The organism is Paenibacillus sp. URB8-2, assembly GCF_013393385.1.
Taxonomy (GTDB): Bacteria; Bacillota; Bacilli; order Paenibacillales; family Paenibacillaceae; genus Paenibacillus_AQ.
Map to the genome: position 1 here is coordinate 2,189,324 of NZ_AP023239.1, position 57,671 is coordinate 2,246,994.

52 protein-coding genes and 1 riboswitch (1 of these 53 cut by a window edge) are annotated in these 57,671 nt (G+C 50.0%); of the genes, 45 read left to right on the top strand and 7 right to left on the bottom strand.

The window, feature by feature from the left end:
* The 5 genes from PUR_RS09980 to PUR_RS10000 all read left to right on the top strand — a co-directional run.
* Positions 1 to 271, top strand: the 3' end of a protein-coding gene (locus PUR_RS09980) for an S-layer homology domain-containing protein (protein ID WP_179035109.1). 785 nt of this gene lie to the left of the window's left edge; only the last 271 of its 1,056 coding nucleotides appear in the window; the start codon falls outside the window, past its left edge; it ends in the stop codon at positions 269 to 271.
* 145 nt (positions 272 to 416) lie between these two features.
* The gene (locus PUR_RS09985; protein WP_179035110.1) at positions 417 to 1,688 is read left to right on the top strand and encodes an MFS transporter; all 1,272 of its coding nucleotides are present in this window, start codon (positions 417 to 419) and stop codon (positions 1,686 to 1,688) included.
* 65 nt (positions 1,689 to 1,753) lie between these two features.
* Positions 1,754 to 2,314, top strand: a complete 561-nt coding sequence (locus PUR_RS09990) for a GNAT family N-acetyltransferase (protein WP_197970134.1) — start codon at positions 1,754 to 1,756, stop codon at positions 2,312 to 2,314.
* Between the two features lie 5 nt (positions 2,315 to 2,319).
* Positions 2,320 to 3,012 carry a TetR/AcrR family transcriptional regulator gene (locus tag PUR_RS09995; protein WP_232101795.1) on the top strand — a complete coding sequence of 231 codons (693 nt, stop codon included), beginning with the start codon at positions 2,320 to 2,322 and terminating at the stop codon, positions 3,010 to 3,012.
* A 21-nt stretch (positions 3,013 to 3,033) separates the two neighbouring features.
* The gene (locus PUR_RS10000) at positions 3,034 to 3,489 is read left to right on the top strand and encodes a DoxX family protein (RefSeq protein ID WP_179035112.1); all 456 of its coding nucleotides are present in this window, start codon (positions 3,034 to 3,036) and stop codon (positions 3,487 to 3,489) included.
* Positions 3,490 to 3,598: 109 nt separating this feature from the next.
* On the opposite strand, the gene PUR_RS10005 is transcribed toward PUR_RS10000, so the two are convergent.
* Positions 3,599 to 4,522 (bottom strand): zinc-binding dehydrogenase, encoded by a 924-nt coding sequence (locus PUR_RS10005; protein ID WP_179035113.1) that lies wholly within the window; start codon positions 4,520 to 4,522, stop codon positions 3,599 to 3,601.
* A 138-nt stretch (positions 4,523 to 4,660) separates the two neighbouring features.
* Between PUR_RS10005 and PUR_RS10010 the strand changes: the two genes are divergently transcribed.
* Positions 4,661 to 5,242, top strand: a complete 582-nt coding sequence (locus tag PUR_RS10010) for a TetR/AcrR family transcriptional regulator (protein WP_179035114.1) — start codon at positions 4,661 to 4,663, stop codon at positions 5,240 to 5,242.
* A gap of 111 nt (positions 5,243 to 5,353) precedes the next feature.
* Here PUR_RS10010 and PUR_RS10015 read toward each other — a convergent pair whose 3' ends face one another.
* The gene (locus PUR_RS10015; protein WP_179035115.1) at positions 5,354 to 6,154 is read right to left on the bottom strand and encodes an SDR family NAD(P)-dependent oxidoreductase; all 801 of its coding nucleotides are present in this window, start codon (positions 6,152 to 6,154) and stop codon (positions 5,354 to 5,356) included.
* A 575-nt stretch (positions 6,155 to 6,729) separates the two neighbouring features.
* Here PUR_RS10015 and PUR_RS10020 point away from each other — a divergent pair.
* The 5 genes from PUR_RS10020 to PUR_RS10040 all read left to right on the top strand — a co-directional run bounded on the left by PUR_RS10020 (position 6,730) and on the right by PUR_RS10040 (position 12,372).
* On the top strand, positions 6,730 to 8,169 hold the full coding sequence (locus tag PUR_RS10020; RefSeq protein ID WP_179035116.1) for a DEAD/DEAH box helicase: 1,440 nt from the start codon (positions 6,730 to 6,732) through the stop codon (positions 8,167 to 8,169).
* 57 nt (positions 8,170 to 8,226) lie between these two features.
* Complete coding sequence (locus PUR_RS10025) at positions 8,227 to 9,096, top strand: LysR family transcriptional regulator (RefSeq protein ID WP_179035117.1); 870 nt, start codon at positions 8,227 to 8,229, stop codon at positions 9,094 to 9,096.
* Positions 9,097 to 9,251: 155 nt separating this feature from the next.
* Positions 9,252 to 9,911 carry a type 1 glutamine amidotransferase domain-containing protein gene (locus PUR_RS10030; protein ID WP_179035118.1) on the top strand — a complete coding sequence of 220 codons (660 nt, stop codon included), beginning with the start codon at positions 9,252 to 9,254 and terminating at the stop codon, positions 9,909 to 9,911.
* A 29-nt stretch (positions 9,912 to 9,940) separates the two neighbouring features.
* On the top strand, positions 9,941 to 10,837 hold the full coding sequence (locus PUR_RS10035; RefSeq protein ID WP_179035119.1) for an NAD-dependent epimerase/dehydratase family protein: 897 nt from the start codon (positions 9,941 to 9,943) through the stop codon (positions 10,835 to 10,837).
* Between the two features lie 305 nt (positions 10,838 to 11,142).
* Positions 11,143 to 12,372, top strand: coding sequence for an MFS transporter (locus PUR_RS10040; RefSeq protein WP_442953801.1), 1,230 nt, complete (start codon positions 11,143 to 11,145; stop codon positions 12,370 to 12,372).
* On the opposite strand, the gene PUR_RS10045 is transcribed toward PUR_RS10040, so the two are convergent.
* Positions 12,324 to 12,776 (bottom strand): Lrp/AsnC family transcriptional regulator, encoded by a 453-nt coding sequence (locus PUR_RS10045; RefSeq protein WP_179035120.1) that lies wholly within the window; start codon positions 12,774 to 12,776, stop codon positions 12,324 to 12,326. The genes PUR_RS10040 and PUR_RS10045 overlap by 49 nt on opposite strands.
* A 141-nt stretch (positions 12,777 to 12,917) precedes the next feature.
* On the opposite strand from PUR_RS10045, the gene PUR_RS10050 reads away from it, so the two are divergent.
* The 21 genes from PUR_RS10050 (at position 12,918) to PUR_RS10150 (ending at position 34,131) form a co-directional block, all read left to right on the top strand.
* Entirely contained in the window at positions 12,918 to 14,099 is a 1,182-nt protein-coding gene (locus tag PUR_RS10050; RefSeq protein WP_179035121.1) for a serine hydrolase domain-containing protein, read from the top strand.
* Positions 14,100 to 14,312: 213 nt separating this feature from the next.
* A riboswitch (cobalamin riboswitch) is annotated at positions 14,313 to 14,519 on the top strand.
* A 138-nt stretch (positions 14,520 to 14,657) separates the two neighbouring features.
* Positions 14,658 to 15,752: a nicotinate-nucleotide--dimethylbenzimidazole phosphoribosyltransferase gene (gene cobT, locus PUR_RS10055; protein WP_197970135.1), complete on the top strand. Its 1,095-nt coding sequence runs from the start codon at positions 14,658 to 14,660 to the stop codon at positions 15,750 to 15,752.
* A 28-nt stretch (positions 15,753 to 15,780) separates the two neighbouring features.
* Positions 15,781 to 17,460, top strand: a complete 1,680-nt coding sequence (gene cobJ / locus PUR_RS10060; protein ID WP_179035123.1) for a precorrin-3B C(17)-methyltransferase — start codon at positions 15,781 to 15,783, stop codon at positions 17,458 to 17,460.
* Positions 17,461 to 17,480: 20 nt separating this feature from the next.
* Positions 17,481 to 18,557: a sirohydrochlorin chelatase gene (locus PUR_RS10065; protein WP_179037843.1), complete on the top strand. Its 1,077-nt coding sequence runs from the start codon at positions 17,481 to 17,483 to the stop codon at positions 18,555 to 18,557.
* A gap of 42 nt (positions 18,558 to 18,599) precedes the next feature.
* On the top strand, positions 18,600 to 19,367 hold the full coding sequence (gene cobK, locus PUR_RS10070; protein WP_179035124.1) for a precorrin-6A reductase: 768 nt from the start codon (positions 18,600 to 18,602) through the stop codon (positions 19,365 to 19,367).
* Positions 19,368 to 19,389: 22 nt separating this feature from the next.
* Positions 19,390 to 20,040: a precorrin-8X methylmutase gene (locus PUR_RS10075; protein ID WP_179035125.1), complete on the top strand. Its 651-nt coding sequence runs from the start codon at positions 19,390 to 19,392 to the stop codon at positions 20,038 to 20,040.
* 17 nt (positions 20,041 to 20,057) lie between these two features.
* Positions 20,058 to 21,167 carry a cobalt-precorrin-5B (C(1))-methyltransferase gene (locus PUR_RS10080; protein WP_179035126.1) on the top strand — a complete coding sequence of 370 codons (1,110 nt, stop codon included), beginning with the start codon at positions 20,058 to 20,060 and terminating at the stop codon, positions 21,165 to 21,167.
* Positions 21,160 to 22,413 (top strand): precorrin-6y C5,15-methyltransferase (decarboxylating) subunit CbiE, encoded by a 1,254-nt coding sequence (cbiE, locus tag PUR_RS10085; RefSeq protein ID WP_179035127.1) that lies wholly within the window; start codon positions 21,160 to 21,162, stop codon positions 22,411 to 22,413. The genes PUR_RS10080 and cbiE overlap by 8 nt, the downstream gene beginning before the upstream one ends.
* Positions 22,410 to 23,132 (top strand): precorrin-2 C(20)-methyltransferase, encoded by a 723-nt coding sequence (gene cobI / locus PUR_RS10090; RefSeq protein WP_179035128.1) that lies wholly within the window; start codon positions 22,410 to 22,412, stop codon positions 23,130 to 23,132. The genes cbiE and cobI overlap by 4 nt, the downstream gene beginning before the upstream one ends.
* Entirely contained in the window at positions 23,132 to 23,926 is a 795-nt protein-coding gene (gene cobM, locus PUR_RS10095) for a precorrin-4 C(11)-methyltransferase (RefSeq protein WP_179035129.1), read from the top strand. The genes cobI and cobM overlap by 1 nt, the downstream gene beginning before the upstream one ends.
* Positions 23,919 to 25,028: a cobalt-precorrin 5A hydrolase gene (locus PUR_RS10100; RefSeq protein ID WP_179035130.1), complete on the top strand. Its 1,110-nt coding sequence runs from the start codon at positions 23,919 to 23,921 to the stop codon at positions 25,026 to 25,028. Before cobM ends, PUR_RS10100 begins: the two co-directional genes overlap by 8 nt.
* Positions 25,025 to 26,437: a cobyrinic acid a,c-diamide synthase CobB gene (locus tag PUR_RS10105; RefSeq protein ID WP_179035131.1), complete on the top strand. Its 1,413-nt coding sequence runs from the start codon at positions 25,025 to 25,027 to the stop codon at positions 26,435 to 26,437. The genes PUR_RS10100 and PUR_RS10105 overlap by 4 nt, the downstream gene beginning before the upstream one ends.
* Positions 26,424 to 26,981 (top strand): cob(I)yrinic acid a,c-diamide adenosyltransferase, encoded by a 558-nt coding sequence (gene cobO, locus PUR_RS10110; RefSeq protein WP_179035132.1) that lies wholly within the window; start codon positions 26,424 to 26,426, stop codon positions 26,979 to 26,981. Before PUR_RS10105 ends, cobO begins: the two co-directional genes overlap by 14 nt.
* A 22-nt stretch (positions 26,982 to 27,003) precedes the next feature.
* Positions 27,004 to 27,627 (top strand): bifunctional adenosylcobinamide kinase/adenosylcobinamide-phosphate guanylyltransferase, encoded by a 624-nt coding sequence (gene cobU, locus PUR_RS10115; RefSeq protein ID WP_179037844.1) that lies wholly within the window; start codon positions 27,004 to 27,006, stop codon positions 27,625 to 27,627.
* Between the two features lie 15 nt (positions 27,628 to 27,642).
* The gene (gene cbiB, locus PUR_RS10120) at positions 27,643 to 28,602 is read left to right on the top strand and encodes an adenosylcobinamide-phosphate synthase CbiB (RefSeq protein WP_179035133.1); all 960 of its coding nucleotides are present in this window, start codon (positions 27,643 to 27,645) and stop codon (positions 28,600 to 28,602) included.
* Positions 28,599 to 29,372 carry an adenosylcobinamide-GDP ribazoletransferase gene (gene cobS, locus PUR_RS10125; protein WP_179035134.1) on the top strand — a complete coding sequence of 258 codons (774 nt, stop codon included), beginning with the start codon at positions 28,599 to 28,601 and terminating at the stop codon, positions 29,370 to 29,372. Before cbiB ends, cobS begins: the two co-directional genes overlap by 4 nt.
* Positions 29,373 to 29,388: 16 nt before the next feature.
* Positions 29,389 to 30,510 (top strand): threonine-phosphate decarboxylase CobD, encoded by a 1,122-nt coding sequence (gene cobD / locus PUR_RS10130; RefSeq protein WP_179035135.1) that lies wholly within the window; start codon positions 29,389 to 29,391, stop codon positions 30,508 to 30,510.
* Entirely contained in the window at positions 30,495 to 31,091 is a 597-nt protein-coding gene (locus PUR_RS10135) for a histidine phosphatase family protein (RefSeq protein ID WP_179035136.1), read from the top strand. Before cobD ends, PUR_RS10135 begins: the two co-directional genes overlap by 16 nt.
* Positions 31,092 to 31,104: 13 nt before the next feature.
* On the top strand, positions 31,105 to 32,595 hold the full coding sequence (locus PUR_RS10140; RefSeq protein ID WP_179035137.1) for a cobyric acid synthase: 1,491 nt from the start codon (positions 31,105 to 31,107) through the stop codon (positions 32,593 to 32,595).
* A 175-nt stretch (positions 32,596 to 32,770) separates the two neighbouring features.
* Positions 32,771 to 33,631: an arylamine N-acetyltransferase family protein gene (locus tag PUR_RS10145; RefSeq protein WP_179035138.1), complete on the top strand. Its 861-nt coding sequence runs from the start codon at positions 32,771 to 32,773 to the stop codon at positions 33,629 to 33,631.
* 83 nt (positions 33,632 to 33,714) lie between these two features.
* The gene (locus PUR_RS10150; protein WP_179035139.1) at positions 33,715 to 34,131 is read left to right on the top strand and encodes a VOC family protein; all 417 of its coding nucleotides are present in this window, start codon (positions 33,715 to 33,717) and stop codon (positions 34,129 to 34,131) included.
* Positions 34,132 to 34,214: 83 nt separating this feature from the next.
* Here the strand turns inward: PUR_RS10150 and PUR_RS10155 are convergent, their stop codons facing one another.
* Positions 34,215 to 35,423, bottom strand: a complete 1,209-nt coding sequence (locus tag PUR_RS10155; protein WP_179035140.1) for a glycosyltransferase family 8 protein — start codon at positions 35,421 to 35,423, stop codon at positions 34,215 to 34,217.
* Positions 35,424 to 35,986: 563 nt separating this feature from the next.
* Here PUR_RS10155 and PUR_RS10160 point away from each other — a divergent pair.
* The 3 genes from PUR_RS10160 (at position 35,987) to PUR_RS10170 (ending at position 43,758) form a co-directional block, all read left to right on the top strand.
* Positions 35,987 to 38,989 (top strand): ATP-binding protein, encoded by a 3,003-nt coding sequence (locus tag PUR_RS10160; protein WP_232101796.1) that lies wholly within the window; start codon positions 35,987 to 35,989, stop codon positions 38,987 to 38,989.
* 11 nt (positions 38,990 to 39,000) lie between these two features.
* Positions 39,001 to 40,095, top strand: coding sequence for a response regulator (locus PUR_RS10165; RefSeq protein ID WP_269474725.1), 1,095 nt, complete (start codon positions 39,001 to 39,003; stop codon positions 40,093 to 40,095).
* A gap of 204 nt (positions 40,096 to 40,299) precedes the next feature.
* A complete protein-coding gene (locus tag PUR_RS10170) occupies positions 40,300 to 43,758 on the top strand; it encodes a X2-like carbohydrate binding domain-containing protein (protein WP_232101797.1) in 3,459 nt (1,152 codons plus the stop codon).
* Positions 43,759 to 43,950: 192 nt separating this feature from the next.
* On the opposite strand, the gene PUR_RS10175 is transcribed toward PUR_RS10170, so the two are convergent.
* Genes PUR_RS10175 through PUR_RS10185 form a run of 3 tightly spaced genes read right to left on the bottom strand, consistent with a single transcriptional unit; the run spans position 43,951 to position 46,554 of the window.
* Positions 43,951 to 44,928 carry an ABC transporter ATP-binding protein gene (locus PUR_RS10175; protein ID WP_179035144.1) on the bottom strand — a complete coding sequence of 326 codons (978 nt, stop codon included), beginning with the start codon at positions 44,926 to 44,928 and terminating at the stop codon, positions 43,951 to 43,953.
* A 1-nt stretch (position 44,929) separates the two neighbouring features.
* Positions 44,930 to 45,733: an ABC transporter permease gene (locus PUR_RS10180; RefSeq protein WP_179035145.1), complete on the bottom strand. Its 804-nt coding sequence runs from the start codon at positions 45,731 to 45,733 to the stop codon at positions 44,930 to 44,932.
* A 23-nt stretch (positions 45,734 to 45,756) separates the two neighbouring features.
* Positions 45,757 to 46,554, bottom strand: coding sequence for an ABC transporter permease (locus PUR_RS10185; RefSeq protein WP_179035146.1), 798 nt, complete (start codon positions 46,552 to 46,554; stop codon positions 45,757 to 45,759).
* A 267-nt stretch (positions 46,555 to 46,821) separates the two neighbouring features.
* Between PUR_RS10185 and PUR_RS10190 the strand changes: the two genes are divergently transcribed.
* The 10 genes from PUR_RS10190 to mtnN all read left to right on the top strand — a co-directional run bounded on the left by PUR_RS10190 (position 46,822) and on the right by mtnN (position 57,593).
* The gene (locus PUR_RS10190; protein WP_232101798.1) at positions 46,822 to 47,904 is read left to right on the top strand and encodes a glycosyltransferase; all 1,083 of its coding nucleotides are present in this window, start codon (positions 46,822 to 46,824) and stop codon (positions 47,902 to 47,904) included.
* A gap of 126 nt (positions 47,905 to 48,030) precedes the next feature.
* Positions 48,031 to 48,999, top strand: a complete 969-nt coding sequence (locus PUR_RS10195) for an aldo/keto reductase (RefSeq protein WP_179035147.1) — start codon at positions 48,031 to 48,033, stop codon at positions 48,997 to 48,999.
* A gap of 134 nt (positions 49,000 to 49,133) precedes the next feature.
* The gene (locus PUR_RS10200; RefSeq protein ID WP_179037846.1) at positions 49,134 to 50,126 is read left to right on the top strand and encodes a LacI family DNA-binding transcriptional regulator; all 993 of its coding nucleotides are present in this window, start codon (positions 49,134 to 49,136) and stop codon (positions 50,124 to 50,126) included.
* 298 nt (positions 50,127 to 50,424) lie between these two features.
* Positions 50,425 to 51,729 (top strand): ABC transporter substrate-binding protein, encoded by a 1,305-nt coding sequence (locus tag PUR_RS10205; protein ID WP_179035148.1) that lies wholly within the window; start codon positions 50,425 to 50,427, stop codon positions 51,727 to 51,729.
* A 98-nt stretch (positions 51,730 to 51,827) separates the two neighbouring features.
* Complete coding sequence (locus PUR_RS10210; protein WP_179035149.1) at positions 51,828 to 52,712, top strand: carbohydrate ABC transporter permease; 885 nt, start codon at positions 51,828 to 51,830, stop codon at positions 52,710 to 52,712.
* On the top strand, positions 52,712 to 53,548 hold the full coding sequence (locus PUR_RS10215; protein WP_179035150.1) for a carbohydrate ABC transporter permease: 837 nt from the start codon (positions 52,712 to 52,714) through the stop codon (positions 53,546 to 53,548). Before PUR_RS10210 ends, PUR_RS10215 begins: the two co-directional genes overlap by 1 nt.
* Positions 53,549 to 53,591: 43 nt before the next feature.
* Positions 53,592 to 55,250, top strand: coding sequence for an alpha-glucosidase (locus tag PUR_RS10220; protein ID WP_179035151.1), 1,659 nt, complete (start codon positions 53,592 to 53,594; stop codon positions 55,248 to 55,250).
* Positions 55,251 to 55,338: 88 nt separating this feature from the next.
* A complete protein-coding gene (locus PUR_RS10225) occupies positions 55,339 to 56,016 on the top strand; it encodes a YdeI/OmpD-associated family protein (protein ID WP_179035152.1) in 678 nt (225 codons plus the stop codon).
* A 193-nt stretch (positions 56,017 to 56,209) separates the two neighbouring features.
* The gene (locus PUR_RS10230) at positions 56,210 to 56,668 is read left to right on the top strand and encodes a pyridoxamine 5'-phosphate oxidase family protein (protein WP_179035153.1); all 459 of its coding nucleotides are present in this window, start codon (positions 56,210 to 56,212) and stop codon (positions 56,666 to 56,668) included.
* 28 nt (positions 56,669 to 56,696) lie between these two features.
* On the top strand, positions 56,697 to 57,593 hold the full coding sequence (mtnN, locus tag PUR_RS10235) for a 5'-methylthioadenosine/S-adenosylhomocysteine nucleosidase (RefSeq protein WP_179035154.1): 897 nt from the start codon (positions 56,697 to 56,699) through the stop codon (positions 57,591 to 57,593).
* The last annotated feature ends 78 nt before the right edge of the window (positions 57,594 to 57,671 follow it).

A 57,671-nucleotide genomic window follows, 5' to 3' on the forward strand; every position in this document is an offset into this window, starting at 1 on the left:
TGCTTACAACATGTCTTCTTTGGCCGAGATCAATCAAATGGCGGCCGTGGGCGGAACGATAGATATTGAAGTCGTGAAAGCCCCGACTTTCCTCGTTACCGAACGTTCTGATCGTCTGGCGGTGTTGGATTCGGTATACGGAGAAATCAAAATGAAAATTTCGAATGGCGCTAATACCTATGAAGACACGATCAAGACGGACGGCCAATACCTGCTGAAGAAAATGTCGGATAACAGCTGGAAAATATACGCCATCCTTACCAACGAATAATTGTGCAAAACCGGAGGTTCCACGGGAATCCCGGTTTTTTTTGTTTCTTCAATATTTGAAATAGCGTCATGTGAAAAAAGTAAATTCAATAAAGATAAATTAAGAGTAAAATACAAGTATACTGAGTCAACGGGAGCAGAGACACTTGGACAAACAAAATAGCAAGTATCGGTGGATTGTTTTTACCGCGGTATTGTTTACCTATTTCCTGGTCGTAAGTCAAAGGACGGCGCCGGGGTTGATTACCGATCAATTGATGAAAGATTTCAATGTCTCGGCATCGACCATCGGATTGCTGACTAGCATCCAATTTTTGGCGTACGCCAGCTTGCAAATTCCGATTGGGATTTTATCCGATCGTTATGGCCCCAATTTGTTCCTTATCGCAGGCGCACTGCTGAATGGTCTGGGCACTTTAATTTACAGTTTTGCGCCAAATGAATTCGTGCTGCTTGTTTCCAGATCCTTGGTAGGCATGGGGGACGCTACAATCTGGGTCAATCTGGTCTTAATCTTAAGTCAATGGTTTAGAGTAAAAGAGTTTGTCGGGCTACTTGGTCTCGCGGGAATGGCCGGCAGTCTGGGCTTCTTACTGGCAACGTTTCCTTTTTCGGCTTGGATTGCCCATTCAGGCTGGAGAACTCCATTTTTTACAGTCGGCGTTTTACTCGTTCTTTGCGGAATTCTTCTTTATGTCGTACTCGTTAAGCAGCCAAACAAACGATTCAAGGAAGACAATCTTGTAACGGTTCAGACGGAACAAAAGCGTGAAAAAACTCTTGCGATGTTAAAACGGATATTTTCAGATCGGCAAGCATGGGCCACCTTCTTCTGTCATTTTGGGCTGGTCGGTACGTATGTCGGGTTTATAGGCTCGTGGGCGGTTCCTTATGGAATGCAGATGTACGGAATGACGCGCTCGGAAGTAAGTCAGCTCATGATGATCGGACTTGTCGGGGCGATCGTTGGCGCTTCACTGACTACCTGGATTGCCAATCGTCTGGAATCGATAAAACGGCCCTATTTGGTCGTTCATCTCGTCGTTTTTGTCAGCTGGGCAGTGTTTCTACTATTTAGCGGAAAACCTCCCTACTTTATGCTTATTATTCTGTTCTTCATCATCGGCTATGGAAATGGAGCGAGTGCTTTAACGTTTGCGGCCGTTCGTCAATCATTTACGATGCGGGAGGTTGGCGTCGTCTCGGGCTTTGCGAATACCGGGGGCTTTATCAGCGCTATTCTTTTGCCGAGCATCTACGGGAAGGTGTTGGATCATTTTCAGCCAGTTTCAAGCGGTATCGGGTATTTCTACGGTTTTATCATTCCGGTTCTGTTCTCCATACTGGGCTTAATGGGAGGCTTTCTGTTAAGAGAACAGCGCAGGGAATCCTCGAAGGCAAGCGGGCTTTCGGTTTGATCAAAAGACAGAACAAGGCATGAGTTAGATTTAATGGCGGTAGGCTGGTTGTAGGGGGGGACGTTTTGCATACCGGGACTCAAGTTATTCAGACCGAAAGACTCATGCTAAGGCCATTTGTTATACAAGATGCTGAGAGCATGTTAAGAAACTGGATTGGCGATGAAGAAGTACAGGCAAACTACGGTGAGCCCGTGTACGAAACTATCGAATCCGTTCATGAATTACTGCAAAAATGGATGAGTTCTTATGCACAGAGTGAATTTTACAGGTGGGCCCTAGTACTTAAAGACAGGAAAGAGTGTATTGGGCAAATTGCCTTTTGTCATGTGGATAGCGTTCATCATGTTGCGGATATCGAATATTGTATTGGAAGATCGTACCAAGGTCAGGGATATGCCACTGAAGCGCTGACTTCGGTCATCCAATTTGTATTTGGGCATACCAAGCTAAATAGACTTCAGGCCTTTCATCGGGGAAGAAATGTGTCTTCCGGAAGGGTGTTACAAAAAGCCCAAATGAAATATGAAGGAATTTTAAGAAAAAGCTACTTTTACAGCGATATGGGCGAGTACGATGATAAAATTTATTACGGCGTTATCCGAAGCGACATTATGAGCCACTAATGATAATGATTCTCGAAAATAAAGCTATTTACAAACCGTCGGTCGGTTTATATAATGAGATTAATAACGGAAAAAATTTGTTGAACGATTATGGAGGAGTCACTTTGAAACAAGAGCAACGCCGAGAACAAACAATAGGGCAACTGCTGAATGCAACTAAGGAGCTATTGCGGGATAGAGGCTGCCACGGGATCACAATGAAGGATATCATGGAAAAATCAGAATTATCTAAGGGGGCGATCTTCCATTATGTGAAAAGTAAAGACGAAATTTTTGCCTGGGTGCTGCAAGAACGGCTTGAAGAAACCAACAAACATTTCATGAACGAAGTGATACAGGCCCCAATAACCTTTGATGGACCGATGCAAGTGATCTCGCGTAATCTCGCGGCATTGGAAGATGCATATGATGTGACAAACAAAGTTCTGATGTACTTGTTAGGCAAGGAAGATGAGCCTGTTGTCGCGGAAGTGCTAAAGAATTATTATGAGCGGTCTGTATATTTAGCTAAGCAATGGATCGTAAGCGGCCAGCAGCACGGGGTTATTCTAGAATCGGTTGATCCGGACAAGACGGCAGAAATGTTCGTTCTGTTATCGATGGGTCTGCGCGTCCGTTCTTCCTTTCCTATCAAGAACACTTCTGCTACTGCTCAAGATCTATCAGCATACATGGTCAGTATTTTGAAAGACCAATAGATTTAAAATGGAGGGATCAATATGGCACCACTTATTGCGCTTGTTGCATCTTTTTTATTGTTCCGGGTGATCGGGTACTTAGGACTGTCTTTTTTCGATGATTGGCACACATCACTGCAAGGGGCGGTGGCTGTCATGTTTCTGCTCACTGCTTCTGCTCACTGGGGAAAAAGGCGTCTCGACCTGATCCGGATGGTTCCTCCTTCCTTTCCGAGGAGCGAATGGATCGTAACGGCTACGGGATTCCTGGAAATAGCCGGGGCTATCGGTATTATGCTCCCCCGAACTTCCCTTGCTGCATCGGTTGGCTTGACACTTTTACTGATAGCGATGTTCCCTGCAAATATATATGCGGCTCGAAACAAATTGACGATTGACGGTAAGCCTGTACCCAAGCTGCTTGTCCGGACTTTGCTGCAAATCCTATTTATCGCGGCAGTCATATTGGCCTCCCCGATCTCATCAAGCCTCCAATAGGGATTTTATTCTCGATCTATCCTGTCATGTTTGTAAAAATAAAGCCGTCCGGAACATGATTTCCATATTCTGGACGGCTGCTTTGTGTTTATGTAACGCATGATTTTTGCTAAGGGTTCATCGTCAAGAGGACTTTTCCTGTCACACCGTTCTCCAACATTTCATGTGCAGCTTTAGCTTCCGATAGGGGGAAGGTTTGATTGATAACAGGTTGGAAAGCTCGATTGCGAAGCATTTCAAATAACGTAATCAGATCTTCTTTAAACCAATGCGGTTTTGTTTTTTTAGATAAGATTAGAAAATAGAGCGAAGCTCGCCTTCCATCGGGCATAAATTTCCGAGACATGATTGTCATTAGTGTAGGTAAAAGATGCCCGGAGCCATAACCGATTACCCGGTCTTTCTTTCGCAAGATTTGATATGATTTTTTGAAGTTTATACCGCCCATACAGTCAAACACAACATCCATTCCGTCAGGATGGTATTTGTTAATCTCGCGAACAAAATCTGTATTTTTGTAGTCGATTGGGGTGGCGCCTAAACTCGATACATAAGCATGCTTAGTTTGTGAGGCTGTACCGAACATTTCAACCTTGAGAACTTTCTCTCCTTGCTGCACATGGGCATACCGATGGAGCAACTGATACGCCATCAAATAATTGAGCACAAGAGATGCCGCTTCTTTCGGATCAATCCCATCGGGGATCGGGATAAGCTCCTTCTGATGCAGACAAATATGTTCGGTATATCCTCCAAAGAAGGGGAGTGCAGCAACAAGCTGTCCGACTTTTACCGTGGTTACATTCGGCCCTGCTTCCTTTACGATGCCAACAATTTCGGTGCCGGGTGTAAGTGGTGGCTTTTGAAACGGAGCCTCTCCTTTCCGAAGGATAATATCTCCGAAAGCGACTCCAGTCACTAAGTTCTTGATCAATACTTCATTTTTTTTCGGTTTGGGCACCGGTTCTTCGATCAGTTCCAGTACTTCAGGTCCCCCAAATCGGTTGACCACAATCCGTTTGTTTGTCGCCATCCCTTCCAGCCCCTTTCAATTTATGCAGTAAATTAACTAATTTACTCCATGAATTGATTTTATCTTCCAAGCGATTGAAAATCAATAGTTATAGAGTATAATTATATATATACTCCATAACTAAAGAAGAGGGTTACGATGAACGGTTTTGAAAAAAGACGTCAACAAAAAAGGGATTCCATATTAAACGCCGCGCTGGAATTGTTTAAACAACATGGATATCACAAGGTCAGCATCGCTGAGATTGCAAAATCAGCCTCCGTTGCGGAGTCCTCGATTTATAACTTTTTCAACAATAAAGACAATCTGAAGCTGGAATTGATGAGGAAGTTGTTGTATGAAGATTGTGCGAGGACGATGAACATTTCGGCGAGCCGCGATCCTGTCCAGCTTAAGCTTGAAAAATTGCTGATGTCCAAAATTACTTTATTCAAAAACTTTTCCGTGCATTTTCCGCTGGAATCATCGGGAATGGGGATTATTACCGAAGAGCTTTCGGTCGATCAAGATTATCATCATGCAATTCTTAACCTAATTGAGGATGGAAAAAGAGAGGGCGTGTTCATCGAGTCCATTACAACAAATGCAATGGCCGCTTACTTCGATATTATCCGGTATTATTTTATTCACAATCCTGACTCCACCGCAATATTTGACAACAATCCGGAGTTTGCAGGAGAAATGTATTCATTATTTTTGAATGCTCTGTTGAAGAAATGAAGAAGAGAAAAAACTCGGCGACCCGTCGCCGGCGCAGTACCGGCAGCAGAATCGCCGCTTGGAATTCTTTGTTTTTTTACTGTCTTCTTGACGGGTTCATTCTAAATTGCCTTAGATTGTTTTAAGCAAATTACCGTCAATGACATAATCCGATCCGGTAATCATGGAAGCCTGCTCGGATGCAAGGAAAACAGTCAGGTTCGCAATATCTTCCGGTTGGGCAAAGCGTCCTAAAGTGATGCCAGCCATAGCGGGAAGCTTTTCCATGATGTCTTCTGAAGTCATGCCTGCTGCTGCACCAACCGATTTCGCAAGTCCGCTTTCCGAATGATTCCACAGCGGTGTTACCACTGGGCCTGGCGAGATGGAATTCACTCTAATTTGGCGCGGACCAAATTCCCCGGCCAGCACTTTGGTTAGATTGTTCAGAGCTGCTTTGGTTGTGCCGTATATAGGCAGAAGCAATTCGGGCATTTGGGCGTTAATCGAAGAGATGTTGACAATGGAACCGGAATTTTGCTCAAGAATATGAGGCAGGGCAGCTTGTGTAAGCCGAACGACACTGAATAAGTTCAAGTTATAGAGCTGCTCCCATTCTTCGCTGGGTGTTGCCAGAAAACCTTTGCCTCTCGTCTCATCAATCGCTCCAACATTGTTAATCAAAATGTCAATCTTGCCGAATGCCTCAACCAGCTTCTGTGAGAGTTCATCCGTATCGCGCGCGGTATTAACATCAATGGCTAAATGCTTAACCGGATGATTCTGGACGAGCTGCTCCAGCTCTTCCGTGAGAGAACGGCTGATGGCGACTACTTTTGCGCCTTCCTGGGTGAATTTTTTGACAATGGCCAGTCCTATTCCTTTGCTTGCTCCAGATACTACAGCTACTTTGTCGGTCAATTTCAAATCCATTATTGGTCCTCCTATTTTGTGGGAATTCTATTATGTACCCTTTGAAACTTGTCCGGTTAATATATATGATAACATTCATTTGTCATATTTTATGATATAAATCCGAAAATTCAACATCAACCTAGCCGAAATCCGGCCTAGAGGAACACGAACTTAATTCCAGTTCGGTCCCTACGTCTCCTTATAAGAAGAAACGGCTTCGCCGTCCTCTGGAAGAGGAAGGTATCCGTTTCTCGTAAAAATATCAGGTTAAGGATAAGCGCGAAGCTTATACTTTCTGATATTTCGATAAAGCCGCTGAACAAATTCTTTGTTCAGCGGCTTTTTATTTGAAGGCGCTCGTGGTATAGTGAGGGTAATAATGGCGTACAATGCAAAAGGAACCGTACTAAAAGCGGCTCTTGATGCAATAGCCGCTTTTAGTACGGCGGCTTAAAGGTATTACGGGCAGGAATAGACCGCATCCTTTGGACGAGGGCGGTTTATTCCTTTTTGAGTTCAGTGACAGTGATTTGATAAACCTCAGGGTAAGTACAAGTAATTAAAATATATGTATTTAATATTAAGGAGACGACATGAATTTTAAAGATTTGAATCTGATTCCTCCCATTTTGAAAGCTTTGGACAAAGAAAATTATTCAACACCGACACCCATACAGGAGCAGTCCATTCCGTCCGTTTTAGCAGGCAGAGATTTGTTTGGCTGTGCGCAGACCGGAACGGGGAAAACCGCGGCTTTTTCTTTGCCGATTATCCAGCTGCTCCAAGAGCAGCCAAGCCGAACGGGTTCAGCAAGACATATCCGCTCATTAATTCTCACCCCGACGAGGGAGCTGGCGCTGCAAATCGCGGACAATATTGGGGCCTACAGTAAGTTTACCTCTTTACGCTGCACAGCGATCGTTGGCGGTGTATCTCAAAGAGTCCAAGAAAGGGCACTGGGTCTCGGAACGGATATCCTGATTGCCACACCGGGAAGACTGATCGATCTGATCAATCAGAAGCGGGTGGATCTGCAATATGTGCAAATTCTGGTGCTGGATGAAGCCGATAGAATGCTGGATATGGGCTTTATCAACGATGTGAAGCGGATTATTTCCAAGATGCCCGTCAAAAAACAGACGCTCTTCTTCTCGGCAACGATGCCTCCGGAAATCGCCAACATGGTCAAATCGCTTCTGGTGAATCCGGTGAAGGTCGAAATTACTCCGGTATCGTCTACGGTTGACCGTATCAAGCAGTCGCTCTATCTGCTCGAAAAGGGCACCAAGCAGAAACTGTTGAACCGGCTGCTGCAGGATCAGACGATTGTTTCCGCCTTGGTGTTTACACGGACGAAACGCGGCGCGGACCGTGTCACCCGGGAATTGACCAAAGTGGGCATTACCGCACAGGCCATTCATGGCAACAAGTCGCAAACGGACCGTCAGAATTCCCTCCGAAACTTTAAAAACGGGACGACCCGCGTGCTGGTAGCGACGGACATCGCCGCCCGGGGAATTGATATTGACGAGCTGTCGCATGTGATCAACTACAATCTGCCCCAGATACCGGAGACTTATGTTCACCGGATCGGCCGTACCGGCAGGGCGGGACTGAGCGGAACGGCGATTTCTTTTTGCGAAACCGAAGAACTTCCCTTCCTTAAGGATATTGAGAAATTAATCGGCAAAAGGATTCCCGAAGTAAAGGATCATCCTTATCGGATGGAGCGTACTCCGGAGTCCCTTAAGAGGGACCGGTTATCGAAACCGGCAGTCGCCAAACCTGCAAAATCGTCCAAGCCGTCCAAATCGTCAAATCCGGCCAAATCGTTCCCGCCTGCCAAGTCCACGGCGAACCGCGACCGCAAGCCCAAATCCGAAGGATTTAAGCAAGGTAATCCGATTCATGGGAAGGCAAACGGCAAGACAAACGGGAAGGCCAACACTAAGGCAAACGCCAAGGCGAGGGAAACGGCTAGAGGAAACGGCAGAACGACGAGAACTGCAGCGAGTAACAAAGCGGGCAGATAATAATCGATTATTATCAGGATTTTAGGTGTCTGCGTCAAAGCAAAGGAGGCTTTGGATATGGTCGATTTTGAGTGGTACAGAAGTTTTTGTACTATCTATAAGCACAACTCTGTGTCCGAAGCCGCCAAGGCGCGGATGATGACACAACCGGCAATGAGCCAACACTTAGCTGCCTTGGAAGCCGAGGTTGGTGAAGATTTATTCATCAGAACTTCGAGGAAAATGTTTCCGACTGAACGGGGGAAGGAGTTGTATTCACAGTTGGCTCCGCTTATCGAGTCTTTGGAGGAGACCACGATGAATTTCAAATCGGCTTCTTTACCTACGTTTACAGTCATAAAGATAGGAACTGCACACGAGTTCTATACTGAAAAAATACTCCCTCGGCTGCATAAATACAATATCCGCACCATTTCAAATTTTGGAACTGCCGATCAATTGTTGGAACTGCTGAAGGAGGATAAAGTAGATCTCATCATTACATCGAAAAGGTATCAAACTCCAGGCATTGAATATTTGAAATTAATGGATGAAGAATTTGTTATAGTTGCCCCCAAGGATTTTGAAGTACTGGACACAGACGATCTTGAGTTAAAGGAACAATGGCTGTCTTCGCAAAATTGGATGAGCTATGGGCTGGAGTTGCCGATTATAAGGAGAATTTGGAGAGAACACTTTAAAAAACGCCCTCTAATCAGACCTATCCATATTATTCCTAATTTACATATCATTCTAAAGGCAATCGAAAATGGTGTGGGTCTAAGCGTTATCACTACATATCTATTAAGAAATTCGGTAAATGAACGAACAAAAGTTATTTTTGAGGATTTAAAAGTGAAAAATGAGTTGTATTTCGCCTATAAGCTGAAACATAAACATCTGCCTCAAATCCATGAGATGATGACGCTAATACGTGACGATGTATAGAGATCGGCCAGTTTAATCTGGTTGATCTTTTTTGTTTCTTCCAAGAGATATATAAATATATTTATGGATAATCTGAAATTTCATAATTTGTCTTATATCAAGATCGCAACTAGAATAAGGGGGTAGCAAAATATTAATATTGGAGGCAATACAAAATGGCAAAAAAAGTGTTGATCGTTGTAACAAATCATACGGAAGTTCATGAAGGCAAATCGACCGGGATTTGGCTGTCTGAATTTGGCGAAGCCTATATTGAATTTACAAAACAAGGCTATGAGCTTACGGTTGCAAGCCCGCTTGGAGGAAAAGCTCCTGTCGATCCGGGCAGCGTAGATGCCAGCACCCCGCAAGAAATTTTGGATACGCAAAAATATCTGGAAAACACGATAAAGCTCGATGAAGTATCCGATGAAGGCTTCGATGCTATTTTCCTGCCGGGCGGTCACGGAACGATGTACGATCTTCCCGACAATCAAAAACTTCAGAAACTGCTGCGTGATTTTTATGAAGGGAACAAGATTGTAGCTGCCGTGTGCCACGGACCGGCCGGGCTAGTTGGTGCTACATTGTCGAACGGTCAACCGCTTGTAGCCGGCAAACGTGTTAATGCCTTTACAGATCGGGAAGAGGCGCAAACGACGCTGGATAAACATCTTCCTTTCCTGCTCGAAAGCAAACTTCGCGATTTGGGTGCAATCTATGTGGCCGCCCCGAACTGGACTTCTCATTATGAGGTAGACGGCAACCTGATTACAGGCCAGAATCCGCAGTCAACGCTGGCTGTAACCAAAGCCGTTATTGCACAACTGGGCTAATCCGAATAAACGGAAAAGAGTTGGTAAGCATGAAAGTATTTGTTACAGGTGCTACAGGCTATATTGGAGGATCGGTAGCTAAGGTGCTGCTTGAAGCAGGACATGTTGTTTACGGTTTGGTACGCGATCCAAACAAGGTGGAACCCCTTAAGCAAATAGGCATTGAACCCGTGCTTGGAACACTGGAAGATACGGAAGTGCTAACTCGATACGCTCAATTAAGCGATGCGGTTATTCATACGGCAGACTCGGATCATCGGACAGCCATAGAGACGTTTATTGCCGCCTTGCGCGGCAGTGGAAAACCATTCTTGCATACCTCCGGTTCGAGCGTGGTAGGTGATGATGCGCGTGGCGATTCTAAGAGTGAGAACATTTATAACGAGGAAACGCCTTTTGTTCCCATGGATATCAGAGCAGATCGTGTTGCGATCAACAATCTTGTGCGCAAAGCCGGAATTGATGATTGGGTGAGAAGCGTTGTCATAGTTCCTTCAATGATTTACGGTGATGCGCTTGGATTACCGACAGAAAGCGATCAATTGCCTCAGATTATTCGTAAATCGAAGGAAATAGGAGCAGGCGTTCATGTAGGAAAGGGTGTTAACCGCTGGTCCAATGTTCATATCAGGGACTTGGCCCGCTTATATCTGTTGGCTCTTGAAAAAGCTCCGTCTTCTTCTTATTTCTTTGCTGAGAATGGGGAGGAGTCGTTCGAAGATATTGCAAAATCGGTCAGCGAGGCACTCGGGTTTGAAGGAAGAACAGTGAGTTGGCCAGTAGATGATGCTATTGCAGAGCTTGGAGATTGGGCACGTTTTGCAATTGCTTCCAACAGCCGGGTGCGTGCTGTACATGCAAGAAACTTGCTGGGTTGGAATCCGTCAGAAGAACCGATGTTCAGTTGGATTGAAAAAATGAATTAAGATGCAAACTGTATCTCCAGTTTGTCGAGAAACCCGGTCTTTCTCAAAGACCCTGGGTTTCTCTTTTTGTTTAAGCACGCGAAGAAGCGAAAATCGAGGGGGTTACCCCCGTTGTCTAGACAGATTTTAAATTAAAGGTTAACACTGATTTTTGAATTTAATACTGTGGCTAAAGGTGTTCATATACCTTGATTGATGTATGTAAAATAACGAATTAATATTGTAAACTGAACTCTATTGAGCGATTGCTCGCTTGGTAGTGGGATCATTAGTCCACTCAAATAGAAACCAGGAGGTGATTGATATTGAGTCCAAATCTGACTTCAGCCGCGCAAAGTGTCGCGAGTGCTGCTTCTACTGATCGCCTTCCATGGGCCGGGTTGTTAGCCCTTGCGATGGCGGGATTTATTTGTATCCTCACGGAGACGCTGCCAGCCGGTTTGCTTCCCCAGATCGGCGAGGGGCTTGGAGTTTCGGAGGCTATAGCAGGCCAACTCGTCACGTTGTATGCCATTGGCTCCCTGCTCGCTGCAATTCCTTTAACAACTGCAACGCGAGAATGGAGGAGGAAACCACTGCTGTTGCTGTGCATTATTGGTTTTCTCTTGTTCAACAGCGTTACTGCAATATCCTCTAACTTCACGCTGACGCTGGTTGCCCGTTTCTTGGCTGGTGTATCTGCAGGTGTCTTATGGGGGATAACAGCAGGCTATGCCCGGAGTATGGTGCCGGATGTCCTTAAAGGCCGTGCCGTGGCGGTGGCAATGTCCGGAACTCCTCTTGCTCTGGCACTTGGTGTCCCTGCCGGAACATTCCTCGGCGTGCTTGTTGGCTGGCGCTCTGTTTTTGTAATCATGTCATTGCTGGCAGTGCTGCTCGTTGTTTGGATGCTCTGGAAAATGCCGGATTTTCCCGGACAGGCCGCGACCCAAAGACTCCCCCTCCACAAAGTTTTCATTTTGCCGGGGGTGCGGCCCGTATTGATTGTTGTTATGGCCTGGGTGTTGTCTCATAACATTTTGTACACTTATATTGCGCCTTACCTTGCCCGGACCGGACTTACCCGGCGTGTTGATATGGTATTGCTTATTTTCGGAGTTACATCGGTCGTGGGGATCTGGATAATTGGACTGTTGATTGACCGTATGCAGCGCCTATTGGTATTGATAAGCCTTGCAGCTTTCGGATTGGCATCTCTTCTGCTTGGCATAGGCAGCAGTCAGCCCGTTGTGGTCTATGCAGCGATTGCCGTCTGGGGACTTACGTTCGGCGGAGCGGCGACACTGCTGCAGACGGCAATAGCTGTAGCCGCTGGCGAGAATGCGGATGTGGCTCAATCGATGCTGGTGACGGCATGGAATCTGGCCATTGGCGGCGGAGGCTTAATGGGCGCTGTTTTACTCGAAACCCTAGGCGTTCGTTCCTTCCCTTGGGCCTTGCTTATGCTGCTGCTCCTTGCACTGCTTGTTGTGTGGCGGGCTAAAGATCATGGATTTCCCTGTGCTTCTTCAAGAGAATGGATGAGAAATTTATGATCGACCGGTGAAGACATGACAATCAGAATCGTATAGGTTCCATACTTATCGCATTGATTGCCAAACTCTTCAAGAGCATGTGTGGAGTCGGTCAGTACTTTTAATAAATAATTATGTTCTCCGCTTATACGGTGGCACTCGGCAACATGGGGAGAAGCCTGGACAAAATCAAGAAAGGCATAGCAGTCTCTAGTCCGAAACAACATATAGGCTGCCGCATGCTTTCCAATTTTTTCGGGAGAGATGACGGTACGATACTCCTCGATAACTCCTTTCTCTTCCATTCGTCTGACCCGTTCCGTTACAGCAGGTTGGGACAAACCGACGCTTTTACCCAGCTCTGTCATTGAAATTCTTGCCTGATTTTGAAGATGGAAGAGGATTTGTTTGTCCACATGATCCACTATGAAAGTCCTCCTTAAAAATTAAGGTATTTAAAAGAAAATTTCTTTTATTACTTTGTATAATCATCATAATGGATTGATTTCGATATGTAAAATGAGCAATTTAATTTAATACATGAAAGTTAGAGAGGGTGGATAACATTGAGCAAATACGATCTAAATAAGAGAGATACAGAAGCGCTGCAGGCACGTATTGATGAAGTCATTGATCGTACCCTTGCCGAAAAAAGGCTGGTTGGTGCTGTTGTCCAAGTTACGCTTAACGGAACGCAATGTTATAACCGCGCTGCCGGATATGCAGACCGCGAACAAAACCGGTTCATGCAAGATCATACGTTATTCCGGCTTGCTTCCGTATCTAAACCGATCGTTTCCACGGCTGCCCTGGTGCTTGTATCGCAAGGCCGTCTGGGGTTGGATGATCGCGTGGACAGATGGCTGCCCGAGTTTCGCCCCCGTTTGCAGAATGGTGAATTTGCAGCCGTGACCATTCGGCATTTGTTGACTCACACGGCAGGATTGACCTACCGTTTCTTTCAGAAGGAACATGATTCATATGAGAACGCCGGAGTATCGGACGGTATGGATCAGGCCGGCATTTCATTGGAAGAAAATCTGCGCCGTATTGCTTCCGTACCGCTCCTCTATGTGCCAGGTACCCAGTGGAAGTATTCCATTGCAACAGATGTACTGGGTGCAGTTATTGCCAGGTCTGCCGATACCCCGCTAGGCGAAGCGATACGTTCTCTTGTGACCGGACCGCTTGGCATGAATGATACCGGATTTATTGCGGTCGATGCCCTAAGGCTTTCAGCGGCCTATGCGAACGATCTTCCTGAGCCGCGCCGTTTGCTTGATTTTGACCACATTCCATTTATAGAAGGTACTTCGGGTTTCCGGCTTGCTCCCGGCCGGGCGCTTGATGATACGGCGTATCCGTCAGGTGGCGCCGGCATGGTTGGCAGTGCGGGTGATTTTATGCGGCTGTTGGAAACCTTACGAAAAGGTGGAGCACCTCTATTGCCGGAGAGTCTGGTTCAAGAAATGACCACCAATCAGATCGGCAATCTTCCTATGGCATACTGGCCAGGGCGTGGATTCGGGCTGGGTTTTACCGTGCTGAAAGATCCGGCGGCCGCTCAAACTTCCGAGTCGCCGGGAACTTGGCGTATGGGCGGAACTTATGGTCATTCCTGGTTTGTTGATCCCGTCAAACAAATAAGCGTCGTCGCGTTTACCAACACCGCGCTGGAAGGCATGTCGGGCCAGTTTACGATAGACCTTTGCGAGGCGGTTTACGAAGGGCTTGGGAAGTCTAAATAACGCTAACGTACTTTAGTTTGTCTGGAGCCCTCGGCGGACAGAAATGTACTGCTTGTGACGCATGGCAGCATCATTCGGATGAATACCGGACAAGAAGAAATCGTGGACAATGGTACTATAATCGAATTCACGGATAAACTGGAGAGCAGACTCATAGACTTCTTTTTAAATCTCAAGTTATAATAGGCGTACTGTAAGCATATCTTGTCTACAACAGCATATGGAGAAAAAGGTGAAACGCTAAGGCGTTTCTTAAAAGGGAAGAACGGTGAAAGTCCGTCGCGGTCCCGCCACTGTAAATGGAGAGCAAGCTTTAAGCCACTGTGTCAAATGGGAAGGCTTAAGCAACCGAGTCATTATGATTTTGGTTTTTGCGTCTGATCCACAAGTCAGGAGACCTGCCTTTTTTCAACAGCACGACTGACCTACGAGGATAGGAAGGGGGAGCACGCTTGTATTACGGCGATTAACGGCACTTCTACGCTCTTTTTGTGTAGGGAGTGCTTTTTTTGTTTCTCAAATTTTGTTACATATGTCTCTAGAATGGTAGAAGGGATTGTGATTTTCTTGGAAAAATTATTGCAAGTGATCAATCGGATTGAACGGCTGAATATTGTATCGATGCATCAAATGAGAAAACGCGTCAACAACCTGACCAAACCTTTGGGGAGTCTTGGCTGCCTGGAGGAGATTGCTGTAAGGCTTGCCGGTATAACAGGCAGCGTGCAGCCCCGTGTGGACAATAAAGCGATTATCGTGATGTGCGGCGATCACGGTGTCGTTCAGGAAGGCGTCAGCGCCTATCCACAGGAAGTTACAGGGCTTATGATGGCGAATTTTATTCGCCAAAGCGCCGCTGTTAATGTGCTCGCACAGCAAGCGGGGGCGGAGGTTCACGTTATCGATGTCGGGACTTTGCTGACAGACCTGCCGGAAGGTGTAGTTCAGCGGAAAGTCCGCCCGGGAACGGCCAATATGGCAAAAGGGCCGGCGATGACCAAGGAAGAAGCGGTTGCCGCGATGCATGTCGGGATAGATATGGCTTACGAGCTTGCTGATAAAGGAATCGAAGTGATCGGTTTAGGGGAAATGGGCATCGGCAACACGACTCCAAGCAGCGCTATTACGGCGGTGTTCACTGACCATCCGGCGGAACGGATCACCGGAAGGGGAACCGGTATCGGCGACGAAGCGTTAGCCGCCAAAACAAAGGTGATCGAACGGGCGATACAGGTCAACCGGCCTAATCCGGGTGATGCTGTCGACGTGCTCGCTAAAGTAGGAGGACTCGAAATCGCCGGGCTGGCAGGTGTGATATTGGGAGCGGCTGCCCGCAGAGTTCCGGTGGTTATTGACGGGGTGATTACAGGGGCTGCGGCGCTCGCTGCCTGCCGGATCGAACCCCGCTGCCGGGATTATTTATTCGCTTCCCATTTGTCCGTTGAACCGGCGCACCGTATCGTTCTTGATGAGCTTGGGCTGAAGCCTTTGCTGTATCTGGACATGCGCCTTGGAGAAGGGACAGGGGCCGCGCTGGCTCTTCCTGTCATCGAATCGGCTGTACATCTGGTTTCGAAGATGGCCACATTTGAAGATCTCGGTATCCCGAGTCCGGCCCCTGAAGAAGATGAATTCGGCCTTGCGGTAGAGTGATCATGGTTTAAATAGAGGAGGCTGCACGATGGAACAGAAGAGAGGCAAACTGCTTGTGATCGGGTTTGGCCCGGGCGCTTTTGAACATATTACGGATCGTGCCCGCAGGGCAATCGAGGAAAGCGAAGTCATCATAGGTTACAACACCTATGTGGATTTGATCCGGGGCCTTCTAACCACTCAGGAAATTGTAAGAACCAGCATGACGGAAGAAGTGAGCCGCGCTCAGGAGGCTGTACGGCAGGCGTATATGGGAAGAACAGTTGCGGTTATTTCCAGCGGCGACGCCGGTGTATACGGAATGGCCGGACTAATCTATGAAGTATTGATCGAAAAGAAATGGAATGCCGAGGAGGGAGTGGAAGTAGAGGTTATTCCCGGAATCTCCTCGATCAACTCCTGTGCCGCGCTCCTTGGGGCGCCAATTATGCATGATGCCTGTACGATCAGTCTAAGTGATCATTTAACCCCTTGGGACACCATTGCCAAACGCGTGGAAGCGGCGGCTGCAGCGGATTTTGTGATCGCTCTTTATAATCCGAGAAGCGGAAGGCGTACCCGGCAGATCGCTGAGACTCAGCGGATTTTGCTGGAGCACCGTTCCGCGGACACGCCGGTAGGTCTGGTGAAGAGCGCTTACCGGGACCGGCAGCAGGTTGTCCTTACCACCTTGGCGGACATGCTGGAGCATGAAATAGGGATGCTTACCACGGTTATTATCGGCAACTCGTCGACGGTGGTCTATGACGGCTTAATGATTACGCCGAGAGGCTACCAGCGGAAATATACACTGGACTCGGAAGAGCAGAGACTAAGACCTAGCGAGCGTCTTCAAGTGGCGGCGGAGCCGTGGTCACTGAGTGCGAAGGAAGAGGCTGGAGAGAGAGGGGAAGCTAAGTCCGTTCAACTTGATTTCCCGGCTTCCGCCTCTTACAGCAGCGCGAAATCGTCCGGCCCGCTGGAAGCGGCGATGGAGGCGCTGCAGATTCTCGAGGCCAAAGGCATCGTCTCCGGGGACTACGCTGGTTCCAAATCGGCACGCGCTGCCGCCGCAAATCCGTTCGTCCTTTTTGAAGTGGGAGTGGCACCGGGCATCGCGAATAAGAAGTTCACCGCGCGTCAAATGGCGTCGCTTGCGGAAATCGCAGGTGAACAGGGGGAAATGGAGTATACCCCGCATCACCAAGTCATTCTGCGCATCCCTGGGGGCGATCCCAAGCGGGTTGTCGCGGAACTGAAAGCGGAGAAGCTGCTGGTCTTCCCGGTAGGCGATGTTGCGCAGATTAAAGCCTGCGATTTCTGTAATTTGGAGAAAGACGGGTCCATCCCCGTTGCGGAAGAGCTGAACCGCGTCATCAGCGGATTGAAGACTCCCAAGGAATTGAAAATCGGCTTTAACGGCTGCGGTATGGCCTGTTACGGGGCTGTGCTGGAGGATATCGGCATTGTGTATCGCAAAGGGGCGTATGACCTGTTCCTGGGAGGAAAGACAATCGGACGGGGTGCGCATCCGGCGCAGCCTGTAGCCGAAGGGATTGAGGCGGATCAAATTGTAGATACGGTGGAACGGATTTTCCTGGAATATACCGATAAGGCTTTTCCAGGTGAAAGGTTTCATAAGTTTTTTAAACGTGCGGGGAAGGTTGCCGGGTTCAGACATCAGGAGCAGGCTATCGTTGCTGTGGCGGATGCGGTCTGCGGCGATTAACGATCATGAGGAGGAAGAAGATGGACGCGATATTGTTAGTTGGGCATGGAAGCCGGGACCCCGAAGGGAACGAGGAGCTGCTGCAGTTTGCCGATATGGTGCGCCAGGCAGCGCCCCAATATAAGATAGAGACTTGCTTTTTGGAGTTTGTGCAGCCTGATATTGCCCGGGGAATAGCCCGCTGCGTCGAACAGGGAGCCGACCGGGTTATCGTTATTCCAATCATGCTGTTTGCGGCGGGTCATGCCAAAATTCATATCCCTTTTGAGATTGATAGATCCAAAAAGCTTTATCCTGCCGTGGAATTCGTCTACGGGCGTCCGATTGGCGTGCATCAAAAGGTGATGGATATTCTGACATCCCGTATGGCGTCAGCCGGCTTTAAGACCGGCAGCTTGGAGCGTCCGATAGAACAAGGACTGCGCGAACCGGAAACGGCCGTTCTTCTGATCGGCAGGGGGAGCAGCGACGGCGATGCCAACGGCGATTTTTTTAAGATGACCCGCCTTCTGTGGGAGCAGCTTCCGGTCAAATGGGTGGAGAACTGCTTTATTGGGGTTACGGAGCCTACCTTTGAGGATGGCCTGGAAAGAGTCTTACGTCTTGGTGCGAAAAAAGTCTTCGTCCTTCCTTACTTCCTGTTTACGGGAATTTTGATTAAGCGCATTGAGGAAATGACAGCGGAGTTTGCCGCACTGCACCCGGGTATCACGGTTGAACTTGCAGGGTATTTCGGATTTCATCCGAAACTGGTTGAAGCACTGCTCGATCGGGTTGCCGAAGCGGTGGAAGGGCAGGCTGTTATGAACTGTGATATGTGTCAGTACCGGTTGGCGGCTGCGGCCGAGCACGAGCATCATCACCACCATCACGACCACGAGCACCATGATCACGAACGCCATCACGACCATGGGCATGATCATGACGACCATCATCATCACGACCACGATCACCATCATCACAATCACGGGCACGATCACGATCATGACCACCATCACGATCATGGGCACCATGATCACGAACGCCATCACGACCATGGGCACGATCATGACGACCATCATCATCACGACCACGATCACCATCATGTGGGAACATAGCTGCGCAAAAGGGCATCAGGAACATCTAGAGGAGGAAGCGATATGATTTTTGCCCTGTGCGGTACAAGTGATGCGAGTGAACTCGCTGCCTTGATACAACAGAACGGATTTGAAATATTGACATCGGTTGTTACCGATAATGCGGCGAAAAGCTTGCAGGAAGCCAATCTGCCCGTGCGCGTCGGACGTCTGGCCAAGCATGAGATTGTGACGCTGATACGCCGGGAAGAGGTCAAGGCCATTGTTGACGCGAGCCATCCGTTCGCCGAAGAAGCGCACAGGAATGCGATGGAAGCCGCGAAAGAGGCAGGTATTCCCTATATTCGTTTTGAACGGGCGAACTTAGTCTACGGTGATGATCCGAAGCTTACGGTTGTTTCTTCATATGAAGAAGCGGCGTTGGAAGCCAAGAAGCTTAAGGGCTCCGTGATGCTGACCACCGGCGGCAAGACACTGCATATTTTTACCAAGCATCTGCTGGGAGATCCGGAAATCCGTCTGGTAGCCCGAATGCTGCCCCGGCGAGATAACATTGAGAAATGCGAAGAACTCGGAGTTGAGCAAAAGAACATCATTGCCCTGCAAGGGCCTTTTTCCCGGGAGCTGAATGAAGCTCTTTACCGGCAGTACGGCACGACCGTGATGGTCACGAAAGAGAGCGGCAAAACCGGAGCCGTCGACGAGAAGATCGAAGCCGCGCTGAAGTTGGGCATACAGGTAATATTAATTTCCCGGCCCGAAATTGATTTTGGCGCTGTATTTACGGATTTCCAGGACGTCATTGAGCAGTTGAACGAAGTTGCCCGCTAATCGAGTACAGGGGAGAAATGTTATGGATTTTAAGACGGAATTTAAACCGCTGACGGTACAGCCTCAGGAGATTGAGAGCAAAAGCTTCGAGATCATCACGGAAGAACTGGGGGAACATCACTTTACACCCGAGCAGTATCCGGTCGTCCAGCGAATCATCCATGCCTCGGCGGACTTCGAGCTTGGCAGGAATATAGTGTTTCACCCGGGAGCGATTGAAGCGGGAATAGCGGCCATCCTTGGCGGAAAGAAAATCGTTGCCGATGTGCAGATGGTCCAGGTAGGCATCAGCAAGCCGCGCATTCAAAAGTTTGGCGGAAGCGTCAACGTCTACATTTCGGACCCCGATGTGATGGAGGAAGCGAAACGGTTAAATACAACACGCGCCATCATTTCCATGCGTAAAGCGGCTCGTGAAGCGGAGGGCGGAATTTACGCCATCGGCAACGCCCCTACCGCGCTTCTTGAATTGATCCGTATGGTTAAGGAAGGGGAAGCAAAGCCGGATCTAATTATCGGCATGCCGGTAGGCTTTGTATCCGCTGCGGAATCGAAGGATGAGCTCAGCAAGCTCGATATTCCGTTTATTACGAACCTTGGGCGGAAGGGCGGCAGTACGGTTGTAGTGGCGGCTGTTAATGCCCTTGCCGTTATGGCGGAGAAAAAAGCGTAAATCAGGGAAGGGATCTCATGAGCGATTTTGTGGAACCAGAGAATAATCCTAAAGAGATGCGGCACGGATTTACAACGGGCACCTGCGCGGCGGCTGCGGCGAAAGCCGCAGTCATGATGCTGGCCACCCAATCCCGGGTTAATGAATCGACCATCTGGCTGCCCGCCGGATTTTTCCATACGTTTACTATCATAGATGGTGAATTCAGTGCGGATACGGCGACGTGCGCCACGATCAAGAACGCGGGCGATGATCCGGACGCCACGCATAAGGCGAAAATTGTTGCCATGGCGGCATGGACAGACGGCAGCGGCATCGAACTTGACGGCGGCGCCGGGGTGGGGCGTGTTACCAAGCCGGGGCTTCCAGTTCCCGTGGGCGAGGCGGCCATCAATCCGGTTCCCCGCCGGATGATCCGGAAGGAAGTTCAGGAAGTCCTTGAAGAGTATGGCATTGACCGCGGCGTTAAAGTAGTGATTTCCGTGCCCGGCGGAGAAGAAATCGCCAAGAAGACGTTGAACGGCCGTCTGGGCATTATCGGCGGGATATCGATTTTGGGTACGCGGGGGACAGTGGTGCCATTTTCCACGTCGGCGTATAAGGCGAGTATTATTCAAGCCATGCAGGTGGCCAGAGCTTCCGGCTGCACTCAGGTTGTCCTGACCACAGGAGGCAGCAGCGAGAAATATGCGATGAAGCTTAACCATGAGCTGAGTGAAGAGTCTTTTATCCAGATGGGCGATTTCGTCGGCTTCTCCCTGCAGCATGCCAAACGCCTCGGAATGAGCACCGTCAGCTTTGTCGGCATGATCGGCAAATTCTCGAAAGTAGCTCAGGGCGTGATGATGGTTCACTCCAAGAGCGCCGCCGTCGATTTCGGTTTTCTGGCTAAAGCTGCCGCAGAGACGGGCGCCTCGCCCGAACTGCAGGAGGCGATTCTGGAGTGCAACACGGCGACTCAAGCCGCTGACCTTGTTATCGAAGCGGGTCTGCCCGGTTTTTTTGATAAATTATGCGAATACGCCTGCCTTCACTGTCTTGAGCATATCAGGGGAGGAGTAACGGTGGAAGTCGTGCTGGTCACGATGAAAGGCGAGATATTGGGGAGGGAGAAACGGAGTGGATAGGCGCATCAAGATTATCGGTATCGGAGACGAAGGCCCTGCGGGGCTGTCCGCGGCTTCCCTCGAACGGATTCATCGGGCGGATGTACTTGCCGGCGGTGAGAGACATCTCTCCTTTTTTCCCGGTCACGGTGGAGAAACCTTTATATTGAAGGGCGGGCTGGGAAGCACTGTCGAACAACTGGCTGAACTAAGGGCGGACAAAGAAGTCGTCGTGCTGGCTTCCGGTGATCCGTTGTTTTATGGTATCGCGAGTTTTATGGTGAAAAAGCTGGGTCCGCATGCGGTAGAAATCCATCCTCATGTAAGCTCAGTGCAGTTGGCCTTTGCTAGAATGGGCGAAAGCTGGCAGGATGCCGCAATGGAAAGCGTCCACGGCCGAACGATGAAAGGGCTGGCACAGAAAGTGAGCGGCAAGGACAAGATTGCCCTGCTGACCGATCACGAGAACAGTCCGTCTGCGATTGCCCGTTATCTGACCGATTTTGGGATGAATGAATATGAAGCTTTTGTTGCGGAAAATCTGGGCGGCGAGCATGAGAGAAGCGGATTCTGGACGCTGGACGAGATGGCCCGGACGGAGTTTTCACCCTTGAATGTCGTCATTCTTCGCCGAATGCCTGGGTTTGCGGCACCGCAGTTCGGGTTTGGCATTGAGGACGAGGAATTCTATCAGCGCAAGCCTGAAAAAGGATTGATTACCAAAAAGGAAGTCCGGGTACTCAGCTTGGCTGAACTTATGCTCAGGAAAGACAGTGTTGTTTGGGACATTGGAGCCGGCTCCGGATCGGTCGCTGTCGAGTGTACGTTGTCGGCGCCCTGCGGGCAGGTGTTTGCCATCGAGAAAAACGCCGGGGATATAGAGAATATTGAGCTGAACCGGAAGAAATTCTGTGCGGATTTTACGGTGATTCATGACAAAGCCCCTAGTGGCCTTGATCAGCTTCCCGATCCGGATGCGGTATTTATCGGCGGCAGCGGAGGGGAACTGCAGGAGCTGATCCGGATCTGCTGCTCCAGACTGAAAGCGGGAGGGCGTATTGTCGTGAACGCGGCTACGATCGAGACGTTATACGAATCCCAGCAGGCGCTTGCCGATCACGGCTTCGATTCCCGGATTACGCTGGTGCAGATTTCGCGCAGCAAGCCGATTCTGAATATGACCCGCTTTGAGGGACTCAATCCCATTTATGTGATCACCGGCTTTGCGAAGCCCGGAAGTGAAAGAGGGGGAACCGAACAACCATGACAACGACAGCAGTAAAAACAGGAACCTTATACGGGATCGGCGTAGGCCCGGGAGACCCGGAGTTAATCACGGTCAAGGCGTTCCGCCTGATGAAAGAATGTCCGGTTATCGCCTATCCCAAGAAGCGGATGGGAGGCAAATCTTACGCGCTTGAAATCGTGGAATTATATATTAATACAGCGGAAAAAGACATGCTGGGGCTAGTGTTTCCCATGACAAAAGATCAAGACACGCTGGACAGGGAGTGGAGCCGGACGGTTGCCCAGTGCTGGGAGCATCTGAAGGAAGGGCGCGATATCGCTTTTGTGACGGAAGGCGATCCCAATCTGTACAGCACCTTTATTCATATGGCCCGCCTGGTGCAGGACCTCCATCCGGAAGTCCCTGTTATTTCCGTTCCGGGTATTTCCTCCGTCCTGGGGGCTGCCGCCCGTCTGGGGCTCCCGCTGGCCGACGGTGACGAACAGGTGGCGATTGTGCCGGCAAGGAATGACCGGGCGGCAATGAAAAAAGCCCTAGAAGACCATGACGCAGTTGTGTTCATCAAGGTGGCTAAAGTGCTGGATTTGATCATTGATCTATTGGAGGAGATGGAGCTTGTGGGCAAAGCTTCGGTTGTTATGAAAGTAACTTCTTCCGACGAGCTGATCTGGCGAAATGTGCGGGAATTAAAGGGGCAGGAGCTTGAATACTTAACGTTAATGGCGGTGAAAAAATAGTGAAGCTCGAACCGAGAGTGTATATTGTCGGCGCCGGTCCGGGAGATCCGGATCTCATTACGGTGAAAGGTCTGAACATCCTGATGAATGCCGATCTTGTCCTGTATACCGATTCGCTCGTCAACGAACAGCTCGTCTCCCGTGTGGGCAGTCATGCCAAAGTATTGCAGAGCTCCGGGATGGATCTGGAGCAAATGGTCGATGTGATGGCGGAGGCTGTCCTGAGCGGAAAAAGCGTGGCCCGGGTGCATACGGGCGACCCGGCCGTATACGGCGCTATCCTGGAGCAGATGGTTCTGCTGAAGCAGCGCGATATCGCCTACGAGATCGTGCCGGGCGTCAGCTCCGTCTTCGCTGCGGCTGCCGTGCTGGGTGCCGAATTGACGGTGCCGGACTTGACCCAGACGGTCATCCTGACCCGGGCCGAAGGACGGACGCCTGTACCGGAACGGGAGAAGCTCCGCGACCTCGCCTCCCATCATTGTACGATCGCCCTGTTTTTAAGCGCCACGCTTGCGAAGAAGGTGGTCAAGGAGTTTGTGGAGGCGGGCTGGTCGGAGGATACGCCGGTAGCCGTCGTTCAGCGTGCCACATGGCCGGATCAGAAAATCGTGCGCACGACGCTCCGGCATCTCGACAGCGATTTGCGGCAAGCGGGAATTCGCATGCATGCCATGATTTTGGCAGGCTGGGCGCTTGACCCGGGAATGGTCGAACGTGATGAACACCGCTCCAAGCTATATGACAAGCAGTTTACCCACGGTTACCGGAAAGGGCAGGCCGCCAATGACTAAGCCTTATGCCGCCGTCGCAATCACCAAGCATGGGGTGGAGATGGCCCGGACCTTGGCTGCGGATTTCCCTGGAACCGACCTTTATTACATGAGCAAATTTGCCCGTGGAGATGAGACAGAGCTCGGGTACAGGCAATTCGAGGGGTCCGTAAAATTGATCCTGCCGGACTTGTTTAAAGCTTATAAAGGACTTATTATTTTCATTTCTCTGGGTGCCGTAGTCCGCATGATCGCCCCGATTCTGGAAGATAAGAAAAAGGACCCCGCAGTCATCGTGATCGATGATCGCTGCCAGCATGTGATCAGCGTGCTTTCGGGCCATCTGGGCGGCGCCAATGCGCTGACGCTGGAGGTAGCGAAAGCGCTCGGAGCGAGTCCTGTAATCACGACGGCGTCAGATGTGCAGGGGACGATTCCGGTGGATTTGTTCGGACGCGGCTTCGGCTGGGAAATCGAAAGCTTCGACAAGGCGACGCCCGTCAGCGCTTCGGTGGTCAATGAGGAGCGGATCGCCGTTGTGCAGGAAGCGGGCGAGACGCAGTGGTGGACGTATGATAAGCCGCTGCCGCCGCATATTGCCGTTTACGGTCACGCCGCAGAAGCGGTGCAGGCGGAGTTTGATGCGGCGCTGGTCATTACGGACCGGCTGCTGGAACCCGGGGAAGAAGCGGCGCTGCTTAAGAATGGGGTGCTGTACAGGCCCAAGACGCTTGTCCTCGGCATCGGCTGCAACCGGGGGACAACGGCGGAGGAGATCGAGCATACGATCATAAGTACACTGTCCGAGCTTCGGCTGTCCGTCAAGAGTGTACGAAATGCGGCAACCATCGTGCTGAAACAGGATGAAGAGGGACTCCTCGAAGTATGCCGGAAGTATAAGTGGGAGCTTGATCTGTATACGCCGGGCGAGCTGAATGAGGTTCCTCTTCGAAATCCGTCCGAAACGGTGTTTAAATATACGGGCGCATACGGGGTTAGCGAGCCTGCGGCGCTCCGCTCATCGGGAGCGGCGGATTGGCTGCTGGAGAAAAGAAAGAGCGGCAACGTCACCCTTTCCATCTCCCGCGTTCCTTTCCCATCAGGCGGGCAGGTGGGGATATGAGCGGGAACCGAAACCGGATAGTCATTGCGGGAACGGGCAGCGGCGCCGGTAAAACAACCGTGACGATCGGCTTAATGGCTGCCTTGAAGCGCCGCGGACTTCAAGTGCAGGGCTTCAAGTGCGGCCCGGATTACATCGATCCGACCTACCATACCGCCGTAACAGGCAGGCCGTCGCGCAACCTGGATACCTGGATGCTGTCTCATGATATCATGCGTGAAATTTTTCTCAGAGCTTCCGAAGGAGCGGATCTGTCCGTCATTGAGGGAGTCATGGGGCTGTACGACGGGAAGGACCCGTTGTCCAATACCGGTTCCACGGCGGAAATTTCGCTCTTGTTGGAGAGTCCGGTCATTCTCGTTGTGAACGCGCAGAGCATGGCCCGCAGTGCGGCTGCTGTCGTGCTGGGGTACCAGAAGCTGGACGAGAATGTCCGCATCGCCGGCGTAATCGTGAACAAATGCGGAAGCCGGGGGCATTACCAGCTCGTCAAATCCGCGATTGAACAGGAATGCGGCATTCCTGTTGTCGGCTGGCTGGGGCGGGACGACGGGCTGGGCATTCCCGAGCGCCATCTCGGTCTCGTTCCGGCCATTGAACGGGGAGAGTTGGACGGTTTGTTTTACCGGGCGGCTGATCTGGTCGAAGGCGGAGTGGATATTGAGTTGGTGCTATCCCTGGCGGGTACAGCCCCTGCGCTTGCATGGCCGAAGGAACGGCTGTTCAGCGACGGGCCTCGCCCGGACTCTGGGCCGACGATTGCCGTTGCCCGAGACGCGGCGTTCAATTTCTACTACCGTGAGAACCTGGAACTGCTTGAGCAATATGGCGCCAGACTGGTGTATTTCAGCCCCCTGGCGGGCGATACCGTGCCGGGCGTCGCGGACGGTGTATATCTCGGCGGCGGATTCCCCGAGGAGTTTGCCGCCGAGCTGGCGGCGGATGAGCGGATGAAGCGGGATTTGAAAGCCCGCGTACAGGAAGGGCTGCCGGTCTTCGCCGAATGCGGAGGGTACATGTACCTGACCCGTTCGATTACCGACCGCGCGGGAATTACCCATGCCATGGTCGGACTTATCGCTGCGGATGTTGCTATGCAGGATAAGCTCGCTGCTTTAGGCTACCGTGAGGCCACAGCGCTCCGGGACTGTCTGCTTATGGAAGAGGGAGAGGTCATCCGAGGCCATGAGTTCCATTATTCCAAACTGACGACGGACCGGGAGAATTACCCTTTTGTTTATGAAACAAAAGGTCTGCGCGGAACGGGACTAGAAGGATACCATTCGGAAAATGTGATGGCAGGCTACACGCATCTTCATTTTGCGTCCAATCCGAAAGTCGCAGAGCGCTTCATCGAACGCTGCTTACATTACAGCCGGAAAAGAGGCGAGGCCAGTGGAACAGCCTGACCGCAGAGCGAATCGCAAGGGCTATACCCTTGTCTATACAGGCGACGGCAAAGGCAAAACGACAGCTGCGCTGGGACTCGCAGTGCGGGCTTCGGGACGCGGTTACAAAGTGCTGATTCTGCAATTTATCAAATCGCCCCAGAGGACATACGGCGAACATATCGCTCTTCGCAAATTAGGTGTGGAGATCCGGCAGCTTGGCGTGGGATTCACTTGGACGAAGACGCCGGAGGAGCACCGCTCCGCTCTGCGGGAGGCATGGTCCTCTGCCAGGGAAGAAGTGCATGGCGGCGATTGGGATGTAGTGGTGCTGGACGAAATTAACAATGCGCTCGCGATCGAGAAATTCCCGATTGAAGATGTTCTTCCCCTTGGCGAAGTGCTGGATTTAATCAGACAAAGGCCGAAGCATTTGCATCTGGTTCTGACCGGGCGTCAGGCGAAACCGGAAATCCTGGAACTGGCGGACCTGGTGTCCGAGGTTCAGGCGGTTAAGCACTATTACAATGATGGAGTGCCCGCGGTTCTCGGGATTGAATATTGACCTTGGGCGCAGCAGGGAGGAAATGATGGTTGAAGCGGAGTCCTATGAAAAAAAGCTGATTCTTGCCACCGGCGGGGCGCGAAGCGGCAAGAGCCGATTTGCCGAACGGTATGCCGGGGAACTGGGAATGAACCAGGGGCAGGAAGTCGTATATATCGCCACATCCCAACTTTACGATGACGAGATGAAAAGGCGGGCGGCATTACACCGGGACCGGCGGCCCGCGGAATGGCGGACGGTCGAAGAGCCGTATGATCTTGAATCCGTCATCCGGCGGCTGTCGGAAGAACCGGTATCCGTTGTCCTGATCGATTGCATTACCTTATGGATTTCGAACCTGCTGTTACAGCCGGACGAAGCGGGACAAGAGCGCTGGATGAAGCCGGAGCATAGCGAAGCTATTCTTGGGCGGATCAAGGAGCTTGCCCGCCTGCTGAAACAGGCGCCTTTCTCATCGGTTCTGGTCACCAATGAAGTAGGCGACTCTCTCGTTCCAGAGTATCCCTTGGGCAGAGTTTACCGCGACCTTGCCGGGCAGGTGAATCAGGCGCTTGCGGAACAGGCGGATGAAGTCTTTCTGGTCGTTTGCGGAATTCCTTTGAATTTACGGGAAGCGGCCTGGCGGTTCGGCGGAAAGGGGCAGTAACCTTTGCAGGGAATTATGTTTGTAATTACAGCTATTTTCATTGATCTGCTGGTCGGCGACCCGCGCGGCTTCCCGCATCCGGTAATCGGGATCGGGAAGATCATATCCGGCACGGAATCGGCCCTGCGGAAATGGGGAACAGGGCGGGCGGTGGAGAGAACGCTTGGCGTACTCCTTGTCCTAATCGTGCTGTCCGCCGTGTACGCCGCTGCTGTGCTGATTCTATGGCTCGCCGGACTCATTCACCCGATTATCCAGTCATTGGCTGCGGTCTGGCTGATTTCAACCACGATTGCCATCAAAGGTTTGGGTGACGCGGCCATACAGGTATTCCGCCCTTTGGTCAAGGGGGATTTGGACAGCGCCAGAACCTATGTCGGCTACATTGTGGGCAGGGAAACGCACTCTTTATCGGAACGGGAAGTCACGAGAGCCACCGTGGAGACGGTTGCCGAGAATATTGTCGATGCAGTGGTTGCTCCCTTATTCTACGCGCTGATCGGCGGGGCTCCCCTGGCTTTACTGTACCGTGCGGTGAATACGCTGGATTCGATGGTCGGCTATAAGAACGATAAATACCGGTATTTCGGCTGGGCTTCCGCCCGGCTTGACGATGTGCTGAACTATATCCCTGCCAGAATAACAGGGCTGCTGCTCTGGGCTGGGGCGCTTATGACAAAAGGGCTGAATGCCGGAAGGGCCTGGCAGGCCATGCGTTGCGATGCCGCGAAGCATCCGAGCCCGAACAGCGGCATCCCTGAGGCTGCTGTTGCCGGAGCGCTGGGGATTCAGCTCGGCGGACTCAACAGCTATGGCGGCATTGTATCGGAGAGAGCCAGAATGGGAACCGCCGCCCGGGAGTTGGCAGCTGAAGATATCCGGCAGACGATAAAGATTCTAAGGCTGACCGCGGCACTCATCATGATCTTATTGCTAATCGCGGCGGGAAGCCTTTTTATTGGAGAGATAAGATGAGACAATGGCTGATTTCTTTGATCGTGGCGTTCCAGTTTCTTACCCGGCTTCCGATTCCCGTTCAAGTGGAATATACCAAGCGCTATGTCAGCCGAAGCGTGCTGTTTTATCCGGTTGTAGGGTTTGTCATCGGCTTTATTCTTTATCTGGCTTTGGTGGTGCTGTCATCCGGCTCGGCTCCTCTCGATGCGGCTGTACTGCTGCTCATTTGGACTCTTCTGACCGGCGGATTGCATCTGGACGGATTGATGGATGCGGCAGACGGTCTCGGAAGCCATCGGCCGCGTGAGCAGATGCTGGCGATCATGAAGGACAGCCGTGTCGGCGCCATGGGCGTTTTGGCGGCGTTCTTCGTGCTGTTAGTGAAGTGGGCTTCTCTTTGGACTCTGCTTGACAGACTGCGACAGGGCTCGATATCCGGGAGCATGCTGCTCTGCTTGCTGCTGACCATTCCGGCCGTGAGCCGGGGGGCTATGGTGGCTGCGATTGTCCGGCGTCCATATATTGGAGGGGAGCAAGGCATGGGAGGGCTGTTCCAGGAAGCCCGTGCCGGTTATCTTGCAGGAGCCTTGCTGCTGCTTCTGTTCCCGGTTATTCTCTGGCCTTCCTTCGGATGGATCTTGCTTTTCGGCATTCAGGCCGCAGCCGCCTGGCTGTTGGTCCGTCATTTTGTCCGGCGGCTTGGAGGTTTAACCGGGGATACGTATGGAGCTTTAAACGAGCTGGTAGAGACTGCGGGTCTCCTGGCTGCGGTATATATCTCGTTCTAGAATAGGAGGAAAAAGCATGCTGGAACGAAACGGTCATGGAGGAGACTTGGCCACAGCGGAGGAACTGTACGGTGTACCGGCCGAGGAATTGCTTGATTACAGCGCGAATATTAATCCCTTGGGACCGCCGCCGGGGTTAAAGGATGTCCTTCATGAGGAATGGGCCGGGCTGGTTCACTATCCTGACCCTGAATCCCGGGAACTGCGAACAGCCATTTCGCAAAAATACAATATTGATCCTGCGTCCATTCTGGTTGGCAACGGAGCCGCCGAAGTCATTGATTTGATCGTTCGAGGGTTTAAGCCGGGTAAAGTAGCGGTGGTCGATCCGGCGTTTATGGAATATGCCGAAGCCGCGTTAAAAGCCGGCGCCGAAGTTCTATCCGTTCCCGCCTCTGCGGACGATGGCTTCGCCATTCCCGAGAAAGCGCTGCTCACCGCTTGCGAAGAAGTCGACCTGCTGTTTATTGGCCAGCCCAACAATCCTACGGGACAGTGGCTGAGCAGGGAAGCCGTGGTTCGTCTTGCGGACACGGCCGTAACGCATAATACCATCCTAGTGCTTGACGAGGCGTTCATTGACTTTTTCGAGGACGAGAAAGAGCTCTCTTACATACGCGAGGCGGCATATTCGAGGCATGTTATTGTTATTCGGTCCATGACCAAATTTTACGGCATTCCCGGATTGCGCCTTGGTTATGCCGCCTCCCATCCGGACAATATCTCGTTCATTCGGAAGCTTCAGGTGCCTTGGAGTGTAAATCATTTGGCGCAAAAAGCCGGGGTGTACGCATTAAACCAGAGCGAATACGAAACGCGCACAAGGCAGCTCGTAGCCGTGGAGCGGGCTTGGCTTGAAGAGGAATTAAAGCGAATCGGCTGCCTGCCGTATCCAGGAAAAGCTAATTTTATTCTGGTCCGCACCAGCGCGTCCGGGCCGGATGCCTCAGAGCTCCAGCTTATACTGGGGCAGCAAGGTATTCTGATTCGCGGGTGCGCAGGCTTTGCCGGATTGGATACCCGATACTTTCGGATTGCGGTTAGAACATGCATGGAGAATGAACGCTTGATTGCCGCCCTGCGCGGCGCTCTCTGTAATCGGCAGGAAGCGGAGGGGACAGATTGGACGTCCCGATAACCAAGATTATTTTAGCCAGGCATGGAGCTACTGAGTGGAATGCGCAGCGGCGCTACATCGGCCATACGGATCAGCCGCTGAATGAGCTGGGCAGGAAGCAGGCAAAGGAACTCGGCAGCGCCTTGGCGCATTTCCGTTTGGATGCCATTTATTGCAGCGATCTGCGGAGAGCCCGCGAGACAGCCTGTGAAGTGCAGCGGGCGGTATGCGGTGCAGGCCGAAGCCAGCCTCTGCTGATCGCGGATGCGAGGCTGAGAGAAACGGATTTTGGCTGGATTGAAGGATTGACTTATGAAGAAGCGATGGCTCGCTTTCCTGAAGAAATGACCCGGTGGTACGAACAGATGGAGACGCAGACCCCGCCCGGCGGGAAAGAATCACTGTCCGGCATCCGGAGCCGTGTGTGCCATTTTATGAAGGAAGTGAGCGGGCAGAATTACAGTAGGATTCTGATTGTTACCCATGGCGGAGTCATTAATTCATGGCTTGCGCATATCGGGAAGAAGCCATTCTGGGAGAATCCCCTTAAGCATGGGGAGTGGATTGAATGCGATGGTCAAGAGGTGAGGGAAACTGAGTAAAGCGAAAACGATCATGTTCCAGGGGACAGCATCTGACGTAGGCAAAAGCATCATCACCACGGCGTTGTGCCGGATTTTGGTTCAGGACGGGTTCAAGACGGCGCCTTATAAATCGCAAAATATGGCGCTGAACTCCTACGTTACCTTGTGCGGCAAAGAGATCGGCCGGGCGCAGGGCGTTCAGGCGGAAGCCTGCGGGATTACGGCTACAACGGACATGAACCCCATTCTTATCAAACCGACAAGGGATATGACTGCCCAGGTTGTCGTACACGGCAGGCCGCATGCGGAAATGAGCGCCCGGCGCTACCGTGAGGAGTACTTGCCCATAGCGGGGACGATTGTCCGGGACGCTCTTGACCGCTTGAAGTCTGAGTATGATGTGATCGTCATCGAAGGGGCGGGAAGCCCGGCGGAAATCAATTTGAAGGACCGGGATATTGTCAATATGCGTCTGGCTGCGTGGGCGGATGCTCCGGTTGTTCTGGTCGCGGATATTGACCGAGGCGGTGTGTTTGCCTCTATCGTCGGAACGCTGGAGCTGCTTGAAGAGCATGAGCGAAACCGGGTAAAAGGCTTCATTATCAATAAATTCCGGGGGGATGTTACGATCCTGCAACCCGGGCTCGACTGGCTGGAGCAGCGTACAGGAAAACCCGTCCTTGGCGTGGTTCCCCACCTGAACGGGATCGATATCGAGGCCGAGGATTCGGTGGCCCTGGATCACCAGGCGGATAACCTCAATCCGGATGCCGACATCGACGTAGCTGTCATCCGGTTGCCCCGGATTTCCAACTTTACGGATACGGACCCACTCGGGGCTGAACCGGATGTACAGGTGCGTTATGTACAGAGTCCCGAGGAGCTTGGCAATCCCGATGTCATTTTGCTGCCTGGAACGAAGAATACACTGGCCGACCTGGGATTTTTACGGGAATCGGGACTGTCGGAAGCTGTAAGCAAAAAGGTTGAGTCCGGAACCCGTCTTGTGGGCATTTGCGGCGGATACCAGATGCTGGGGGTGAGGCTGAGTGACCCGCATCAAGTGGAGTCGGAGGAAGGCGAAGCGGCTGGGCTTGGATATTTGCCGGCGGAGACGGTCTTTTATCCCGATAAACGAACGGAGAGAGTCCGGGGTGTAGTAGTCTGCAACCATCCGAAATGGGTGGAGCTGCAAGGCTTTTCCGTGGAGGGTTACGAAATTCATATGGGCAAAACGGAGAAGCTGGAACCCGTGGAAGATCTGTTTCAGATCAGCAGTCATGAAGACGGCATGCTGTCGGCTGACGGGAGGATATGGGGTACTTATCTGCACGGGATATTCGAAAACGATGAATTCCGGCGTAAATGGCTTAATCTGATCCGGCAGGAAAAAGGGCTTGCCCCTCTGCAAACGGACATCCATTTCCAGAGCCGTAAAACAGCCGCATTCGACCGATTGGCCGACCATATCAGAGCGCATCTCGATGTAGACAAGATATACCGGATTGCCGGATTAAAATAAGGAAGGAACCCGAGCCACCGTGAGAGCGGAAATGGTTCGGGTTCTTTTCCTTTTGGTCGAACTGATGTGATTATTATGCTTCAATATTTTTCTAAGAGAAGCTATTATTAGTTTTATTTAATAAGAAAATCTCAAAATAACTGTAACCTGACTATAAAAGGGGCAACAAGAATCAATGTTAACGAAAGAAGAAATAAAGGCTTATTTAAAAAGATTAGGGATTAATGAAATTCAGCCGCCTACCCAATCTTTTTTAATTGAACTTCATAGAGCTCATGTGCAAAATATTCCATGGGAAACCGTCGATATTTTTGCCGGAAGGCCGGTTTCTATCGATATTAGAGAATCTGTACAGCTTATGATAAACCGCAGAAGCGGTTATTGTTTTCACCTCAATGGTGCGTTTAGCGCACTCCTTCGTTCCTTGGGTTATCAGGTTTCTTGGCATAGGGGCGGCGTCCAGCCCGTGGGAGAAGAGCCTCGGATAGACTCTTTTCACCTTGGATTAACCGTAAGCTTGGACAAAGAGCAAGAGGAAGAGAGATGGATCGTTGATGTTGGCCTGGGGGATATGCCCTATGAGCCACTGCCGCTGCAGGCGGGAGCCTATGAGCAGGGTCCTTTTACTTATGGGGTCAAGGAGTCTGGTGTAGTCAAGAACGGTTGGAGATTGGAGCATGATCTTCCCGCTCCGTTCATTGGAGTGGATTTTGCTCCCGAGGCTGTGCTTAATATGGAGGAATTCGAGCCAAAACATGATTATTACAGCCGGTCAGCGAATTCACCTTGGATGGATCTGTTCCTTATTCAACATAGGCATGCTTTAGGAAGCAATGAACTTAGAGGTTGTATCTGGAGCAAACGGGGACCAAGAAGTAACGAGAAAGTAGAGATACGTAACAAATCGAAATGGCTTGAAGTACTGGGGGATATTTTTGGGGAACACCTGGTTAACTATTCCAACCAAGAACGGGATGATTTATGGAAGAAGGTACTGAAAAACCATGAAGAATGGAAAAAATCGAAGGGAAACTAAGATGGCTAAAGGGTATGTTTGATTGCTATTTATGACATGATGTATTATTGAAATAACAAATTTAAAATAAAGGAGCTTGCCAAATGGCTGTTGACGCTTATCTGAATTTTAATGGCAATTGTCGCGAGGCCGTGGAGTTTTACGCGAAAGTTTTTGGGACGGAAGAGCCTAATCTGATGACCTTTGGGGAAGCGCCTCCCAACCCGGATTATCCGCTTCCGGAGGAAGCGAAAAACTTGATCATGCATACCCGGCTTGACATCTTTGGCAGCAATGTTATGTTTTCCGATGTGTTCCCCGGCATGCCATTTGTGGTAGGCAATAATATTAGCCTTGCTCTAGTGACCGAAGACATTGAAGTCTTGCAATCTGCTTTCGGGAAACTCAAAGAAGGTGGAAAAGTAGGCATGGAGCTTCAAGAAACTTTTTGGAGCAAATGTTACGGAAGTCTGTCGGACAAGTTCGGTGTGGTATGGCAGTTCAACCTTGGTTCGATGTAATAGTGAAAAGAAAGCGTTGGTTAGCCCCGAGGCTCCGCTAAAGACAAATGAAAGGCCGCGTCCAAGAACGCGGCTTCTTTGAGTTAAATAAACTTACTTAACGTCAGAAATGGCGTCGAACTTGTCTCTGTGCTCTGATTATCCATAGGTCTTCCGCTCTGTCTGATCAATTTCAAACTGGCTAATGAAACCAGGATGGTCTTCGCTCGTCTGCCTTTCATTCTATCGCTTCTTTTATACAGAAGCTTTTCTTGAGAAACTCTTCTTCCTCTTCGTTTCAAGTTGTTATAGGAAGTTGTGTTATTCATACGTTTCCGGTATCTCTTCGCGCTTATCGTCTTGCGTTTCCTGATTATTTTCTTCGTATCAGCAGGATGTATATGAGCAGGATGTACTTGAACAGGAGGATGCACTTCAACTGGACGCGCTTCAAATGGTTGCACTTCAACTGGAGGCACTTCAGCCGGATGCACTTTAGGGGGACCTGCTTCCGCCGTATTTTCAGGTGCCTGTTGCCTCCACGGTGTCAGGTTGAGGTAATTCTGGTACAGTTCCGCGCCTGAAGAATTATTGTCCCAGCACTTATCGGTTCCCGCAAAATGGACAATTTTATTATTAAAGTCATGATCGGTAACGCTCATGCTAAATAAATTAAAACGCAAATCCAACGGGACGTAATTTCTTCCGTAAACTACATTTAATGCATCCTGATCAGGCATGCTGGTATCGGGGGAATTCCGAAAAAAGTTAAGCATTTCTTCGTACCAGCCAACATTTTTGCGGATATTACTCAAGGAAAATAAAATAACTCCGGAATTAAAATAAAGCTCTGGATTTAACCCCTTGGAGCTGATAGTATGCGCCACTTCCATAATGCCCTGGTCCTTGATTGCGGCCAAATAACCTTCACCCAAGTCTACTTGCCACAGCTCCGCAATGTCTATGTTCACCAAAACATCGCAGTCCAGATAAATGATTTTGTCTACCGGAATTAATGCGGGAAGAAGCAATCGATACATGCAGGCCTGCGTCCAGGCGTTAATTGAGCCAATTCCAGCCATTACCTGAAGCATATCATGGGGTAGAGTCATGGAATAGAAATTAATCGTCTGGTTATAACCGGTGGTTAATTCAATGAGTTTTCCCTGGTTCTCTTCGTTTAAAGTCTCATCATGCAAAATATGAACATTAACGGGGGAACTCGTATTATGGAAAACTGACGCTAGAACGACCCCGGCATGCTCAGCATATTGCCCATCCTTATCCTGAAAAGCCAAGACTAGTTCGATCATCTGATTTATCCTCTCATAATGTTATTGTACGAATGTACCACATTATACGTTTGTCACGAACGAGTGATAAGGGCATTTCTCCTAAGTAATTGACCCAATTTCATGTGCAAAGCGCATTCCGGATATTCCGTTTTATATTAATCCCGCGCCTTATGCCGGAGCTATGGCTGAGGTTCATTTCGGTCGTTCTGACAGTTGCCTATGGAGGAGCTTCGATGGTGATCAGCCAGCTTTCAAACACGATTATCCGGTACTCCTTGTCGGAGTAAGTCCCACCAAATATTCGAGAACTTAGGCTCCCTCAGCTAAGGCGTCATCATACTTCATGGTGATGTCTTTTTGCTGTGTGGAGCTTAAAGATTCTTCAAAGGCAACCGATTATAAGGTATAATGCGACTGCACTTCGTTTCACCGGAAAGTAAAATCTATTATTTTGGAGAGAATTGATGCGTAAACAGTGGCCGACTGTGTTATTAACTGTGATATTTCTTATTATAATTCCCATATTATGGATATTTAATTATATGCATACAGCCTCTCAGCATGCTTCGTCGCAAGGAGGGGTGCTGGATTTGCGGAAATGGGACTTTCAGGCGAATGGGGCTGTTCCGCTTCAAGGGGAATGGGAATTTTACCGCGATCAACTGCTGACCCCGGAAAGCTTTCAAACGGCTCACTCGTCTCCTGGGAAGACACCGGAGTATACTGGTCTAGTTCATGTACCAGGCATCTGGAATAGCTATATAGGCAGTACCGGCAATCCCAGGGCTACTGGTTACGCGACGTTTCGCCTGCACGTTCTTGTCCCGGAGCACGAAAATAAAATTTACGGTATCAAAACGGATAATATTCGGTCTGCGAACCGGTTATTTATTAACGGGACAGAGATCGGAGCGAGCGGTGACCCCGCTACGTCAAGCAGAGATGGTGTGCAGCGCAATATACCCTATGCCGGGTTTGCTTCTATTAATGGAGGCGAAATTGAAATTCTTGTGCAAATCGCCAACTACAGCTATTCATCGGGAGGGATGGTATACCCTATCTCGCTTGGTGACTATAAAACGATAATGAATATTGAAAAAACAGAATTTTTTGGCGATTCGCTGATCGCATTCGGCTTTCTGGTTTCAACCATTTACTTTATGCTGCTGTACCGATTGCGAAGACAGGAGACTTCCCTTTTGTATTTGGGAGGGATTTCATTATTTGCCTGCATATATGTGCTGACTCATGGCGAGAAGATCATAGGAGACCTATTTCCCGCTCTTCCTTATGATGTGGTTTTAAGACTGCAGATGATAGCTTCTGTGGGAGTGTACTTTTGCGTCGTTCATTATGTTGCGGTGCACTCACAGGCGGCCGTTCACAGACTTGTGATGCTGCTGTGCAGATGGATTTCCGGGATCGACCTGATTATAGCAGTATGTGTTCCTACTCTCCTGTTCTCCAGGTGGGATGGGGTATGGCTCGTATGGTCTGTGTTCTTTGTCGGTTATATCATTTATTTGATGATCAAAAACTTGCGTTTGCGTACCGTGGACAGGTTCTTCATGCTTGTAAACATGATAAGTCTGCTTATCGTCATTATTGTCAGTCTGCTAAATGTATATGGCAAGCTGGAGAGTCAATTGCTAAGCTCATACGGTATACTGCTCTTTCTTATCGCACAAGCGTTGCAGTCCGCTTTTCGGTCTGCGAATTCATTCCATGAAGTAGAGCAGCTGTCGCAAAGGCTTCTGACGCTTGACGGGCTGAAGGACGAATTCATGGCCAGCACGTCTCATGAACTGCGGACACCGCTCCACGGAATTGTAAATATGTCGTCTTCTCTGCTGGAAGGGGTGGCGGGTGAACTGAATCCGAAGCAGCAGCATCATCTTTCCATGATTGCAGCGACAGGAAAGCGGTTATCCTTACTCGTTAATGATATTCTGGACTGGGCCAGGCTCAAAAATGGCGACATTATCCTTGCGCAGCGTCCGGTAGATCTTCGGCCTGTTGTTTCTGTGGTTCTCGATATCCTTACCTTTACAACCGGCAGCGGCAAAAGACTGCAGTTCGTGCAGGAGTGGCCTGAAAATCTGCCGCTTCTGAATGCCGATGAAAATCGCTTCCAGCAAATTTTGTATAATTTATTGGGAAATGCCATTAAATTTACGGCTGAAGGAACTATAACGGTTTCTGCCGAAGATTATGGCCGGGAAGTGAAGATTGCAATAGCGGACACCGGGATTGGCATTGCCGCTGAACGGCATGATCAGATATTCCTGCCATTCGGGGAGATTGGAAAGCCGGTAGACCCTGCTTTGCTTGGAATGGGGCTTGGATTAAGTATTACGAAGAAACTCGTTGAACTTGGAGGCGGCCGGATATGGGTGGAATCCGAGCCGGATAAAGGATCGGTATTTTACTTTACGGTTCCTGTGGCGGACATCGCCCGTTCTCCCGAATCGAAGACCGGATTAACACAAGTCACCTTCATTGGCCACGGTCCAACTGCCCAGATAGAGGTGGCTGCCGTATCGGATATGAAGCTTGTGGAGGGTACTTTATTAATTGTGGACGATGACCCTGTAAATCTGCAGGTATTAACGGATATCCTTTCCGTTAACAACTACCGCGTAGTTGCCGTCGATAAAGGGACCGCTGCATTGGAAGAGCTGTCTCTGAACCGAAATATCGATCTGGTCATTACCGACTGGATGATGCCGGGGATGTCAGGTCTAGAACTATGCAGGGAGATTCGACTGACATTTCCACTTTCCAGACTGCCGGTTCTGATGCTGACGGCGCGAAGCCGCGCGGATGATATTGAGCTTGCCTTTCAGTCCGGAATAAATGATTTTCTGAGCAAACCCGTTGATGCAATAGAGCTAAGAGCGCGAGTACGCACCTTAATTACGCTTCGTAGGTCCGTTCAGAACGCAGTGCGCACAGAGATGGCATTTTTGCAGGCGCAGATTAAACCGCATTTTTTGTATAATGCTCTTAACACAATCACCTATATGTCCAAAGTGGAATCATCCAAGGCAACCCAGCTGCTTCTGGATTTAAGCAAATATTTACGGGGAAGCTTCGACTTTCAGAACCGCGACAAGCTTATTCCGCTTCATAAAGAATTAGAGCTGGTCAAGGCATTCTTATCATTGGAAAGCGCACGTTTCGAGGAACGCCTGAAGGTAACGTATGACATTCATGCATCGATGAATACCCTCCTTCCGCCTCTTACCATTCAACCGATCGTAGAGAATGCGGTCAGGCACGGCATTATGAAAAAAGCGGCAGGAGGCACCATTCAACTGGTCGTTCAGGAAACCGATCGGACGATCAAGGTGACGGTAACGGACGATGGGGTAGGGATGCCGAAGGAGCGGCTGGATATGATTTTGTCGGGGGAATCAGGCTCGGGTGTGGGGCTAATGAATATTGACCGGAGACTTCTGTCGCTGTATGGAAAGGGCCTGCAAGTGGAGACCCGGCCGCATCAGGGAACTGAGGTTTACTTTGAGATACCTAAAGAAACAGCCGGCGGTTACCGACATGGAGAGGAGGAAGCTTTATCCTAACATGCATACTGATTGATGACGAAAAGCCTGCCCTGATGTATCTGGAAATGATGCTGCTCACCGATGGACGTTTTCAAATTGAAGGGAAATATACATCTGCCAAAGCAGGGCTAGAGCATCTGGCAGGGTCCAGAGTGGATGTTGTTTTTCTCGATGTGGAAATGCCCGAAATGAACGGTCTGGAAGCGGGGGAGCACATTCAGCAATTGAACAATGACATCCGCATCGTCTATGTGACAGCATATTCGGATTATGCGATTGAAGCCTTCGAAATTCATGCGCTGGACTACATATTAAAGCCGATTGACCCGGATCGTTTGGCTAAAACACTTCATTATATCGAACGGAGCATCCCGGTCAGGGAAGTGAAAAGCTTCGGCAATTGGAGAGTACGCTGCTTCGGTCATATATCTTTTGATGACGGTGCGGGTAATGAGAGGCAGTTGAAGTGGAAGACGGTGAAAGCCCAAGAGTTGTTTGCTTATTTGCTCCATCACCGGGAGCGGTGGATTTCCAAGGATATCCTGCTGGAGACACTTTGGCCCGATTATCCCAAGGACAAGGCATTGACCTACTTACATACCACCGTGTCCCAGATTCGAAAGCTGGTCAAAGAGTGGCAGGGCCAAATATCCGTTGAGTACGCTCTGGACAGCTACCGTCTCGTCATGGATGGAATCTTGTGGGATGTATCGGAGTTTGAGCAGGCAACTGATAAAGAGTCTGCCATTACCGAACAGAACCGGTTTTTTTATGAAAATATCATTGCACTCTACCGCGGCGATTACTTGGAAGGATATGATTATCCTTGGGCGGAGACGCTAAGGAGCAATTTGCTGGAACGTTATCTGAATCATGTGATGAGGATTGCAATCTATGAAATGGAACATGGTTATCAACGAAAAGCACTTGAGCGGTTGCATTTAGTTCAGCAAAAAGCCCCCTACTCGGAAGAAATATGTCGTCTAGTGCTTACCAATTATGCTCAGCTTGGCGATTACGCTTCATTGAACCGTCATTACGAAGCCTTTGTTAAACTCTTGGATACAGACCTTGGAATTGAACCCAGTCAGGAAACGACAAGTATCTATAATCAGTACGTTTAATGATAAGCCCTTTGGCCCTTCTTTTATGAGGTCTGGGGCTTTTTTCGTTTTAGAATCGGTTTAGAAGCCTTTGCTATAATCGGTTTTGTGAAAAATGTAGAAATAAGTAGAAATAGAAATAGGACGAAAGGAGATTGACAAAATAGAAGGCAGGAATATGAGCGTAGATTCAATACCAAATATGACAGGGGGTTTGGGATGAAAATGAACAGATTCAGAAAAAGCTTTTCTTTATTCGGGGCATTATTATTGCTTGTTAGTTCCTGGCTCCCATTGAACAGCAAAGTTTATGCCGCAGATCCGGTGAATGATTTCACGCCAGGGACAAGCGCCCAGCAATTGGTTAACCATCTTACTCAAGGCTCGCCAATCAGTGTGGTTCCGAACTCGGAGACGTTAAAAGGATCGTTAAGTAATACTTCAACGTATTCTAAATTGGATGCAGAAACTTTATCGGATAGCACTCGCCTGACTCTTAATCAAGGTATCTTTATTAATTCTACTGACGGATCAGGAGCCGCTTATGGCGATGAACAGCTCCAAGCTGTGCTGACAGGTGCAAATAATTATAGTGAAGTTACCAATGCATCGGCGCTTCAGTTTCAATTCACCGTACCTGAGGGGAAGACATCGATTGCGTTGGATTTTATTTTTGCGAGTCAGGAAAGCTATACTTCCGATTATGATATCGCTGCTGTCTTCGTTGATGATGTCAACTATGCGTTTATGCCAAACGGTTCGATCTTGCGTGTCAATCAAGCGGCAAAGCTTGAAAACTATACTCCCCCCGTATTATCGGATTGGAGTTCATGGTCGCCTCCCCAAACACTGGTAGGTCTGCTTGATCCCAATCGTATGGTACATACTCTTCGGATCGCTGTTGCCAATACAGATGATGATATTGCCGCATCAGGTATTTTTGTCTCAAATCTTATCCCGGGCAATTCTACGGAAGGAGGGGTCGTTACTGAAGCTGCAACACCGACTGCGAATCCTACTGGAGGCGAGGTGGCAGCAGGCACAACGGTAGCGCTGGCTACAAGCACCGACGGGGCGACAATCCACTATACAACAGACGGCAGCACTCCAACGAGCAGCAGTCAGGTGTATAGTACACCGATTCCCGTAAACGCTGCGATGACGATCAAGGCGATTGCGGTGAAAGCAGGGCTGAGCGATAGTGCCGTAATGAGTGAAAGCTATACGATCACTACGCCGCAGAACAGCCTAGTTACCCCGACGAGCGCGAGCTTTGATAAGTACGCGGCATCGGCAGGCTATGCGGATGTGGAAACAACGTTGACGCTGAACGGCAATACGCTGAGCAGTATTGATAACGGCGGCACGCCGCTGACCGAGAACACGGACTATACGGTGAGCGGTAGCGCGGTAACGATAAAGAAAGAGTACCTGGCGGCGCAGCCGGAAGGTACAACGAATTTGACGTTCACCTTCAGTGCGGGAGCGCCGCAGACGCTCGCGATTGCGGTAAGCGACACGACGCCGGAGAACAGCCTGATTACGCCGACGAGCGCGAGCTTCGATAAGTACGCGGCATCGGCCGGGTATGCGGATGTGGAAACCACGCTGACGCTGAACGGCAACACGCTGAGCAGCATCGAAAATGGCGGCACACCGCTGACCGAGAACACGGACTACACAGTAAGCGGCAGCACAGTGAAGATCAAGAAGGAATACTTGGCGGATCAACCGGAAGGTACGACGAGCTTGACGTTCGCCTTCAGCGCGGGAGCGCCGAAGACGCTCGCGATTACAGTGAGCGACACGACGCCTGTCTCACCAGGAGTCCCTAAGCTGAAATCGGCTATAGCTGGTAATGAAAAGGTAACTCTCAACTGGAGTCCAGTAAATGATTCAACGGGTTATAAAATTTATCAAAGTGTAACTTCTGACACCTATGGAGCAGAAGTGGCTACGGTTCAGGGATCTGTATATTCCTACAACGTAACGGGATTGACCAACGGAAAGACGTATTATTTTGTGGTCAAAGCGACAAATCCTGGAGGAGACAGCGCCGCTTCCAACCAAGTGAGCGCAACGCCGAAGACTGTTCCGGTAGCGCCCGCAGACATCGCCGCAACTACAGGAAACGGACAAGCAACCATTACCTTTACGGCTCCTGCGGATAACGGAGGAAGTGCAATTACTGGTTACGAGGTCACTTCTTCGCCAGGCAACATTATCGCGACAGGAACAACCAGTCCCATTACAATAACAGGACTGCAGAATGGAACGACTTACACGTTTACAGTAAAAGCAATCAATAGTGCTGGCAGCAGTGTGGCATCCGCTGTCTCCAATGCCGTCACACCGCTTGCACCGTCCAGTGGCGATGGCGGCAGTACTCCTGCTGTGCCGACTGCTCCAAGCGCACCGGAGCCAACGAACACAGGAGTCGATGCACTTGTCAATGGAAACGTGCAGACTGTGGGCACAGGAACAACAAGCAAAGTGAATGATCAAGCGGTCACAACCGTAGTGATTGATCCGAAGAAGCTTGACGACATCCTTGCAGCAGAAGGTCAGAATGCGGTGATTACGATACCGGTGAATACGAAAGCGGATGTCGTGATTGGCGAACTGAACGGCCAGATTATCAAAAACATGGAGCAAAAACAGGCGGTCCTGGAAATCAAAACCGAGAACGCCACCTACACATTACCTGCCCAACAGATCAATATTAATAATATTTCGGATCAGCTTGGTAAACAGATAGCGCTTCAGGATATCAAGGTGCAGATTGAAATTGCCGCGCCAACTGCAGATACGGCAAAGACCGTAGAGAACTCGGCGGCCACAGGCCAGTTCACGATTGTCGTTCCTCCGCTTAACTTTACCGTCAGAGGAGTTTACGGGGATACCAAGATTGAAGTATCCAAGTTCAATGCTTATGTGGAACGGACGCTTGCCATTCCGGATGGTATAGACCCCAATAAAATCACTACTGGAGTTGTGATTGAACCGGATGGAGCCGTCCGCCATGTGCCAACGCAGATCATTAACATTGACGGTAAATATTACGCAAAAGTGAGCAGTTTGACGAACAGTACGTACTCGGTTGTCTGGCACCCTCTTGAGTTCAAGGATGTCGCCAAGCATTGGGCAAAAGATGCGGTGAACGACATGGGTTCACGAATGATCGTCACCGGCAGCGGCAATAATATGTTCAACCCTGATCAAGATATTACTCGTGCGGAATTTGCAGCAATCATCGTTCGGGGACTGGGACTGAAGCTGGAGAGTGCGGCTGCTCCATTCTCGGATGTACAGCAATCGGATTGGTATAACGATATTATTCAAACATCCTATGCCTACAATCTGATCAGCGGTTTTGAAGACGGCACCTTCCGTCCGAACGACAAGATTACGAGGGAACAGGCGATGACAATCATCGCGAAAGCAATGACGATCACTGACCTGAAAGCAAAGCTGCCTTCTAAAGCAGCAGGAGAAGTTCTGAGTTCATTTGGGGATGCGAATAAGATTTCCGGGTGGGCGAAAAATAGTGCTGCTGACTGCTTACAAGCAGGCATCATTTCCGGCAGAACCAGCAGCCAACTGTCACCAAAGGATAACATCACCAGAGCCGAAGTTGCCGCTATTATTCAGAGACTTCTACAAAAGTCTGAATTGATTAACTAACATTCGTTAGAGTTATTCTCCAGAAAATGCTTGGAGGATAACTCTTTCTTTTTGCATTTGCCGACTGCCCTTGAAAAGAGAGTTGGACAGGCAGCTAATACAGCCCAATTAATTACCTAGCTATCAACTACAGCAAAGCCGCACGAACCCTTTCGGGTATTCGGCGGCTTTTTGTATCAAATTCATGCGAATCTAGTGATCGATCCTTCCGTACAGCTGTTTAATTACATCTTCGATCCTCGGCTCCTGAACAGTCAAATTGTGGATATCCAGAAGGTCGGTGAGCTGCTTGATCATTGGGGCCACCTGCTTGTCGTCTTCGATCCGGAAGAACAGTTGGCTGTCCTCCCGCCGTTCGACGGAAGGTCCGTTCCAGGCGGCTTCGTCCCAATTCGGCGCATCCACGACAAGGTAACGGAAGCCTCCAAACTCAGCGGTCATTACTTCCGTGCTGCCGTCAAACAGAATTTGCCCTTTGTCGATGAAGATGACCCTGCGGCATAATTTTTCGATATCGTCCATGTTGTGCGTCGTTAAGATGATCGTGATTTCTTGTTCTTTGTTGATCTGCTGAAGAAAGGATTGGATTTTTTCCTTCGCTATGATGTCAAGCCCGATGGTCGGTTCATCGAGAAAGAGAATTTCCGGCTCGTGGAGCAGGGACGCGGCAATGTCTCCGCGCATTCGTTGGCCCAGGCTGAGCTTACGCACCGGCGTTGAAAGGAAAGAAGACATTTCAAGAATATCGGTGAACATCTCCAGATTGCGCTGGAAGCGGCCTTTCGGAACATCGTATATTTTGCCGAGAAGCTTGAAGGATTCGATGAGCGGCAAATCCCACCAGAGCTGGGTGCGCTGTCCGAATACTACCCCGATATTCCTCGCATGCTGCTTGCGGTTCTTATGCGGCTCCAATCCCTTGACCAGAACGTTTCCCGAAGTGGGAACAAGCACACCGGACAGCATCTTGATGGTGGTTGACTTTCCGGCCCCGTTCGGGCCGATATAGCCGACGAAATCCCCTTTCCGTACAGTAAACGTCACATGGTCCACTACATTTTTTGTCTCTTTTTGCATGGAAAAGACGGATTTCAGCAGCTTGAATGAGCCTGCCGGCTTTTTGGGGGAATGGAATTGTCTGACCAAATTGTCCGCTATGATAATGTCCAAATTATGTTCCCGCTCCTTTGTAAGCATTTATTCCTTTTGTCCACACGAAATAAGTGACCGAGACCAAGAGCAGCGCCACCAGCGGCGTGAAGTATATCAACAGAGGAGAGAATCCGCCGTCCGTCCGGTTGCCCAGTAAAAAGGAAGAAGGATAATAGCTGATGAACGCGACAGGCAGAACGAAAGTCAGCAGAACCTGGAGGACGCGGTTATAGATGGACAGCGGGTAGCGGGTGAACTGCGCGAGCAGCTGATCCAGAATATGGCGCATAGCTCCGCCCTGCAGTGTCCAGAACACCATGCAGCCGATCAGCATTTGAAGCGACCATTCGATGGCCGCGCCGCATAGAACGATGACGAGCAGATAGGCGATCTTCAAGAACGTCCAGTCCGGAATGTGGGCCATGGATACGGCGAGCCCGATAAGGCCTGCCAGCATATCGCCGAATCCGTAGATTTGAATGTTGAAGGCGGCAAAAGAAAACATCGGATTGAGCGGCCTGACCAGGAAGCGGTCAAATTCGCCGTTCCGGATCAGCGAGTCGAGAAACCAGCTTTGCACAAAAAAGGCGATAAAGATGCCGTGCGTCGTCCGCCAGAGCGAAGTCATGAAGATAAGTTCGTAGGTTCCCCAACCGTTAATAACGGGAACCTTCTGTGTGATGACCCAGGACACCAGGATAAAGGACAACCCGAGAAACGTGATGCTCAACACACCGATGGCGAAATTCAGCGGATACGCCATGTGCGAGCGCAAATTTGCCGATTGCATTGCGATATACAGCTTGATATGTCTGCCGATCAATGGGACCCGCTCCTCACTTGTTATTATCCTCCCGAAATAACCAGCCTGCGTTCGATCCGTCTGAGTACCAGCCTGCTCAGCAGCAGCAGGGCCAGACACCACGCAGCCTGAAAGGCAAGCTGCTCCCAGATGGCGGTTCCCGTTATTTTTCCAATAAACAAGGATAAAGGAATATTGAAAATCCCCTGGAAAGGAAGCCATGAGAGGAATCGGGCCACCGCCTCCGGGAAGAACCAGAGCGGAACCATTGCGCCGGAGCAAATGTCGGTGATGACGGTCTTGAACATCTCGATCCCCCATGTTTCCGTAAACAAGACGGCCGACATGCCAACGATAAAATTGATCAAAAAGGACAGCAAAAAGGCGAACAGGACGCTTGCCGCGAAAGCGGCGGCCTGCAGACCGGTCGGATAATCAACGGGGAAAAACAAAAGGATCGCAATCAACTGCGGAATAACGGCATAAATCATACTAAACATGAAGACGCCGACCGCTTTGGAGAAATGCATCCATTCATAATCCCACGGCTTCTGCATATCGAACACGATGGAGCCGTCTCTGACTTTGTCGCTGATTTCATAAGAAATGGAAGGGGGGATGATGGCAAACAGGATGACGGAAAGCATAGCGTAGGTCTGCATTCCCTGCGAAGACACTCCCGTGGATAGGGCAAGGCCCTGTCCGCTCTCGTAAATGGCCTTCCACGCTTCGCGGAAAGCGATTACCAAAATAAACGAGTTCATTACGCGCAGCAGCAAATCAAATTTGTATACCTGCGTGTTTTTCAGCGTGGTTATCGTATAGGCGGCATATTTCCCCACAGCACCACTCTCCTTGCGAAATGGATGATTATCCCGTCTGAATGCATTTCATTATTTTATTGCAAATCGGTCGCTTTCGGCTTTCAAATTTTTCGGGAAAAAAATTATAACATTCTCGGCTTCGCACCTTCTGATGGATTCCGCGCATATCCTAATCCAAATGGCATTGCCGTCAGGGTGCAAGAGGAAGGCCAACAGGAGAGCGGCAGAGAAAAGAGGGGAATGATGAACAGCTACCGGTGTGAATGGAGAGGTCCTGTCAATAGAATGAGCGGGCTGGGTATCGCCAGCCGGGCCTATGTGCAGGGCTTGCGGCGGCAAGGTGTGCATGTGCAGGTTGGCGCCGGAGCGTTAAAGCGCCTGGGAACCCGGCGTTCGGCTGTCAAGAAAGTGCTGATCTGCCATGTTCCGCCGAACCATGTTCATGTCAAAGAGGAGAGGAAGCATTATGACTATGTGATCCTGAACACCGTTTGGGAGACGACGCGGATACCGAACCGCTGGAAGCCCCACATGAATAAATTTGATGCGGTATTTGTGCCCACGCTTCATAACAAAGAAGCCCTCCGAAAGAGCGGTGTAAAGGTTCCCGTCTTCATCGTGCCTCATGGCGTGAACGCGAAGGAATACCGTCCGGGCATTCCCAAGCTGAGAATACCGGAGAGCAAAGGGAAATTCGTATTTGTATCCGTCTTTGGCTTCCAGCATCGCAAGAATCCGGAAGGGCTGCTTCGGGCCTATTGGGAGGAGTTCTCCGCCCGCGATTCCGTGCTGCTCGTGATCAAGACCAACGGCTACAGTTCCCGTGAGAATGAAGCCTGGATCAAGCAGCGAATTGCCAGCTACAAGAATAAGCTGGGTTATGGCAAAAGCGCCGCTCCCGTTAAGATCATCGGCAGGCAGATCACTCCCGGACAGCTGAAAGGGATTTTTACGCTGGGGGATGCTTTTGTTCTTCCAACCAGAGGAGAAGGCGTAGGCATGCCGTTTCTTGAAGCAATGGCCAGTGGTATTCCGGTTATAGCAACGAGATGGGGAGGCCAAATGGATTTTTTGAACAGCCAAAATTCATTTCTGGTGGATTACGTGCTCCAGAACCCGGCTGTCAGCATGAGGAGCAGTCACGCCATATCCCGCAAATTTCATGAACTGTTCGCGCAGCAGGGGCAGCTATGGGCGGAGCCTCGGCTTCAAAGCCTCAAACAGCAGATGAGAACCGCCTATCAGAATCCTCTTCTTTGCAAGAGAAAAGGCCAGCAGGGGCGTAGGGATGCGCTCGGACTTTCCTGGGACCGGTCGGGCAGGATGATGAAGCTGGCCATCGAACAGGTAATCGGAAGAAAGAAATAAAGGGTGCGGGCTGCCGCCAAACACAAGGAATTCCGCGTGTTCGGCGGCTTTACGCTTTGAAGGTTTCCCTATGGTATACTGGGGATTGCAATGGAAAATTTATGATAAAAGAAGGCGAGGGAACTCATGAACTACAGAACACTTGGAAGAACGGGATTAAAAGTATCTGAAGTCGGTTTTGGAGCCTGGGGAATCGGCAAGACGTCATGGATCGGCGCGGATGATCAAGAATCGATCAAAGCGCTGAACCGGTCGATCGAGCTCGGTTTGAATTTTATTGATACTGCGCTTGGATATGGGGAAGGGCACAGCGAGAAGTTGGTCGGACAAGTCGTCCGGGAACATGCGGGGAACATTTATGTAGCGACCAAAATCCCGCCGAAGAACAGACAGTGGCCCGCCCGCAGCGGTGTGCCGGCCCAAGAGACATTCACGGCGGAGCATGTGATTTCCTGCACGGAGCAAAGCTTGCGCAACCTCGGTCTAGAAACGATTGATGTTCAGCAGTTCCATGTCTGGTCGGATGAGTGGGTCGGAACAGGAGATTGGCTGGAAGGTGTGCAGAAGCTGAAGGAACAGGGGAAGATCCGGTTCTTTGGAGTTTCCATCAATGACTATCAGCCAAGCAATGCGATCAAGCTGATTGAAAGCGGTCTCGTTGATACCGTGCAGGTTATCTATAATATTTTTGAACAAAGTCCGGAGGACGAGCTGCTGCCGGCGTGCGAGAAGCATGAAATCGGGGTGATCGTCCGGGTTGCGCTGGATGAAGGCGGGTTAACCGGAAAAATCACGCCGGAAACGACCTTCGAGCAAGGTGATTTCCGCAATCATTATTTCAGGGGTGACCGCAAGCGCGAGGTGTATGAACGGGTGCAGAGCATTGCCGCCGACCTCAATATCCCCGTGGACGGCATCGCCGAGACGGCGCTGCGTTATGTGCTCAGCAGCCCGGCCGTTTCGACGGTTATTCCGGGCATGCGCTCCGTTACCAATGTGGAACGCAATATGAAGATCGGAGACGGTTTGGGGCTTCCAGCGGACCAGCTGGCTAAGCTGAAGGCGCACCGCTGGGTTCGCAATTTTTATAACTGACTCGGTATGATGAAGCCGCTATGGACACTTTCGGGTGTCCGGCGGCTTTATTTTGCGCCTTTCGCATAATCCAGATTTAAGGTAGAATGATTGAAACTGGTTTCAATATTTGTTGAAGAGAGGTGAACAAGCCGATGACAACCATTATCGATGTGGCCCGCCTGGCCGGAGTGTCCAAGACAACCGTTTCCCGGGTGATCAACAACTATCCCCATATTTCCCAGGACAAAAAAGAGCAGGTGCTCAAGGCAATGGAGCAGCTAGGATTTACGCCAAATCCTTCCGCAAGAAGATTAAGAGGCCAGCTTGCCACAACCATCGCGGTGGTAGTCCCGAAGATTGTGAATCCGTTCTTTTCCTATTTGGTGGACGCCATCGAACAGGTAGGTTACCGGAATGGCTACCAGACCCTGATCTGCCAGACGAACGAGGATAAAGAGAAAGAGCTATCCTATTTAAATCTGCTGAAGACGAAGCAGGCGGATGGAATCATTATGGCATCCATTGAGAATGATTGGGAGGACATTAAGCCTTATACGGAATACGGTCCCATTGTGCTGTGCAACGAATACATCAACAGGCCGGATGTCCCCATGATCAGGGTAGACCAATATCAAGGAACCTACATCGGCGTCAAGCATCTGATCGAAAGAGGGCATCGGAAGATAGCTTACTGCACCGGCGGATTGTTCACGGCATTTGGAAAAGACAAGGATCGGAACTTGGGTTATCAAAAAGCGCTGGAAGAAGCCGGCATCCAAGTGAATCCGAGCTGGATTCTGGTTGATAAGCATACGATTGAAGACGGAAAACAAGCGATGCAGCTGCTTCTCGATATGAAGGACCGTCCGACGGCCGTATTTACCGGGAGCGATGAAATTGCCGGAGGGCTGATGATGGCCGCGAAAAAAGCCGGCTTGTCCGTTCCTCAAGATTTAGCCATCATCGGTTTCGATGATCAACCCATAGCGGAAGTACTTGATCCGGGACTCACAACCATTCGGCAGCCTATTGAACAAATGGGGAAGAAAGCGGGGGAGGTTCTTCTGAACATCCTGAACCAGTCCGGCCCCGATTCGGCGGTGTATGAACTTCCCGTAGAATTGATCGTCCGACAATCCACTTGACATTAAAGAGTGGATCATGCGGATTGTCTTTTTAATATTTGGGAACGTTACCAACGGTTTGGATCCGTTATTCTTGATAAAACACTCTATAACAGCCTTGTATCAGCGATATTGAAAATTATACTAGTCGAAACTTAGAAAAAATATCTTGAAACCGTTACCAAAAGATGATACAGTATATCCATAATCACTTCAGACGATTGGTAAGCGGGATTTGGTCTAAGAAATTGGTAACGTTACCAATGATTCTGCGGGGATTGTACCATTAAAGTTAATTACATTTATGGAGGGGTTTCTTTTGAAAAAGACATTGGCTTTATTCCTCGTTCTTTTAATGGCTGTTTCCTTGGCGGCATGCGGCGGTTCCAATGAATCGGGTTCATCGTCTGGCAGTCCGGAAGCGGGCTCCAAAGACGGGAAAGTCAGCATCATCATTACGAACGGAAAAGGCGAGATTGCGACCCAGTGGGAGCAGGCGGCCAAAGATTTTATGGCGGCCAATCCGGATATCGAGGTAGAAGCCATCTCGGGAGCCGTGGGCGAAACGGTCAATCTGCTGGATAAGCTCACCGCATCCGGTAAAACGGTAACGGTCGCGATGATGGCCCCCGATGCGATCGTGAACAAATACAAGGACTTCGGCATAGATCTTTCCGGTGAGAAATGGAATGCGGATACGGTCTACGGCGTTAAAGACGCGAGCGGCAAAGTCGCCGGTTTCCCGTTCTCCATTGAAGGGTTCGGACTGGTATACAACAAAAGTGTCGTGGAAAAAGCGGCAGGAGGCGCGTTCGATCCTTATTCCATCAATACCCGCGACAAATTGAAAGCGCTATTTGACAAAATTCAGGCTTCGGGCGTGAAGTATCCGGTCGCTTACCAAACGGAGAACTGGTCGGTTGCCAACCATTACAGCACGCAGTTCCTGAATCAGGCTGAGGACCCAAGCGCGATTGTAGAGCAGCTGAAAGCCGGCACCTTCGATCTGGCGAGCAACCCCGTATGGAACGGCTACTATGATACGATGGATCTGCTGGCATCCCCGGAATACAACAAATACGGCGAACGTCCTCTGGGCAAATATTATGACGATGCGCATGTTAGCGTAGGCAAAGGCGAGTCAGCGATTTTGTTTAACGGGAACTGGGCATTCGATTCCCTGAAGGCGGTTTCAGGAGAATCCTTCGGATTTATTCCGGTTCCGGTTGATAACAATCCCGACAATCCGCTTAACAACAAAATCGCTGCCGGTCCGACTAATATCCTGGTTATTAACAAAGCGGCGACGCCCGCTGAGCAGGATGCGGCGAAGAAGTTCCTGAACTGGATTGTATACGATCAGAAAGGGCAGGATTTCCTGGTCAATCAAGCTCAAATTGTTTCCGCTTTCAAGAACAACCCGAATAAAGTGACCAACCCGCTCGGGGCCGCGATCGCGGAAGCCGTGCAAGCAGGAAAAACGCTGCCGTTCAGCTCCAACTATGTAAAGGTTGAGGATTGGGGCAACATCCTTGCGCCGGATATTCAAAAATATATTGCGAAGAAGGAATCCCGCACCGATCTTGCCAAAGTAATTGAAAATTATTTCAAAACCCAGAAATAAGACAACTGACGGAACCAAGCGAGTGTTGGCAATAAATCTGGAAAAGGCGGGGTGTTCCCCGTTCTTTTCCACAACTTTAAGCTTTAGGGGTGAAATCTATGATAACGGAAAAAAGCCGGCTGAAGTCGCTGGGCAACCAGTTGTTTTTTACCGGTCCAACGATCATTTTCTTTGCCTTGGCGGTACTGATTCCTTTCGCCTATGGCCTATACCTTACGCTGACGGATATGACTTCTCCTATTAATCCAATCAAGTTCTCAGGCTTCGGCAACTATAAAACAGCATTTATGGATACCGCATTCTGGGAATCCATGTGGCTGACGGTAGAGTTCGTTGTCGCGACGGTCCTGATCATTAATATCCTGGGCTTTATTCTGGCTTTCCTGGTCACCTCCGGAGTAAGGATGCAAAATTTCTTTCGGACGTCGCTGTTTACTCCCAATCTGATCGGCGGATTGATTCTCGGCTATATCTGGCAGTTTATTTTCGTTCAGACGCTTCCGTCCATTGGCGACAAGCTCGGAATCGAGTGGCTGCGGCTGGGCTGGCTGGGAGACGAGCATCTGGCTTTCTGGTCCATCGTTATTGTGACGATCTGGCAATCGGCGGGATATATGATGATTATTTTCGTCGCCGGATTAATCAATGTGCCGAAAGATGTGATGGAGGCGTCCACCATTGACGGGGCGAACGCTTGGCAGCGCTTGAGAAATGTTACTTTGCCGCTGATGGTTCCATCCTTTGTCGTGACGGTTTTTTTAACCTTGAAAAATGCCTTTATGGTTTATGATGTGAACTACTCCCTGACCGCAGGCGGGCCATACGGCAGTACGACAATGGTATCCATGCATGTCGTTCAAAAAGCCTTTACGGAAAATATCTACGGCGTCGGTCAAGCCGAAGCGATCATGCTGTTCGTCATTGTGGCGGTCATTACGGGACTGCAAGTCTACTTTAGTAAGAAAATGGAGGTTGCTGCCTAATGGAAGCCAGAAAAAAAGCCGCCTCATTCCTGACTTATCTATTGCTGGCCGTATCCTTTGTCCTGTTTGTCTTTCCGTTCTTCCTTATGCTTGTCAACTCCTTCAAGAACAACGGGGAAATACTCGAAAGCCCGTTTTCTCTGCCGCACAGCCTGGATTTCGGGCGTTTTGCCGAAGTCATTGATAAAATGAATTTCTTTGTCTCGTTCAGAAATACGGTCGTCATTACTTTTCTAAGTGTTCTGTTCATCGGCATTTTCGCGGCAATGACCGCTTATTACATGGTAAGACGTCCGACCAAATTCAATAACGGTCTCTTTGCCCTGATGGTCGCTTCGATGATAATTCCTTTTCAATCCATCATGATTCCGCTGATCTATATTTACGGAGCCAAGCTTCACTGGATCGATGCCGCGCCGATTCCGCTGCTGGTCATCTTGTATATTGGATTCGGGAGCGCGCTCTCCATCTTCATGTATCACGGATTTGTAAAATCGATTCCGTATGAGCTGGAAGAAGCTTCATTGCTGGACGGATGCACACGGCCGCAGACTTTTTTCAAGATTGTGCTGCCCATGCTGGCTCCGACCTCCGTCACGATTGCTATTCTGAATGTGCTGTGGATCTGGAACGACTACCTGCTGCCGTCTTTAGTGCTAACGAAAGAGCAGGATTTCACCATGCCGATCAAAATGAAAGTCTTCAACGGTACGTATATGAACAACTGGGAGCTACTGATTCCCGCGCTGCTGCTGACCATTCTGCCTGTTCTTGTCGCCTATCTGTTCGGACAGCGCTATATTATCCGGGGCGTCAGCCAGGGAGCAATTAAGTAAAGCACAGATAAAAATATGTGAGACCTGGAGGAAGTGTGGAGCTATGGAGAATAGAGACCGCAACTGGTGGAAGGAAAGTGTCGTTTATCAAATTTATCCCCGAAGCTTTCAGGATTCGGGTGGAGACGGAATAGGGGATCTGCGCGGTATCATCAACCGGCTCGGATACCTCAGCGATTTGGGCATTGACGTCATTTGGGTATGCCCGGTTTACGACTCGCCGAACGACGATAACGGGTACGACATTCGGGATTTCTATAAAATGCAGGCCGAATATGGAACAATGGAAGATATGCTGGAACTGATAGCCAAAGCGGAAGCCCGCGGTATCCGCATTATTATGGACCTGGTGGCGAACCACACCTCGGATGAACATGCCTGGTTCGTAGAATCCCGCAGCTCCAAAGACAATCCGAAACGCGACTGGTATATATGGAAGCCGGGTTCGGGCGGAGAAGAGCCGACCAATTGGGAGTCGAATTTCGGGGGTTCCGCCTGGGAGTATGACGAGACCACGCAGGAATATTATCTGCACTGTTTTTCCAGAAAGCAGCCGGACCTGAACTGGGAGAATCCCGAAGTTCGCCGGAATATTTTCTCCATGATGGAATGGTGGATCGACAAAGGAATTGCTGGTTTTCGCATCGACGCGATCACCTTTATTAAGAAGAATCAGCAATTTCCGCAGCTGAAGACGGAAGATAGCCGCCGCTATGCTCCTCTTGCCGAGGCAAGCCTGAATCAACCCGGCATCTTGGATTTTCTGCACGAAATGAAACGGGAGGTGCTTGAACCGCGCAATGTGATGAGCGTCGCGGAGGCTCCGGGAGTTCCGATTGAGCAGATTCATGATTATGTGGACGAGCAGAGCGGCGTTTTTAATATGATTTTTCAGTTTGATCATGTGGATCTGGACGTCAAGCCGATGGCCAGAGGAATCTATCATCCCTGGAAGCTGACTGACTTCAAGCATGCCCTGTCCAAATGGCAGAGGGAAACGGCCAATAAGGGATGGATGGCGCTGTTCATGGAGAATCATGACCACGTCCGTTCAGTTTCGAAATTCGGCTGCGATGGGCCATTCCGCGAGGAATCGGCCAAAATGCTGGCCGCCTACTATTTTCTGATGCGGGGAACTCCTTTTATCTATCAAGGGCAGGAGATTGGCATGACCAATCATTACTTTGCTTCGATAGAGGAGTACAGGGATATTGAAAGCATCAATTTTCACTCTTACGAAACGGTCCTTGGCAGACCCGAGGCCGACATTATGGAACATCTGGCGAAAAGAAGCCGGGACCAGGGGCGCATGCCGATGCAGTGGAGTCCGGAGCCGATGGCCGGATTTACGACGGGGGAGCCGTGGCTGCCTATGAATCCAAATTATTCGTCGATCAATGTGGAGCAGTCGCTGCGTGATGACAATTCGATTCTGCATTTCTACCGGAAGCTGATCAGGCTGCGCCGCGAGAATAAAGCGCTGATTTACGGCGGCTATCGGGAGATTTATACGGATTCCGAGGAGCTTGCCGGATATGTTCGGGCCTTGGGTAACGAGGAGTGGACGGTACTATGCAATTTTACGGACCGGAGCATTACATTAGCCGAACCGGTTGCAGGCTCAATTATACTGTCCAATCTGAAAGAGCATAACAACGGCATACTGAAGCCATATGAAACTTTGATATGTAAGGCGGAATGAATCTCTTAGCGGTAGTTACTCTTTTTATACGGATTCGGCTATAATATTTCTTAGTACGACCGTAAAAAGAGTGTATGGAGGCTCATTCATGAATTCGAAGAACAGCGTAATTACAAAATTAAATCTGAATAAATACCCTTCTAAATTGATCCTGAATAAACCGGAAGATATTGATGATTTTAATGAATTGGACTTTGATTCCGCCTTCATAAGAGAGCAATACGATTTGATTTTTATCTTTGTTCTTAATCTCGAGCAATTGGGCCGCCACTTGCAGAACGTCATCGAAAACCAAGCCTTGTATGACAACGGATATTTGTACTTCGCTTATCCCAAGAAAAATAATCCGAAGTACAAAGAGTTCATTGAGCGGGACAGCATCATGGCTCATCTCCCTGTTGACGAGGATGGGTATGTACAGAACAGCCGTTTGAAATTTTCAAGGATGGTCAGTCTGGATGAGGTATTCACCGTTGTCGGCCTGAAATCGCAAGCGCCCAAAACGAAGAAAGCCGCGAGCGCCAAGAGCAGCCAATGCGTTGACGATTATATCGATAACATTTCGGATATCAAGCAATATTTGGAGAGCGATGAAGAAGTATTGGCCGTTTTCAATCAATTAACCTTCGGCTACCAGAAGGACTGGGCCCGTTATGTGTACAGCGCGAAAAGAAGCGAGACGCAGGAGAAACGATTGGGCGAGATGAAAGATATTTTGGCTCAGGGTTATAAGTCAATCGATCTGTATAGAAGAAGAGGGCAATAATGCCGAGCCTATTCAAAATTAAAATATTGACAATTGGCCGGCGCATAACTAATATGTGAAATATCATAAATCCCGAGTGGAATAGTTGATATTATTTCGCTGACCAGACTGCTGGAGGCTTGATTACCCAATCAGGCCTCCTTTTTTGCGTTTCGGTTCGGAAAATCAAGAATATGACAAGGAGTGTATGAGAATGAGTGAAGAAGCAAGAAACCAGATTGTGAAATATTTGAACGATACCCGTTTTGTTGTTTTGGCGACGGTCAACAACGATCAATCGCCTGTTTTGAGAAGTTTGGGTTCCTTTGTCGCCGACGGGTACACGATTTATTTCTCAACTCATAAGAACAGCAAGAAGGTGGAGCAGATTCAGGAGAATCCGAAGATCGTCCTCTTCTTCCAGCATGAGAATCAGGAACTATCAAGCTTTGTTAATATTTCCGTACACGGGACAGCCGAGGCGATTGCCGATCAGGCTGAGATCGACCGGGCGATTCAGCAGCTGGGCAGCCGCAATCCGCGGTTTAAAGAAAGAGCGGAGAAAGGCCTGCTGCAGGATACGGTATTCTATAAGGTGAATGCCCGGGAACTGAAGGTGCTGGATTTCTCCAAGGGAAGCGGAGCGGGCGCCGTCGAAGTCATCGCAGTATAATCGATATTAATGAAACGGAGGCCAGTATATGGCGAAGCAGAAAACAGGTGAATCCCCGTTAAGAATTGGCGTACTCAGTGCGCTTGTATCGGAAATCGAACCGCTGCTCGGCTGGGTGCAGCACGTTCGCCGCATACCTACGCCGGTCGGGCTGCTCTATCAAGCCTCGTATGGAGAACATGAGCTGTTCCTGGGCGTGGCAGGCACGCAGAAGACGAATACGGCGGCTGCGCTTCAGGCTCTTATCACCGGCTACAGCCCAGATGTTCTGTTCTTTACCGGCGTCGCCGGGTCGCTTGACCCGGAGCTTTCGTTAAACGACGTAGTGCTGGCTTCGTCGGTCGTGCATCACGACGCGGGAGTTCTGTACGGAAGCCCGCTGGCGTTTCATCCGTTTGGCCCGAGAATCGTGGACGAAGCTTCGGAGCATGCGGCTCTATGGGGCAGGGTCAACCGCTTCGACAGCGACAGACGGCTGCTGCGGGCGGCCCGTCAAGCGGCGATAAAGCTTACGTCATCGGCACCTGACCGTAAATTCAAAGAGGGAGTCATCGCGACGGGGGATCAGGTCGTCTTCTCATCCGAGAAGCGGCAGCAGATCAGGGACCAGTTCGAAGCCCTGGCCGTCGAGACGGAAGGGGCGGCTTTCGCTCAGGTCGCTTGGACAAATAAGGTGCCGTTCCTTGTGGTCCGTTCCATTTCCGACGACGCCCATGAACAGTCGTTAAGCCCCGAAAAGCTGGAGCGCATTGTGTCCGCCATAGCCATTCATACACCCGAGGAAGAGGCTGGAAATGAACTGGCACGCACGATAAATACGGTGGCTGAAAGCGCAGCGGCGCTTGTCCTTGCTACAATTGATGAACTGCCGGATCATTTGCTGTTAAACGGTCTTGCCGACTCAGCCGATTCTGAAGCTGTTTAGTCAGCGGCGGTCATGAGCGGTGGGCAGTCAGGCCTCTCGAACGCTATGAACGCCGCCGGCATTGAGGTTCGGACGCAG

What these genes read in the sequence shown, in the direction of transcription:
- PUR_RS10155 (WP_179035140.1), bottom strand. Translation starts at nt 35,423, where the DNA reads ATGATCGAACTAGTCTTGGCTTTTCAGGATAAGGATGGGCAATATGCT.
- cobS (WP_179035134.1), top strand. Translation starts at nt 28,599, where the DNA reads ATGAGACAATGGCTGATTTCTTTGATCGTGGCGTTCCAGTTTCTTACC.
- PUR_RS10210 (WP_179035149.1), top strand. Translation starts at nt 51,828, where the DNA reads ATGATAACGGAAAAAAGCCGGCTGAAGTCGCTGGGCAACCAGTTGTTT.
- PUR_RS10105 (WP_179035131.1), top strand. Translation starts at nt 25,025, where the DNA reads ATGAGCGGGAACCGAAACCGGATAGTCATTGCGGGAACGGGCAGCGGC.
- mtnN (WP_179035154.1), top strand. Translation starts at nt 56,697, where the DNA reads ATGGCGAAGCAGAAAACAGGTGAATCCCCGTTAAGAATTGGCGTACTC.
- PUR_RS10100 (WP_179035130.1), top strand. Translation starts at nt 23,919, where the DNA reads ATGACTAAGCCTTATGCCGCCGTCGCAATCACCAAGCATGGGGTGGAG.
- cobJ (WP_179035123.1), top strand. Translation starts at nt 15,781, where the DNA reads ATGGAACAGAAGAGAGGCAAACTGCTTGTGATCGGGTTTGGCCCGGGC.
- PUR_RS10200 (WP_179037846.1), top strand. Translation starts at nt 49,134, where the DNA reads ATGACAACCATTATCGATGTGGCCCGCCTGGCCGGAGTGTCCAAGACA.
- cbiB (WP_179035133.1), top strand. Translation starts at nt 27,643, where the DNA reads ATGTTTGTAATTACAGCTATTTTCATTGATCTGCTGGTCGGCGACCCG.
- cobK (WP_179035124.1), top strand. Translation starts at nt 18,600, where the DNA reads ATGATTTTTGCCCTGTGCGGTACAAGTGATGCGAGTGAACTCGCTGCC.
- PUR_RS10080 (WP_179035126.1), top strand. Translation starts at nt 20,058, where the DNA reads ATGAGCGATTTTGTGGAACCAGAGAATAATCCTAAAGAGATGCGGCAC.
- PUR_RS10145 (WP_179035138.1), top strand. Translation starts at nt 32,771, where the DNA reads ATGTTAACGAAAGAAGAAATAAAGGCTTATTTAAAAAGATTAGGGATT.
- PUR_RS10065 (WP_179037843.1), top strand. Translation starts at nt 17,481, where the DNA reads ATGGACGCGATATTGTTAGTTGGGCATGGAAGCCGGGACCCCGAAGGG.
- PUR_RS10220 (WP_179035151.1), top strand. Translation starts at nt 53,592, where the DNA reads ATGGAGAATAGAGACCGCAACTGGTGGAAGGAAAGTGTCGTTTATCAA.
- cobD (WP_179035135.1), top strand. Translation starts at nt 29,389, where the DNA reads ATGCTGGAACGAAACGGTCATGGAGGAGACTTGGCCACAGCGGAGGAA.
- PUR_RS10190 (WP_232101798.1), top strand. Translation starts at nt 46,822, where the DNA reads ATGAGCGGGCTGGGTATCGCCAGCCGGGCCTATGTGCAGGGCTTGCGG.
- PUR_RS10225 (WP_179035152.1), top strand. Translation starts at nt 55,339, where the DNA reads ATGAATTCGAAGAACAGCGTAATTACAAAATTAAATCTGAATAAATAC.
- PUR_RS10015 (WP_179035115.1), bottom strand. Translation starts at nt 6,154, where the DNA reads ATGGATTTGAAATTGACCGACAAAGTAGCTGTAGTATCTGGAGCAAGC.
- PUR_RS10170 (WP_232101797.1), top strand. Translation starts at nt 40,300, where the DNA reads ATGAACAGATTCAGAAAAAGCTTTTCTTTATTCGGGGCATTATTATTG.
- cobI (WP_179035128.1), top strand. Translation starts at nt 22,410, where the DNA reads ATGACAACGACAGCAGTAAAAACAGGAACCTTATACGGGATCGGCGTA.
- cobU (WP_179037844.1), top strand. Translation starts at nt 27,004, where the DNA reads ATGATGGTTGAAGCGGAGTCCTATGAAAAAAAGCTGATTCTTGCCACC.
- PUR_RS10010 (WP_179035114.1), top strand. Translation starts at nt 4,661, where the DNA reads ATGAACGGTTTTGAAAAAAGACGTCAACAAAAAAGGGATTCCATATTA.
- PUR_RS10005 (WP_179035113.1), bottom strand. Translation starts at nt 4,522, where the DNA reads ATGGCGACAAACAAACGGATTGTGGTCAACCGATTTGGGGGACCTGAA.
- PUR_RS10150 (WP_179035139.1), top strand. Translation starts at nt 33,715, where the DNA reads ATGGCTGTTGACGCTTATCTGAATTTTAATGGCAATTGTCGCGAGGCC.
- PUR_RS10000 (WP_179035112.1), top strand. Translation starts at nt 3,034, where the DNA reads ATGGCACCACTTATTGCGCTTGTTGCATCTTTTTTATTGTTCCGGGTG.
- PUR_RS10020 (WP_179035116.1), top strand. Translation starts at nt 6,730, where the DNA reads ATGAATTTTAAAGATTTGAATCTGATTCCTCCCATTTTGAAAGCTTTG.
- PUR_RS10030 (WP_179035118.1), top strand. Translation starts at nt 9,252, where the DNA reads ATGGCAAAAAAAGTGTTGATCGTTGTAACAAATCATACGGAAGTTCAT.
- PUR_RS10215 (WP_179035150.1), top strand. Translation starts at nt 52,712, where the DNA reads ATGGAAGCCAGAAAAAAAGCCGCCTCATTCCTGACTTATCTATTGCTG.
- PUR_RS10140 (WP_179035137.1), top strand. Translation starts at nt 31,105, where the DNA reads ATGTTCCAGGGGACAGCATCTGACGTAGGCAAAAGCATCATCACCACG.
- PUR_RS10035 (WP_179035119.1), top strand. Translation starts at nt 9,941, where the DNA reads ATGAAAGTATTTGTTACAGGTGCTACAGGCTATATTGGAGGATCGGTA.
- PUR_RS09995 (WP_232101795.1), top strand. Translation starts at nt 2,320, where the DNA reads ATGATTCTCGAAAATAAAGCTATTTACAAACCGTCGGTCGGTTTATAT.
- PUR_RS10195 (WP_179035147.1), top strand. Translation starts at nt 48,031, where the DNA reads ATGAACTACAGAACACTTGGAAGAACGGGATTAAAAGTATCTGAAGTC.
- PUR_RS10025 (WP_179035117.1), top strand. Translation starts at nt 8,227, where the DNA reads ATGGTCGATTTTGAGTGGTACAGAAGTTTTTGTACTATCTATAAGCAC.
- PUR_RS10230 (WP_179035153.1), top strand. Translation starts at nt 56,210, where the DNA reads ATGAGTGAAGAAGCAAGAAACCAGATTGTGAAATATTTGAACGATACC.
- PUR_RS10075 (WP_179035125.1), top strand. Translation starts at nt 19,390, where the DNA reads ATGGATTTTAAGACGGAATTTAAACCGCTGACGGTACAGCCTCAGGAG.